A 54,635-nucleotide genomic window follows, 5' to 3' on the forward strand; every position below is an offset into this window, starting at 1 on the left:
CGGGCCTTTGCGGGTCGATCATCATGGATGGCAGATCCTGATGGCGACGATCGCGCTGGCGGGCGCCATGGACTTACGCGGGGCACGGGGCGGCATGGTCGCTGGCGCGGCGATGGCGGTGTGGCTGCAGATTTCGAGCGAGGGCCTACCCTATGCGGCGCTGTTCGCGGTTGTATTTGCACTCCGCCAATGGCTGGACAAGAGGGAGACGGATCGGTTTATCACCTATGCGGCAACGTTGGGCATGGCGGCATTGCCCCTGCTGGCGCTGCTCCGTGGAACTGCTCCTCTGGTGCAGGTTCGATGCGATGCCCTTTCATCGGCCTATATCTGGCCGCTGCTGGCCTTCGCAACAGTAACGCCGCTGGCCTTCCGCCTCATCAGCCCTGTGTCGGCCAAAGGACGTTTCCTGGCGGCAGCATTGGGTGGAGGCGCCGCTGCCGGGCTGTTCGTTCTGACCGGCCGCCCCTGCCTGACAGGTAATCCATTCCAAGCGCTGGGGCCTGTCGCCTATAAGCTATGGTATCTGCAAGTGATGGAAGGACAGCCGATATGGAAGCAGGCCCGCTCGATGATGGGCCTGACCCTGATCCCGGCCATCGCGGGACTGGCAGGTTCGATCATGGCCGCTCGGTTCGCCGAGGCGCGGGACGCGCACGACCGCTGGCTGGTAGTGGCGCTACTTCTGACAGGCGCAACCATGGTCGCCATATTGGTGATGCGGGCGATGTCCGTGGCGCATGTTTTGGCCCTACCCGGAACCGCTTGGCTCATGCTGGCGCTTTTCCGGCGTGCGCAGCAGCAACGCGCGGCCCTGGTGCGCGTGTTCGCATCCTCAGCCGTCGCTTTACTTACGCCCGCGGCCCTCTGCGCGATCTGGATCGTTGCCACATCGGCGACGAGCAAAAGCGAGGAGAAAGCGCCGACACCGGCCGCTGAATGCAGGACCGAAACGGCGTTAGCGCCCCTCCGCCAGCTGCCGAAATCGACGTTGTTCGCTCCGCTGGACATGGGACCGGACATTTTGATCCGCACCCGTCACAATGTGGTTGGCACGGCGCATCATCGCAATGCCGCCGGGATTACCGCCGTGGTCGAAGGCTTCACCGCGCCGCCCGCCCGTGCTCGGGCGATCCTGGCCGAATTGAATGGCGGCAAGGGCTCAGATTATCTCGTCGCCTGCCCCGGCCTTAATGAATTCGAACATTATGCGAAGGAACATGAGGGCAGCCTGGCATGGACATTGGCGCGCGGAAGGCCACCGGCATGGCTGAAGCCTGCCCTGTCCGGAGCGAAGTCCCTGCGCGTCTATAGAGTCATGCCGCTGAGAAACTGAGCGCCACGCCATTCATGCAATAACGCTTGCCGGTAGGTGGCGGGCCATCGTCGAAAACATGGCCAAGATGCCCGCCGCAGCGCGCGCAATGCACTTCCACTCGTGGATAGCCGAGCGCGAAGTCGCGGGACGTGCCCGTCGCCCCGGGCAGCGGCGCCCAAAAGCTCGGCCAGCCGGTGCCGCTGTCGAACTTGGTCTTCGCGTTGAACAAAGGTCGCTCGCAGCCCGCGCATTTGAATGTGCCTGCGCGATGTTCCTTGTTCAGCGGGCTGGAGAAGGGATGTTCAGTCGCATGCTTCCGCAGCACCTGATAAGCCAGCGGGCTAAGACGGCGGCGCCATTCATCATCAGGCAGGGTAAAGGGGTAAGCGGCTTCGGCTTCTTCGACCCCCAGCCGCCAGAAGGCGATTGCGGAGACGCCGTACAGGGCGCTGTTCAGAAGATGCCGCCGGGTCATCATGGCGGCTTACTTTACCACGGCTGAGCGCCGCCTGAACAGCCTGCCGCCGCTGGCCTGTCCGGACTTCAGCACATGGCGGCGGAACAGCCATACGCCCAGGCGGATGATGACCGCGACCCAGCAGGCCTGCCATATGATTGCGAGCAGATGCGGCCAGATCGACGCATCCTGCGCCGCCCGCGCGATCATGGCGAAGGGCGATGAAAAGGGGAATATGATCGCCGCTATCTCCGGCGCGGAGCCCATATGATCGACCGCATAGGTCGCGAAGAAGAAGATGCCCATCTGTGCCATTGTCACGGGCATATTGAGGGTCTGCACCTCCCGCACCGTGGCCGCCTGAGCGCCGATGCCCAGGAACAGCGAGCCCAGCAAGGCATAGGCCATGGTGAAATAGACGGCTCCCAGCAGCAGGAAGACAGGCCAGCCGACCGCCGGTGTCGGTGGCGCGATATCAGGGCCAGCGAGCAGCTTGACGCCAGCGACTATGCCCGAGCCCCAGAAGCAGATGCCCACAAAGCTCATCGCCAGCATGGCGAGCAGCTTGCCTAGGAAGACCGCATCGATCGGCACGGCCGCGGCCAGGATTTCGATCACCTTGTTGGTCTTTTCCTCCACCAGATTAGACAGGACCATCCCCGCCAGCAGCATCGTCAGCAGGAAGACAAGGACTTGCGCGGCTCTACCGGTCAGCAGGCGCGATTGGGCCTCTGCGCCCGCGCTGGCGGCTACGAGTTGCTTGCGAACTTGCACATGAGGAAGCCGCTCGCCCGCCAGCGCGGCGCTGGCAAGCAGGCTGACATCGCCCTCCAGTGCGGCGAGGTCACCGCTCTTGCCGGTGAGTATCGGCCGCTCGACGCTGCCGGACACGATCGCGATGAAGCGGGCGTCGGGGCGGGTCAGCAAGGTTCGTGGGTTCCCCTTGGGCGCGCGCTGGAGCTTGGGGAGATTTTCAGCACCCATACGGGCCGAAAGGATGCGATGCGCCCGCTCCATGCGTCCGCCGTCCGCCGCCGTCATGGCGACGCCGATGGTCGGGCGCAGGCTTTCGGTCGTGATCTTTTCCCCCAGACCGCCGAACGCCATGCCGATGACGACAGGGAATAGCGGCCCCAGCAGGAAGAGAATGAAGGTTTTCGAGAAAATCACCGCGGAAAAATCGCGGCGAGCGATGACCAGGGCGGCGCGCAGGACCTCGCTCATGCGGGTCCCTCCCCTTCGGCATCCTGCATCTGCCGGGCGGCGGCAGCCCCCGCGATAGATACGAACGCATCATGCAGGCCGGGTCGTTCGATCGACAAGCTTTCTATACCGGCATGTCCATCCAGCAGCGCGCGCAGCAGCGGTTCGATGCCTTCGTCCGGCAGGTCGAAATGCCAGGCTCCATCCGCCGCCAGCGTCTCGGCAGGCAGCGCCCGGCGCCAACCGCCGTCGCTGGCGCGGGTGCGCAGGCGGACCCTGGGACGCAGCTGGTCGCGCGCATCGCTCACCGATCCTTCGAAATGAATGCGGCCACCCGCAACGATGGCGATGCGTTCGCACAGGCGTTCGGCATGGGCGATGACATGGGTGGAAAAGAGGACGGTGACGCCGCGCCGCGCCTGATCGCGGATCAGCAACTCCAGCTTTCCCTGGTTGATGGCGTCAAGACCCGAAAAAGGTTCGTCCAACACGATCAGCCGGGGTTCGTGGATGATCGTACCAAAAAGCTGCACGGTTTGTGCCATGCCCTTGGACAGCTGGCGGATCGGCTTATCAACCGATGCGCCCATGCCATGCTCGATCAGCATCGCTCGCGCCCGTTCGCGCCCGACCTTGAGCGGCAGCCCACGCAATGCGCCCATAAAGGCGATGGCCTCCGCCGCCTTCATTGATGGATAGAGCCCGCGTTCTTCGGGAAGATAGCCGATGATGCGCGCCTGGCGCAGCGGGACATCATCGCCCAGCAGAGTGCGGCGGCCCTCGTCAGGATCGATAATGCCAAGCAAGGTGCGCAACAAGGTCGTCTTGCCCGCACCATTGGGCCCCAAAATGCCGTAGATCGACCCAGCGGGCACGGCGAGGTCGATGCCATCGACCGCGCGGAATGTGCCGAATGTCTTGACAAGACCATGGCCTTCGACGGCATAGGTCGGAGAAGGAGCCGGAGCAGTACCGATCATCCGACCCTGATAGTCGCACACTATGCCAACGCAAACCGAAACCTTGGAACAGCGCCTGAAGGCGGAGGCGGAGCGGCTGGGCTTTGCCGCGTGCGCCATTGCGCGCGCTGATGCTGCGCCCGAAGCTGGCCGAAGGCTGCGGCAGTGGCTGGATGCGGGACGCCATGGCGAGATGCTGTGGATGGAGGAGCGGGCCGAGCAGCGCGGTTCGCCGCAAGGACTGTGGCCCGATGTGCGCAGCGTCATCATGCTGGGGATGAGCTATGCGCCCGGCCGCGACCCGCTGGCGCTGGCGGAGGTCGGCGATCGGGGCCGGATTTCCGTCTATGCGCAGGGGCGCGACTATCATGACGTGGTCAAGAAGGGACTGAAAAGCTTGGCCCGCTGGCTGGTGGAGCAGCAGCAGAGCGCGCTCAAGGTGTTCGTCGACACCGCACCTGTGATGGAAAAGCCGCTTGCGGAGGCGGCTGGACTGGGCTGGCAAGGCAAGCACAGCAACCTTGTCAGCCGGACCCATGGTAGCTGGCTCTTCCTGGGCGCGATCTATAGCGAGATCGCGCTGGAGCCGGACGCGGCGGAAGTCGATCATTGCGGCAGTTGCACTGCTTGCCAGGTGGCCTGTCCTACCGGCGCTTTCCCTGCCCCCTATGTTGTGGATGCGCGGCGGTGTATTTCCTACCTCACCATCGAGCATAAGGGCCCGATCCCCGAAGAGCTGCGTAGCGGGATCGGCAATCGCATCTATGGCTGCGATGACTGTCTGGCAGTCTGCCCGTGGAACAAATTTGCCGATGCGGCGGCGGCCAACAGGGCTTTTATAGGGCGCGCGGAGCTGGCGGCGCCGGAACTGGGCGACTTGCTGGCACTGGATGACGCCGGTTTTCGAGAGATTTTCTCGGGCTCGCCGATCAAACGGATCGGGCGTAACCGGATGGTGCGCAACGCGGCCATCGCCGCCGGGAATAGCGGAGAGAAGCGGCTGCTCGAACAATTGCAGCCATTGCTGAGCGATGAAGATCCGGTGGTCGCGGAAGCGGCCGCCTGGGCGATCGGGCGGCTGTCCGCTTAGGAAATATTATTTCGCCTGAAGAGCGGTGGCGCAGGCGGCGGGATCGATATCCATACCCGCTGGCGTGCGGGCATCGACATGGGTGACGACCGGCTCTCTTCCTTGGGCGGGGGCGTAGAGATAGGCGTCCAGCACGCAACGACCATTGGCGAACTGCAGCTTACGCATCATGCTCTCACGAATATCGAGGCGGGGCGTGCCGAATTGCTGAACGAGATGGCGGGCGTCCATTCCCATGAGGGGGCCTGATCGCATGAAGGCGCTGGCAGGGGGACCCGCGGGCGGGCGGCTGATCGGCGCAGGCGGTACGACCGAGCCACCGCAAGCCGCCAGCGGCAGTGCCAGGGCAGCGCCAAGGGTGAGGCGGACCATGTTCATCTCGACTTGCTTCTAACCCCGTGCAGCATGTGCACCGCCATAGCCGCGCTCCAAATCGGCGCAAGCAGGTTGATGAAGGGCAGCAGGAAGAGAAGCGCCGAGACGAGGCCCATAAGCCATCGATGGAGGCGGGAGATCGGCGGCAACGCCGCATGGCGTGGCTCGACCATATCGGCAAGGTCGCGGCCAAGCAGATAGGCGTTGAGGGCCAGGAACAGTCCGATCGTGCCCACGCCGGTGACGAGCAGGAGCAGATAGGCAGGCATGGCGATCAGGTTCCAGCCGATCGTCCGGGCTGCCGAGGCCAGGGCCAGCCGGACGCTGGGGCCGAGACCGAGGGACCGGGCCTCTGCGGCGGCTGCGGGATAGCTGCTGCGCTCCACTGCAGCGATGATGTCGTCGGCGAACAGGTTCATGATCGCCATCGCGATGGTGCGAAACAGCAGCCAGGCCATCGCAATCACGCCGATTGTGGCGGCGGCCGCTTCAGCGAGGCCACCTCCGCTCCAGCCGAAATAGACCCGCACCGCATGTACCGCCGTCCAGAGGCCGAGCCCGGCCATGACGAAAATCAACAGCGTCAGAGCCAAGCTTTTACCCAGCAGGCGCATGGCCGCGGGATGAAAGATCACAGGAAAGGCGCGCATAGCGGCGATGATCACCATAGCCCAGCTATCCCGCGCCTAGCCCATGCCGTCAATCAGCGGCGTTGCGCGCAGCCCTACGGGTCGATAGACACGGCGCGATTTTTCCAACCTTTCCCCTCAATCGACAAGGATATCGCGTGACCGCTGCAGCCCCCTCGCTAGATGTTGTCGCGATCGGCAACGCCATCGTCGATGTGCTCGCCCCGAGCGACGACGCGTTCCTGGCCGAGCATGCGCTGACCAAGGGCGGCATGCAGTTGATCGACGTCGCCACTGCGGAAAGCCTCTATGCCGATATGGGCGCGGGGAAAGAGGTCAGCGGCGGGTCAGCGGCCAACACGCTCGCTGGGCTGGCGGCGCTGGGCAAGCGCTGCGGCTTCATCGGTCAGGTGTGCGACGATCAGTTGGGCGAAGTGTTCGCCCATGATGTGCGGGCGCTCGGCATCCGCTATGATACGCCGGCGGCCAAGGGAGATGTGCCCACCGCCCGCTGCTTGATCCTGGTGACCCCCGATGCGCAGCGGACGATGAACACCTTCCTAGGCGCATCGCAGTTCCTGCCGGAGTCCGCGCTGGACCTGGACCTGATCCGCTCAGCGTCGATCCTCTATCTGGAAGGTTATCTGTGGGACCCGGAACAGCCGCGCGCGGCGATGAGGGCGGCGATCGACGCGGCGCGCGGCGCCGGGCGCAAGATCGCCTTCACCCTGTCGGACGGCTTCGTCATCGAGCGCCACCGCGCCGATTTCGTCGATTTGATTGATCAGGGCCTGATCGACATCCTTTTTTCCAATGAGCATGAGATCCAGGCGCTGGCCCAGATCGAAGATTTCGACCGGGCGGTGGCGTCTTTCGCTGGGCGAGTGCCGGTGCTGGTCTCGACGCGTAGCGAGCAGGGCGCGATCGCCATTGTGGACGGCCTTCGCTACGAAGTGCCTGCAGCGCCGGTTGCGCAGGTTCTCGATACGACCGGTGCGGGCGACCTGTTCGCCGCCGGATTCTTGGCCGGGCATATCGAAGGGCTGGATGTGCATCACTGCCTTGAACTGGGCGCGGCGGCGGCGGCGGAAGTGATTTCGCACTGGGGCGCGCGGCCGGAGGCCGATCTGCAGGCGCTGCGGGCTAAGCTGCTGGGTTGATCAAGGTAGTCGTTCGGGCCGGGTTACGTCAGAACTTGCGTTCCCCGGCTCGCTCGAAACGAACGGGTGCTAAAGCATCATCTCGTTCGCGCCGAAGAGGGCCTCGACAGGTTCGGCCCGAACGGATGGGACGATCGTCTGGCGGAGCAGGATGCTCTAGCAGGCGATCAGGCCGCTTTTTGCCGGCGGAACAGGGCGCGATCTTCTGGCCCGAAGCCCCATCGCCAAATGACTAAGCCATAGACAGCCAGGATCGTCGCGACGCCGAAAACCAGTTCGACCCATTCATATTGGGGCGGCAGGGCCACAAAAGCCGCCCCCACGAGGCAAGCAACGCCGCAGGCGCTGAGCAGCGGCCAACGCCACGCATTCACTTTCGCGCCCAGCAAATGTGACAGCAGCCGGGCCTTGACCAGCGCTCCGGCGCCCAAGGCGATACTGAGCGCCAGGGCGGGCGCCGCGGCAATCGCCATGGGCGGCAGGCCGAAGCGCCGGGCGAGCAGAATGAACCCGAAGCTGAGCGCGGCCTGCAAGCCGATCATGAGCAGCGAGATCATGAGGTTGCGGTGACGGGCGATATAGACCAGCGCGGATTCGCTGACGACCGCTGTGGCCGCGACGACTTCGGCCAACAGCAGAAAGGCGAGCGCACCGGTGCCGCCAACGAAATGCGGGCCGACCAGACCCATCACCGCTTCTCCCGGAATGCCCAGCGCCAGAGCAATGCCCGCCTGGGCGGCGATGATCCAGAAGCCGACCTGGCTGACCTGCTTCGCGATCGCGCTCAGATTGCCCTCCGCCAAGTTGCGCGTGATGACCGGGCCGAGGATCGGGTCGAAGCTGGTCTTGAGCTTTTGCGGCAGCGAGGCGACCTGCTGCGCAACATAATAGACGCCAACCACCGCCGGGCTGACGAACAGGCCGAGGATGGCCAGGTCGAGGCGGCGTGATCCCCATTCGACGCCATCGGCTGCGGCGAGTGGCAGATTGCGGCGGGCCAGGCGCCAAAGCCGTCCGCCATCAGGCCGCCAGCCATGGGGAATGCCATAATGGCGTGTCATCGGGAGGATCGAGGCGACCAGCGCCGCGACCATGGAGACGACGTATGACAGGATAAGTCCGTCGCGCGTCGAATAAAAAGCGAAGGCAAAAGCCCCGATGCTGATCGCCCAAGGCTCTATGATCGATCGGGCGCGAACGGTAGCGCCGATGTCGAAGCGATAGGCGCAAGCGGCCAGCGCGACGTCCGACCCGGCTACCGCGATGACGATCAGGGCGAGCAGCCGGTCGAGCCCATTGATGCCGCTGTTGGGGAACATGGCTTGAGGAAAGGCGACGAGCAAGCCGCTGCCAATCAGCGCGGCGACCAGCGTCACGAGCATGGCATCGGTGACGACATGGCTGTGCGGCCGCTCGGTCTGCGCGAGCGCGCCCGCCAGGCCGCGTTTCAGCCCGAGCGTCGCCAGTTGTGCGATGAACTCGACGACCAGAACGGCATAAGCAAAGCGACCAAGTGCGTCCGCGCCATACCAGCGGCCGGCGATGAACAGGAAAGGCAGGCGCGCGGCAAGGCGCAGGAGGAAGCCAAAGATATTCGTGCGGCCGCCCTTGGCGAGCGCCGCAATATCATCCTGTTGCGAAGAGGGAGCCTGCTCAGCCGGCAAAGAATGTAGGTCCCCCTGTCGCGTCATTTTACGTGCTGCCGAATGGTAAACAATAAATCAGGGGAGAGCGACGGATTTATTCCGGCCGCAACGGGCGGGCGAGCAGCGCGTCAATGACTTGTCCAAGCGGCGCGGCATCTTCGAGCAGGGCGCAGACAGCTTCGACCACCGGCATTTCGACCATGGCGGCGCGAGCCGCTTCGCGCAGGACCGGCGCGGTGAAGGCGCCCTCGGCAACGGTGCGCCGGTTGGCGAGCAGTTCGGACGCGGGACGCCCCTCCCCCAGCCCCTTCCCCAGCGAGAAATTACGCGAATTGGTGGAGGAGCAGGTAAGGACGAGGTCGCCGAGACCCGAAAGGCCCGACAGGGTTTCCGCACGCGCCCCGCGCGCAAGGCCAAAACGGGTCATTTCAGCGAAACCCCGGCTGATGAGCGAGGCGCGAGCGTTAAGGCCAAGCCCAGCCCCTTCCGCGACGCCGCAAGCGATAGCGAGGACGTTCTTCACCGCACCGCCAATCTCCGCTCCCACAATATCGTCGGACAGATAGGGGCGGAACGCGGGACGAGCGATGCGCGCCGCGATGCGGCTTCCAAGCTCGGCGTCCCCACACGCCAAGGTGATAGCGGTGGGCAGCCCCTTCGCCACTTCATGCGCGAAAGTGGGTCCCGATAGTACGGCGATGGGTGAGCCCGGCTGCGCCTGCTGCGCGACTTCCGACATGAGAAGGGTAGTGCCAGCCTCAATCCCCTTGGAACAGAGGATGAGCGGGACGCCGGCAGGTAGTCCCGCCACTACGCCGCGCAGATGCTGGGCAGGGCTGACGATCAGCAGCAGGTCGCGGTCGGCCATGTCGGCCATGTCCCCGGTCGCGCGCACTGAGGCGTTCAAAGGAATGCCGGGAAGGTAGAGTGGGTTGAGATGATCGCGGTTAACCGCCTCCACCACTTCGGGCTCGAGCGCCCACAGGCAGACATCCTCCCCCTGCGAAGAGAGGGTTTGCGCTAGCGCGGTTCCCCATGCGCCAGCCCCGATGACACCCGCCTTCATGCTTTCACTCCCGCCCCGCGCGCTTTTTCCGCATCCGGATCGAGCGGCCAACGCGGCCGGGCCGGAACGGTGAGATCGTCGATCAGCCCGGCCGCGTAACGCTCCGCCCCTGCCCAGGCGATCATCGCCGCATTGTCCGTGCAAAGCCAGAGTGGCGGCGCGACGAAGGGCAAATCATGGCGAGCGGCAAGCGCCTGAAGGGCGGCACGGATCGACTGGTTGGCCGCGACGCCGCCCGCCACCACAAGCGCCGTCATGCCTTGATGCGCGGCGAGTTGTCTTTCGGTTCGGTCGATCAGACAGTCGATCACCGCCTGCTGGAAACTGGCGGCGATATCTTCTGTTGAATATTTGCCCGATTGCGCCGCCCGCATGACAGCGCTTTTGAGCCCAGCGAAGGAGAAATGCGGTTCGGCCGTGCCCACAAGCGGGCGCGGCAGCGGCACGGCCTTCGCATTGCCTTTGGCCGCCGCTTGCTCGACGGCAGGTCCGCCGGGATAGCCGACGCCGAGGAGCTTCGCCGTCTTGTCAAACGCCTCGCCCGAGGCATCGTCGATCGTGGTAGCGAGGCGGGCATAATTGCCCGGCCCCCGGACATGGAGCAGCTGGCAGTGGCCACCAGAAACGAGCAGCAGCAAATAGGGAAATTGCAGCGATGGGTCGGCAAGGCGCGGGGACAGGGCATGGCCTTCAAGATGATTGACCGCGACCAGCGGCTTGTTCGCCGCATGAGCCAGCGCCTTGCCGGTGACGAGGCCGACCATCACGCCGCCGATCAGGCCGGGGCCTGCCGTGGCGGCTATGACATCAACCTGATCCAGCGTCAGATTGGCGTCCTCCAGCGCCGCTTCGATCAAGGGACTAAGCGCCTCGACATGGGCGCGGGCCGCGATTTCCGGGACGACGCCGCCATAGGGCCGGTGCGCTTCCTCCTGCATGGCGAGGCGGTGGGCGAGAATCTTGCCCTCTGCCGTCACCAACGCCGCTGCAGTTTCGTCGCAGCTAGATTCCAGGCCGAGGATGATCGTCATATGCTGCTTCCATCTAATGCCCACGGCTATTAGAGCAAGCGGCATATGACAACGCCTTCTCCCTTGCCTGATCGCCCGCTCCGACTTGGTACGCGGGGTTCGCCCCTCGCCCTTGCCCAGGCGCGTATGACGGCGGAGGCGCTGTGCGCTCGGCAGGGTTGGGAAGCCGACGCGATCGACACGGTGATCGTGCAGACCAGCGGCGACCGGATTCAGGATCGGGCGTTGGCGGAAATCGGCGGCAAGGCGCTTTGGACGAAGGAGTTGGACCGCGCGCTGCTGGCTGGCGAAATCGACTTTGCCGTCCATAGCATGAAGGATGTGGAGACTATCCGGCCGCAGGAAATCCAGGTCGCGGCAATGTTGCCCCGTGCGGATGTGCGGGACCGGCTGGTCGGCGCGGACAGCTTCGCGGCCTTGCCGGCCAATCCAGTGGTGGGATCCAGCTCACCGCGCCGCGCCGCGCAGGTGAAGCGGTTGCGACCCGATGCGCAGATCGTGCTGTTCCGGGGCAATGTCGCGACGCGGCTGGCCAAGCTGGCAGCAGGCGAAGTGCATGCGACATTGCTGGCGGCCGCCGGCCTCGACCGGCTGGGGCAGCATGCCGTGGGGACGAGCATTGCGCTTGACGTCATGCTGCCTGCGCCTTCGCAGGGTGCTGTCGGGATCGAAACATTGAGCGGTAACAAGGCGATGCTGGCGCTGCTGGCGACGATCAGCGATGCTGAGACCTCAGATTGCGTAATAGCCGAGCGGGCGGTGCTCAAGGGGCTGGGGGGCACCTGCCACTCGCCGATTGCAGCGCTGGGGCAGTTCGAGGGCGGGAAAATCCGTCTGGCTGCCGAGATATTGAGCCCGGATGGGCGAGAGTGCGTCAGCGACCGTATCGCGATCGATCGCGGCGACACCGCCGCTGCCGAGACATTGGGACGATCACTACTGGAGCGCGCCAGCGCGGAGCTGCGCGCGCTGTTCGAAGCGTGAGGCCGGTCGTCATCCTGCGGCCCGAGCCTGGCGCGAGCGAGAGCGCTGCGCGGGCGAAGCGACTGGGCCTTCCCCCCCGCCTCTGCCCGCTCTTCGAGGCACGGCCGATCGACTGGGATGCGCCGCCGCCCGGGGCATTCGATGCGCTGTTGATGACCAGCGCACAGGCGGCGCGGCTGGGTGGGCCGCCGCTTGATCGTTACCGCAAGCTTCCCGCTTATGCGGTCGGGAGCGCGACCGCATGCGCAATGGCGGACGCTGGCTTTCTGGCAGTCGTGCCGGGCGATCAGGATGGCAGCGCAATCGCCGCGCGGATCGCAGCCGATGGCCATCGCAGATTACTGCACCTTGGCGGTACGACCGTTGCGTCGATCGAGGCGGGGCCGCTCAGCATCCGGCACGTGGCGGTGTACACCATCGGCGAGAAGACGGAGGTGGACCTGGAGCCGCTGCTGGAGCCCGGCGCGGTGCTACTGGTGCATTCCCCCCGCGCGGGGAGCAGGCTTGCCAGCCTCATCGACACGCAGCGGCGGAGCAACCTGCATGTTATCGCCATCAGTGCGGCAGCGCTTGCGGCCTGCGGGTCGGGCTGGGCCAGCGGCGAAGCGCCCGATCAGCCCGATGATGAGAGGATGCTGGCCCTCGCCGTCCGATTGTGCGAATGATCCCGCCAAGATGGAAGAAAGGTCCCCGATGAGCGAAGAAGGCGGCGCGGCAAACGTCACGGCGATACCGCCTGTCGCGACGCGGGGTCGCAGTCCATGGCTGATGCTGATCCTCCTGCTGCTGGCCTTTGCGATCGGCGTGACACTGACAATCTTGGCGATGCCCTACCTTCAGGAGCGCTGGGGCAGCAGCGCCCGGCAGCCCGTAGCCGTAGCCGATCCCTATCTGCGCCCCGGCATGGCGATGCGCCCACTGACCGGCGAAGCAGCGCAGATGCTGGACGGCCGGGTGGCGCAGCTGGAGGAAAGGCTGAACCATATCACCGTTGAGGCCCAAGCCGCGTCGGGCAATGCCGCGCGGGCGGAAGGATTGCTGGTCGCCTTCGCAGCTCGCCGCGCGCTCGATAGCGGTACGCCGCTTGGCTATGTGGAGGGGCAACTGCGCCTGCGCTTTGGCCAGGCGCAGCCACGTGCGGTCGCCACGATCATCAACGCCGCGCGCGAGCCGGTGACACTGGTCGACCTCCGCGCCGGGCTTGCGAGCATCGCCGACCAGTTAACGACGCCAGGGCCACAGACAAGCTGGTGGGAGGCGTTCCAGCATGAGGCGCGCGAACTGGTGACCATCCGCCGCGCCTCGACGCCCTCACCCCGCCCGCAGGCGGCGATGGACCGGGCGCTCCACTATATCGATGCGGGACGCGTAAGTGCAGCGCTGACCGAAGTCGAGCGGATGCCCGGACGCGCGACCGCCGACCGCTGGATGCAGTATGCCCGCCGCTATTTGGAAGCGCGCCGCGCGCTCGACCTCATCGAAACGGCCGCCATTCTGGAACCGCGGCAGTTGCGCGCTGCAGATGGCGCAGCAGTGGCGCAGACCTCTCCGCTCGCACCCTGATCTTTGTCACAATCGACGAATGGGTCGCGCACATGCGCGAAACCAATGGACGCGTGGCGCATTTGTCATGAGAATGTCATCTTTCGCCTTCGGGCTTTGGAGACCTTATTCTCATGCCGCCTTATGCCGATTCGATCGCCAGCTTCTGGAAAGGACGCCTAGCCGCTGGCCCTCGCGCGCCTCAGTTGCCTTCGATCCAGCATTTGTTGGCCAATGCGTCCATGCCCTTTGACCTTGCCCGCAGCCGCGCGCAGGCCGATTTACTGGCGAAAGCGATCCGCGGGGATGGTCGGCAGATATTGCTGATCCCCGGTCTCATGGCGTCTGAACAGCGAATGGAGGCACTGCGCGGCATATTGGAAGCTGCCGGTTTCAGGGCCCATGGCTGGGGCATGGGGCGAAATTTAGGGCCCCGGCCCGACAGCCTTGAGAAGATCGACCGGCGCGTGGATGAAATTCGGCGTCAGAGCGGCGAGCCCGTGACTCTGGTGGGTTGGAGTTTGGGCGGGCTGTTCGCGCGGGAATATGCCAAATATGCAAGCACCAAAGTTGGCGGCGTCGTCACCATGGGCACGCCCTTTTCCGGGGATGTGCGGGCCAATCACGCTTGGCGGCTGTACCAACTGGTGTCGGGCCATGCGGTGGACTGCCCGCCTTTCGCCTGCACGCGGGAAGTAAAGCCGCCGGTGCCGACAGTCGCGCTATGGTCGCGACGGGACGGGGTCATACTGCCCGAATGCGCCAAGGGCCGTGCTGGCGAGCGCGATCGGGCGATCGAAGTGGACTGCACGCATATGGGCTTTGCGGTGGCGCCAGAGGGAATTTTGGCGGTAGGCAAGGCGATGGAGGCAATGGCCAACTGACCGGACGCCGGGTGACGTCGGCGCGCATCTGATATGACGCCGGATCCGAGCTTTCATTGGGATGACGGGCTAGGACAGGCGTTTTACCGCTTCGTCCCTTCCGATCAGCGGCAACAACTGCCCCATGTCGGGACCATGGTCGAGGCCCGTGAGCGCGCGGCGCAGGGGGAGGAAGAGAAACTTGCCTTTCCGCCCCGTCCGGTCCTTCAGCATGTTGGTCAGCGTGCGCCAGATGGCGGTGTCGAAGGGAGCTTCCAGCAGGATTTCTCGCGCGGTGGCAAGGAAGGCGCGGTCCTCCTCCTCCAGTTCCGGGGCTTCGATCGGGCCGGTGACGATCCGCCACCAGTCAGCCGCTTGGGCGACGGTCTCCAGATTGGGCCGGATCGCCTCCCACCCAGCTTCGTCCATACCCTGTGGCAGGCGCTCAGACACGGACTGATAGGGCAGCAGATGGACGATCTTCTGATTGAGCGCGGCAAGTTCGGCTTCATCGAACCGCGCGGGTGCGCGGCCGAAATGGGCGAAGTCGAAACTGTCGATCAGCGGCTGTATGTCGCTGAAAGGCTCGATCGGCATCGACGTCCCGAGCCGGGCGAGCAGCGCCAGAATGGCGATCGGCTCGAGTCCATTCTCGCGGAAATGAGCGACTCCCAGCGATCCGAGGCGCTTGGACAACTTGCCCTCGCTGCCCGTCAGAAGGGCTTCGTGCGCAAAATGCGGGAGTGGCGCGCCAAGCGCGGTGAACATCTGGATCTGCGTTGCCGTGTTGGACACATGATCCTCGCCGCGCAGCACATGGGTGATGCCCATGTCGATATCGTCGATGACCGATGGCAGCATGTAGAGCCAGCTGCCGTCCGCGCGGCGGATCACCGGATCGGAGAGGAGCTTGGGGTCGAAGCGCTGCTCGCCGCGGATGAGGTCGGTCCAGACGATCGGCTGGTCGTGGTCGAGCTTGAAGCGCCAATGGGGCTTGCGGCCTTCCGCCTCGAAAGTGGCGATCTGATCCGCCGTCAGATGCAGCGCTGAGCGGTCATAGACCGGCGGCAAGCCGCGCCCAAGCAGGACTTTGCGGCGGAGTTCGAGTTCCTGGCTCGTCTCATAAGCCGGGTAAACATAGCCTGACGCCTTCAGCCTCTCGAACTTTTCCTCATAGAGGGCGAAGCGGTCAGACTGCTTTTCCTCCCCGTTCCAGTGAAGTCCGAGCCATTGGAGATCGGCCTTGATCGCGTCGGCATATTCTGGGCGCGAGCGTTCCAGGTCCGTGTCGTCGAGGCGCAGGAGAAACTGGCCGCCACTCTTGCGCGCCCACAGCCAGTTATGCAGCGCGGCGCGGATATTGCCGACATGCAGATTGCCGGTGGGCGAAGGGGCGAAGCGGGTGATGATTTTCATATTTGCAACCCGCTCGTCCTGAGTAGCCATTAAGCGAAGTCGAAATGGCGTATCGAAGGATGCTTCGATACGGGGCTTCGACAAGCGCAGACCCTACTCAGCACGAACGGCCTTTTCTATGGCTAGAGCGTCCGAAACGCGTTGGTGATCGGGTAGCGGCGGTCACGGCCGAAATTACGGATGCCGAGCTTCACGCCGGGAGGCGACTGGCGACGCTTATATTCGGCAACATACAAAAGCCGTTCGATGCGGGCGACGACATCCTTGTCGAAGCCTCGGGCGACCAGTTGTTCGACGGACAGCTCCTCTTCGACTAGGCCGTAGAGGATCGGGTCCAGCACCTCATAAGGCGGCAGGCTGTCCTCATCCTTCTGGTCCTCGCGCAGTTCGGCGCTCGGCGGCTTGGTGATCACCCGATCCGGCATGACCGCCCCCGAAGACCCCATCGCGAGTGAGGGAAGATTTTCGTTTCGCCAGCGGCTGAGGTCGAAAACGGTGGTTTTGTAGGCGTCCTTCAGCACCGAATAGCCGCCCGCCATGTCGCCATAGATGGTGGCGTAGCCGACCGACATCTCGCTCTTGTTGCCGGTGGTGAGCAGCATGTAGCCGAACTTGTTGGAAAGCCCCATGAGCGTCACGCCGCGAATACGGGACTGAAGATTTTCTTCGGTGAGGTCGCGCTGGCGGCCTTCGAAGGCGGGGGCCAGCATGGTGTCGAAGGCATCGACGGCAGGCTCGATCGGGATAGTGTCGTAACGCACGCCGAGGAGCCGGGCGCACTCGACCGCATCATCCAGACTATCTTGGCTGGTGAAGCGCGAGGGCATCATCACGCACCATACGCGCCCAGGCCCCAGTGCATCGACGGCGACAGCGGCAGACAGGGCCGAATCGATGCCGCCTGACAGCCCAAGCACGACACCGGGAAAGCCATTGCGATTCACATAGTCGCGCAGGCCCAGCACCATGGCATTATAGATGTCGGCCGGACGCGCATCGAGAGCGTGGCGCTCACCGGGGATGCAGACCCATTGGCCGTCCCACTTTTCCCAGTGGGTCAGAACCAGCGCTTCCTCCCAATCAGGCAGCTGGTGGGCGATGCTGCGGTCCGCACCCATGACGAAAGAGGCGCCGTCGAACACCAGCTCGTCCTGGCCGCCGACACGGTTCAGATAGACGAGCGGCAGGCCGGTTTCGCGCACGCGCGTGCCCGCTACGCCGTTGATGCGGCGATCGTCCTTGTCGATCTCAAACGGACTCCCATTGGGACTGATGAGGATTTCCGCGCCCTCCGCCCGCAGATGCGCGGTGACGAAGGGAAACCAGATATCCTCGCAAATGGGGACGCCGATCTTGACGCCTTTGAAGTCAATCGGCGCGGGCAGCGGGCCCGGCGCGAAGAGCCGCTTCTCGTCGAACGTCCCGTAATTGGGCAGTTCGCGCTTCTGGCGGATCGCGGTGACCGCGCCATTTTCGAGCAGGGCGACGACGTTGAACAGAACGCCCTGCGACGCAACGACCGTGCCGACCAGCATCGCCGAGCCGCCGTCGGCGGTCGCCTGGGCGAGGCGATCCAGTTCATGATTGGCGCGATCAACCAGAGCGGGTTTCAGCACCAGATCCTCGGGCGGGTAGCCGATCAGTTGCAACTCGGGGAAGACGATGAGGTCAGCGCCCTCCGCCCGGCTGCGCCATTCCAGCATCGCATCGGCATTGGCGGTGAGGTCGCCCACCGATTGCGTCATCTGGGCAAGGGCGATCACGAGTTTGTCGGTCATGGGCGAGCCCGTAGAGCATTTTACCGCAAGGCGCAAAAGCGCCTTTCCACTGGCGGCAAGCCCCGCTAAAGGGGCCGCGTTTCACACAGCGTCATCAATTCGTCACGGGGGTTTGGCCATGAAACTCATGACCGGCAATTCCAACAAGCCGCTTGCGGCTGCAATTGCAGACTATATCGAAATCCCCTTGACCGATGCGAGCGTTCGCCGCTTCGCCGACGAGGAAGTTTTCGTGGAGATCCATGAGAATGTCCGCGGCGAAGACGTGTTCGTGATCCAGTCGACCGCCTATCCGACGAACGACAATCTGATGGAATTGCTGATCATGATCGATGCGCTGAAGCGCGCGTCGGCGAAGCGAATCACGGCGGTCGTTCCCTATTTCGGCTATGCTCGGCAGGACCGGAAACCGGGACCCCGCACGCCGATCTCGGCCAAGCTGGTGGCGAACCTGATCACTACGGCGGGCGCTAACCGAGTGCTATCGGTCGATCTGCACGCCGGGCAGATCCAGGGCTTTTTCGATATTCCGACCGACAACCTTTTTGGCGCGCCGGTCATGTCGGCCGATATCCAGGCGCGTTTCGGCGACCGCAACCTGATGGTCGTTTCGCCCGACGTGGGCGGCGTGGTGCGCGCCCGCGCGCTGGCCAAGCGGCTCGACAACGCCCCCCTCGCCATCGTCGATAAGCGGCGCGAGCGAGCGGGCGAATCGGAAGTCATGAACATCATCGGCGATGTGAAGGGCCGCTTCTGCGTCCTGATCGACGACATTGTCGATTCGGCAGGCACGCTGTGCAATGCGGCCGGTGCGCTCAAGGCCGCGGGCGCTGAAGATGTCGTCGCCTATGTCAGCCATGGCGTACTATCGGGCGGTGCGGTGGCTCGCGTGGAGGCATCGGAGCTGAAGGAATTGGTGATCACCGATTCGATCCAAGGCACCGACGCGGTTTGCAACGCCAAGAGCATCCGTCACCTGCCGATCGCGCCGCTGCTCGGCGAGGCGATCAAGCGCATCGCGGACGAGAGCTCGGTTTCCAGTCTGTTCGATTAAGCGAGGAAGTTGCGCCGCGCGACTTTATGAAGCGCCCGGCAGTAGCACCAGCGGCAGGCAGAAGAGCAGGACCAAGGCGCCGACCACCCGCTGGGCGCGGGAAATGCCGAGCGGCTTATCCCGCCACAGCATCGGGCAGGCGAGGAGCGTCAGCAAAAAGAGCATGTTGGATAGGCCGGCAGAGTCGCCGACCGGCATGTCCTGCCGCAGCGCCAATGCTCCCAGCAGAGCCGCAAAACTCAAGATCCAGCCGATCAACGCCACGCAACACCCCTTTATCTGCGCGCAAGGCTAAACCGTCGATATTGCGGAAGGCTTAAATGCTCGCCGCCCAAGGATCATAGGTGCCGAAGCTCCATACATTGCCTTCGGGGTCCAGCGCCTCATAGCCGCGGCCGGGATAGCCTTGGTTGTCATGCGGCTCGCTAACGACCACGGCCCCTTCATTGCGAGCATGGAGGCAATGCGCGTCGGCGTCGGGCACCACGACATAAATGCAGGCGGTGACGCCGCCCAACTCGCGCGGGGTCGTCCAGCTATAGAGCGATTCTTCCTCACCGTCGCGCGCGCTTCCCAGCATGATCATGCCGTCCCCCATCGCCAGTTCGGCATGGTGGATGATGCGGGGATCGGCCTCATCCTCATAGGATGCGCGCAATTCAAAGCCGAATGCGTCGCAAAGGAAGCGGATGGCTGCAGGGGCATCGGCATATCGCAGGCCGGGGATCACAGGCGAACCGGGCATATTTCCCTCCTTCATGGACGAGGAATCGGAATGGCGCAGCCTAGCGCGCCCGGCGCTTTCCCGCTAGGCGGGGGCCATGACGACCCGCGATGACCTGACCCTTGCCCACCGCCTTGCCGACGCCGCCGCGACGGCGATCCGGCCGTTTTTCCGTGCACGCTATGACATGGAGTTCAAGTCGGACAAGTCGCCGGTAACGGAGGCCGATCGCGCCGCCGAAGCGGCGATCCGGACGATCCTGGAAAAGGAGCGGCCGCAGGACGGCATCATCGGCGAGGAATATGGGGCCAGCCGCGAAGATGCGGAGCGGGTGTGGATACTCGATCCGATCGACGGCACTCGCAGCTTCATCGCTGGGCGGCCGATCTTTGGCACGCTGATCGCGCTCACCCAGGCAGGCTGGCCGACCATCGGCATCATTGACCAGCCGATCACCAAGGAACGCTGGGCCGGAATGATGGGCCAGCCGACGACCTTCAACGGCGCCCCCGTGACGACGCGTGCCTGCCGGTCGTTGGAGGAGGCGATCGTCGCGAGCACCGGTCCGCAATATTTCCCAGGCTGCACCGGAGAACATTTCTCCCGCCTCGCCGGTCAGTGTCGGGACACTGTTTGGGGCGGCGACTGCTATAATTACGGACTTGTGGCGTCAGGCCATGTGGACATTGTGATCGAAGCGGGTCTGAAACTGCACGATATTGCAGCGCTAGTGCCTGTGGTTGAGGGCGCGGGCGGGCGCATGTGTGACTGGGTCGGCGATCCGATCACGGCGGAAAGTGACGGCCAGGTGATCGCGCTGGGCGACCCCGCCCGGTTGGATGATGTGCTGGAAGCTCTTGCCGAAGGACATCACGACCATTGAGGGTCAACCCAGCAGCTCCTCCACCGCGCGACTATAGATGTCCGCGCTATCTTCATCGAAGCAGATGAACAGGATGAGGTCGAAGGAGTTGGGGAAAGCCGCAAGTTCGTCCCGCACCGCGCTGGCAGCGACCAGAGACGCCTGATCCTTCGGAAATCCATAAATGCCGGTGGAGATCGCGGGGAACGCAATGCTGCGCAGCGCATGATCTCGCACGAGTCCCAGTGACGAGCGATAACAGTTCGCCAGCAGGTCATGTTCACCCGCACCCCCTCCTCGCCAGATGGGACCGACGGTGTGGATGACATGCGCAGCGGGAAGATTATAGCCGCGCGTCATCCGCGCCTCTCCGGTCGGGCAGCCGCCAAGGCTCCGGCATTCCGCGAGCAGTTCGGGTCCCGCCGCGCGGTGGATCGCGCCATCAACCCCTCCGCCGCCCAGCAGCGAACTGTTGGCGGCATTGACGATTGCCTCCACCGTGCAGCGGGTGATGTCGGCGGTAAGGACGTCCCAGCGGGTGTTGCCGATTATCATGGTTTCACAACTCTCGATCCGGAGGCGTCTGACTGCATTGGCATTCAAGTCACGCTTATGCCTCTGTGCGCCATCGGCGTGGGAAAACCCCGAAATACTTCAGCGAGCCGCTATGACCCGAAAGCTGCAGAAAACTCAGAAAATCCCCAGGAATTTTTTCTTCTGCTCCTTCTTCTCCTTGGGATTATCTTTGCCGCTTTCCTCCTTGGACGTGGTGCCCCGCCCCACATCATCGCGCGGCTTGCCGCTCTTGGTGCGCTGGGCAGCGGCGGTGGCCCCTGCCAGCACGGGACCACATGCGGCGCCCTTGGCGTCGCCTATATCGACAAAGGCGAGGACGGAAGCGAGGGGGCTAGCCGCGATCCCCAAGGCAGCCGCGGCACCGCCGCGCGCTATCAGTTCGGGACTGATCACGTCGATGCCGGGCTTGGCGAAATAGCCTTTGATGCCGATCGGCGACTGGCCCGAGAAGAGGCTGAACTTCTTCCCGTCCGCCCGAAAGGCAAGGTCCAGGCTTTCATTTTTAAAGGAGAAGCCGCCCCGTCCCAGCATCACATTCTTCTTGGTGTCGATGATGATCGGGTCTGCCGCTGCGATGCCGTTGCGGACGGTGAAGGCGATTAGGCCGCAGTTGATCTGCACCGGTTCCTTCAACTTCTTTTCGAACATCTTCGTAATGAAGGTCCCAATGTCGAGTTCAGATAGCTGCACATTGCGCGCCCACATGGTCCCTGCGGGAAGGATCACGGCGATGCGGCCGTTCGAGGTGCTGAGCGAATCATGCACTGTGTCGCCAAGGCCCGTCATCTGCGCACGCGCCTTGATAATGCCGGTGGTGCCGGATTCTTCCACACCCCAGCGGCCGAGCAGCTTACCCATTGGCGTGGGGGACAGGCGTACGTCATAGCGGGTTCGCACCGGCCTGCCGCGCGCGTTGATCTCTATATCCGAACTCACATGGCCGCCCGACATGTCGAAGGTGAGTGGAGACAGCGTCAGCAGGCTGCGCTCAAGCGCCAGCGTCAATCCCACATTGGAGATGGGAACATTGGGCGCACGGATACGGCGGACATCGTAGCGGACATTCGCGTCGAAATTGCGCAACGCTTCCACCCGGAGGGGAGCATCGGGCAGGATGCGGGGCGCACCGCCCACATTCTGGATAGCGCCGTCGGCACCCCGCGCCTCCAATCTTTGCGGGTTGTAGCCAATGAAAGGACCGACATCGATGATGTCGAGCGTTTGGGTGGTAAGATCGGCCTTCAGGCGCAGACGGTTCTCAGGCATGGAGACGGTCATGCGGCCCGCAAGATCGCTGTCGCCGAAACGTCCTTTGAGATGGGTGAAGCGCCACTCGTCATCCTGCCTGGTGAGCGCCGAAGTGATGCGATAAGTCCGTGTTTCGGGAATAGCGACTCCCAAGAAATCAAACAGCAGGGCAAGATTGGGACCTCGGGTCAGCAGGCGCAGGTCCGCGCCCTCAATCTCGGTGGCGCCAGGCAGCGTGCCGCTGACGTCCATCACCGTCGCGCCAGATTGAGCGCGAAGGGCTAGACTGTTCTTCCCGCCCGTGACGGTCTCATTAGGGGAAAGGAGACCGCCGCGCAGGCTGAAGTGCCGGTCACGCATCGTGCCATCGCCGGAAAAGCGGATGTCGCTGGCGAAACGTGTGTCCTGCGCCTTCACCGTTTCAAAGCTGATATCCGTGGCGAGTTGCATGCGCGGATCGCGATAGCGCATCCTCGTCCCCGCAAGCAGCGCGCGGCGCACGAGCGGCAGATCGAGCGGTTCACCCTTCTTCTCAGGGTCGCCGAATGTCCATGTGTTGCTCTTGCCATCGGGCGACCATTCGAGATCGGCGGCACCATTGCGGAGTTCCAGCCAGCGGATGCGATATTTGTCACCGAAGAGAAGGCTCAACGGCGCGATGCGCGTGTCGATCAAATCGGCGTGAAAGAAGTTGGGACGGCTGGCCCAGGGCGTGTTTGCGATCGCCATCTTTTCCGCGCGGAACTTGATGGTGATCGGGTCGAAATAGAGTTGGAAGTCGCCCGCGACCTTGACCGTGCGTTCCAAGCGGCCGGATAAAAAGCGTTCGAAAGGATGTTTCAGGAACCTCCCCTTGGTGATGAAGAGGATGAGCCAGAGGAGGAAGATGAAGCCGATGATATAGGCGAGAATGCGCAGCGGCAGCGGGACCTTGTGCCAGCCTTCGCGCGTGCGCGCCCAATAATGGCCTACGCCCGCCGGGGCGGGCTGTGACGAAGGAGCCGCTGTGGCCGGAGTACCCGGCCGGAGGGGATCGGCGTCGGCCATGGCTCAACAACGCCGATCCGGGCTTTTGGGTCCGAATCGCTTGCCTTGCCCGCAACTTCCGACTAAGGGCCGCCCTTCGCGATATTCGGAAGGACCGCCCGGCTAACTAGGGCTGCCGTGGCTGTCCGTAATCGTCGCGCTGTAAAAGGAGACGAAAATGCCCAAGCTCAAGACCAAGAGCGGTGTGAAGAAGCGCTTCAAGTTCACCGCTTCCGGCAAGGTCAAGCACGGCGTCGCTGGCAAGCGTCACCGCCTGATCAGCCACAACGCCAAGTATATCCGTCAAAACCGTGGCACCTCGGTCATGTCCGACGCCGATGTGGCTCACGTGCGCCTCTGGGCGCCCTACGGCCTGAAGTAAGGAGTAGAGGCACATGGCACGCGTAAAACGTGGTACGACCACCAAGGCGAAGCATAAGAGGATTCTAGATCAGGCGAAGGGCTATTATGGCCGTCGCAAGAATACGATCCGTATCGCTCGCCAAGCCGTCGAAAAGGCCGGCCAGTACGCTTATCGCGACCGCAAGGTCAAGAAGCGGACCTTCCGTGGACTGTGGATCCAGCGCATCAATGCTGGCGTTCGCGCCGAGGGCCTGACCTATTCGCAGTTCATGCACGGCCTGAAGCTTGCGGGCGTCGATCTGGATCGTAAGGTGCTGGCCGACATTGCGATGCACGAGGGCGAGGCGTTTAGCGCCATCATCGCCCAGGCGAAGGCTGCGCTGCCCGCAGCCTAAGGCAGGACAGGTCGCAAGATCGTCCAAAAGGGCGCCGGGGCAGATGCTTCCGGCGCCCTTTTTGTTTCTCTCCTTCCGTTCGCCCTGAGTAGCCGCTGAGCTTGCCGAAGCGACGTATCGAAGGGCGGCGTTGCGAGAGACCCTTCGATACGGGACTTTGACAGGCTCAGTCCCTACTCAGGGCGAACGGATACTGACCTAAAGGGGCAAACCCATGTCACTCCATCTCTGGTGGCTCTATGTCACAGCGGTTTTCCTGATCTCGGCGACGCCGGGACCGAACATGCTGCATGTGATGACGCAGAGCATCGCCCATGGGCCGCGCAAGGCGATGATGACCATGGCGGGCTTGATGAGCGCGGTGCTACTATGCCTGATCGCCTCTGCGTTGGGATTGGGCGCACTGCTGGAGGCGTCTCCACAGCTCTTCGACTTGCTGCGCTATGCGGGGGTCGCCTATCTTATCTGGCTCGGGATCAGGGCGTGGCGTGCGCCGGTGAGCACCGGGGGAGGCATCGCCGCGCAGCCGCAGTCGGCGGGGGCGCTGTACGGGACGGGGCTGCTGACCGGTCTTTCCAATCCCAAGCTCATCATCTTCGCCGCTGCTCTGTTTCCGCAGTTCATCGACACCGATCGGCCGTTTGTGATCCAGCTTGCGATTCTGGTTGTGAGCTTCGTGGTGATCGAAAGCTTTTGGTACAGCGTCTATGCGCTGGGCGGGACGAAGCTGAAGCGCTGGCTGGAGCCGGCCAATCGGCAGCAGATGTTCAACCGGGGGACGGGCGTGCTGTTCATCGGTTTTGGTGGCGCGCTGCTCGGCGCGCGGGCCTGACCCTTTCCTTGCGCCGCGCGCCCGGCTAAGGCGCGCCCATATTTTCGCCTTCGTAGGAATGACGAAGAATCATGAGTGAAATTGCCAATCTAAAAGCCGGCCTGATCGCTGACATCGCCGCCGCCGATACGCTCGACGCGCTGGAGGCGCTGCGGGTAGGCACCATGGGCAAGAATGGCGTCGTTACGGGGCTGCTCAAGACCCTCGGCCCCATGAGCCCGGAGGAGCGGCTGGAGAAAGGCCCGGCGATCCAGGATCTGCGCGAGAGCGTGACCGCCGCGTTGGCGGAGAAGAAGGCGGCGCTGGAGCAAGCGGCGCTCGACGCGAAGCTGGCGGCCGAAAAGATCGACATGACCTTGCCCGCCGACATCGGCGCGCAGGGATCGGTGCATCCGGTGAGCCAGGTGATGGACGAATTGGCGGAGATATTCGCGGATCTGGGCTTCTCCGTGGCGACGGGGCCGGAGATCGAGGACGATTGGCATAATTTCAGCGCGCTCAATATCCCGGAGACGCATCCGGCGCGGGCGATGCATGACACCTTCTATTTCCCCGACGACGCTTCGGGCAAAAAGATGCTGCTGCGCACTCACACTTCGCCGGTCCAGATCCGCACGATGATGAACGGCGAGCCGCCGATCCGCATCATCGCGCCGGGCCGGGTCTATCGGTCGGACAGCGATGCCACGCATACGCCGATGTTCCATCAGATCGAGGGGCTGGTGATCGACAAGGGCATTACCCTTGGCCATCTCAAATGGACGCTGGAAACCTTCCTCAAGGCTTTCTTCGAGCGGGACGACATCGTGCTGCGCCTCAGGCCGAGCTATTTTCCCTTCACCGAGCCGTCGGTCGAAGTGGATGTTGGTTACACCCTCATCAACGGCCAGCGGGTGATCGGTGGCGACGGCGATGCGCCGGGCGGCGGCTGGCTGGAAGTGCTGGGCAGCGGCATGGTCAACCGCCGCGTGATCGAGGCGTGCGGGCTGGACCCGGATGAATGGAAGGGCTTCGCCTTCGGCACCGGCGTCGACCGGCTCGCCATGCTGAAATATGGGATGAACGACTTGCGCGCTTTCTTCGATGGCGATCTGCGCTGGCTGAAACATTATGGCTTCTCGGCGCTGGATGTTCCGACGCTGAGCGGAGGAGTGGGCGCATGAAGTTCACGCTGAGCTGGCTCAAGACGCATCTGAGCACCGATGCCGACCTGCCCACGATCCTCAAGGGGCTGACCAATATCGGGCTGGAGGTCGAGGGGGTAGAGAATCCGGCCGAGAAGCTGGGCGCATTCCGCATCGCCAGGGTGCTGACGGCGGAGCCTCATCCGCAGGCGGACAAATTGCAGGTGCTGACGGTGGATTCCGGCGATGGGGCTTTGCAGGTCGTTTGCGGCGCGCCCAATGCGCGGGCGGGTCTGGTCGGCGTGTTCGGGACCGAGGGCGCGGTGGTGCCGGTAAATGGCATGGTGCTCAAGAAGACCGCCATTCGCGGGGTCGAGTCCAACGGCATGATGTGTTCGTTCCGGGAGCTGGAACTGGGCGAAGATCATGAAGGAATTATCGAGTTAAACGCGGATTCTCCGGTGGGAGAGGTCTATGCCCGCTGGGCGGGGCTTAATGACCCGGTGATTGATGTGAGTATAACACCTAATCGCCAGGACTGCATGGGCGTGCGGGGGATTGCGCGTGATCTGGCGGCGGCGGGACTGGGGACGCTCAATCCGATCATCGTGCCAGCGGTGGAGGGCGTGGGTCCGGGGCCGGACGTGCGGGTCGAGGATGCGGACGGATGCCCGGCCTTCTTCGCGCGGACCGTGCGCGGCGTCGCCAACGGCCAGTCGCCCGAATGGATGGCGCGGCGGCTGAAGGCGATCGGGCAGAAGCCAATCAGCACGCTGGTCGATATCACCAATTATCTGATGATCGACCTTGGCCGACCGTTGCATGTCTATGACATGGCCGCGCTGAAAGGCCCGCTCACCGCGCGCCGCGGCAAGGCGGGCGAAGAGGTACTGGCGCTCAACGGGAAGAGCTACACGGTTGACGAGACGATGACCGTCATCGCCGATGATGAAGCTGTGCATGACATTGGCGGCATCATGGGCGGCGAACATTCGGGCGCAACGGACGCCACCACCGATGTGCTGATCGAATGCGCCTATTTCACGCCGGAGCGGATCGCGGTGACGGGGCAGAAGCTGGGGCTTACCAGCGATGCGCGCGGACGGTTCGAGCGCGGCGTGGACCCGGCCTTTCTGGACGATGGCCTGTCGATCGCGACCGATCTGGTCTTGAAGCTGTGCGGCGGCACGCCGAGCCAGCCGACGCGGGCGGGCGCGCCGCCGATCGCCGCCAAGACGGTCACCTATGATCCGGCGCAATGCCTGGCGCTGGCAGGCGTCGATGTGGCGGACGACGAGCAACGGCGCATCCTGGAGAGCCTGGGCTTTGGCATCCAAGGCAATGACGCGACCTTCACCTATGAAGACGGCATGCCGGTGACCACGCCAGCGAATTGGACTGTAACCGTACCGAGCTGGCGGCGTGACATCGATGGCTGGCCCGATCTGGTCGAGGAAGTGGTGCGGATCGTGGGGCTGGATCAGGTGCCGTCCACTCCCCTGCCCCGCATGCCCGGCGTGGCGCGGCCGACAGCAACGGCGGAGCAGCTGGTCGAACGGCGGGTGCGCCGGACGGCGGCGGCGCGCGGCCTGGCAGAGGCGATCAACTGGTCCTTCATTTCGGAGAAGGAAGCGGCCTCAGTCGGCGGCGGCGACTGGACGCTGGCCAATCCGATTTCGGAGGATCTGAAGGTCATGCGGCCTTCGCTGCTGCCCGGCCTCCTTTCAGCAACGCGGCGCAACATGGATCGCGGTGCGACGTCGGTACGGCTGTTCGAGGTCGGACGACGCTATTTCTCCGACAAGGAGCGCGCGACCGTCAGCTTCGTGCTGGCGGGCGAAAAGACGCCTCGCGGCTGGCAGACGGGCAAGGCGCAGGCTTTTTCTGCTTTCGATGCCAAGGCGGAAGTACTGGCGCTGCTGGCGGCGGCTGGCGCGCCGGTGGCGAACCTGCAGAGCTTTGGCGACGCGTCGGGCGCTTATCATCCCGGGCAGTCGGGCACGTTGCGGCTGGGCCCCAAGGTGGTGCTGGCCGAATTCGGCGTGTTGCATCCTTCGCTGGCTAAGCAATTCGGCCTGACGGGCGCGGTGGTTGCGGGCGAAATCTTCCTGGATGCAATCCCGGCCAAGCGGAAGAACGGCTTCATGCGCGCGCCTTATGCACCGCCCGCCCTGCAGGCGGTGAAGCGCGACTTCGCCTTCGTCGTCGATGAGGCGGTCGAGGCAGATGCACTGGTGCGCGCGGTCAAGGGCGCGGACAAGAAGGCGATCGTCGATGCGCGGCTGTTCGATGTCTTCGTGGGACCGGGGGTCGAAGAAGGGCGCAAGAGCCTGGCCATCGAAGTGACGTTGCAGCCGGGGGAGAAGAGTTTTTCCCAGGAGGAGCTGGATGCGATCAGCGCTGCGGTGGTGAAGGCTGCGGAGAAGTTGGGCGGGACGCTTCGGGCGTAAGGCTTTGGCCTTCATTCGGTTTGGGTGGAGGGGGATGCGAGAGCGCTTCTCGACTTCACTCAAAACGAACGGGGGTTTGGTAGAATGGCCTGACCTCACTTGCCTTACGGGATGAGTGAGCGTGGGTAAGAAGAAAGGAGGGGGTGCCGTGGACGAGCTTGTAACAATCGCTTCGGATGGCCTGACCGCCAGCATCAATCCCCTCGGTGCGGAGCTTTGGTCGCTGACGGACGCGCAGGGCCGCGAGTTGATGACCGATGCCGATCCGCGCTGGTGGACCGGGCATGCGCCCTTGCTCTTTCCTTTTGTCGGGCGTTCGCGCGGGGACGCCTACCGCCTGAACGGACATGACTATCCGATCGCCCAGCATGGCTTTGCCCGGCGCATGGCCTTCGCGCAGGTGGAGCATCTGCCCGAATCGGTGATCTTTCGGCTGGAGGCAGATGCGGTGACGCGGGCCGTCTATCCATTCGATTTCCGGTTGGACATGCAGTTTGCGGTCGCGGGTGCCACGCTGATGATGACGGCGACGGTGATGAACCGGGGCGAGGCCGACATGCCCTTTTCCTTTGGCTATCATCCGGCCTTCGCCTGGCCGCTGCCTTATGGCGGAGCGGCGGAGGACCATATTGTGGAGTTCGAAAAAGCCGAGGCCATGCCGCTGCGCAAGGTCGGCGACGAGCCGGGGCTGATCGCCCGGGAGAGCGTTGCGTCGCCGGTCAAGGGCAATATCCTGACGCCCAGCCATGCGATGTTCGAGGGCGATGCACTGATCTGGGATGAACTGGAGAGCCATAGCCTCTATTGGGGCGTGCCGGGACGGACGCGGCTGAAGATCGACTTTCCGGACACGCCTTGGCTGGGGCTGTGGCAGAAGCCGGGCGCGCGTTACCTGTGCGTCGAACCGTGGGCCGGGATGGCAGACCTGGTCGGCTTTGACGGCGATGTGTGGGAGAAGCAGGGCATCATGCGGCTGCTGCCGGGGGATGAGCGGCGGTTCCGCATGGACGTAACACTGGTTACCGACTAGGGAGCCAGTGATTCCGTTCGTCCTGAGTAGCTGTTGAGCTTGTCGAAGTAGCGTATCGAAGGACTGACTTGAGCGCGCGATGCTTCGATACGGGCCTTCGATGTCGCTCAGTCACTACTCAGCACGAACGGCTGTTGGACTATCTGGACATCCGAATGACCATCCCATCCCGCCGTACCTTCGCGATCATTTCTCACCCTGACGCCGGTAAGACCACGCTGACCGAAAAACTGCTGCTGGAGGGCGGGGCCATCCACCTGGCGGGCGAGGTCAAGGCGCGCGGGGCGAACCGGCGGGCGCGGTCGGACTGGATGAAGATCGAACAGCAGCGCGGCATTTCCGTGACCAGTTCGGTCATGACCTTCGAGCGTGATGGGATCACCTTCAACCTGCTCGACACGCCGGGGCACGAGGATTTCTCCGAAGATACGTATCGCACGCTGACGGCGGTGGATTCGGCGGTCATGGTGATCGACGCCGCCAAGGGCATCGAGCCGCAGACGCGCAAGCTGTTCGAGGTCTGCCGGTTGCGGAACGTGCCGATCATCACCTTCATCAACAAGGTCGATCGCGAAGGGCGCGACGCCTTTGCGTTGCTGGACGAGGTGGCCGACGCGCTGGCGCTGGACGTATGCCCGATGAGCTGGCCGGTCGGCATGGGCGGGACTTTCGAGGGCATTTACGACTTCGCCAGGAACCGGCTGCGGCAGCCTTCGGGCGCTTCGAAGGAATTTGAGGGCAAGGAAGTGTTCGTCGATGGCATCGATGATGATGCGCTGGCCGAGCATATCTCCGCCCAAGGGTTGGAAAAGCTGCGTGAGGAGGCTGAACTTGCGGTCGGCGGCTATGCCGATTTCGACTTGGCCGCTTACCGGCATGGCGACCTGACGCCGGTCTATTTCGGATCTGCGTTGAAGCTGTTCGGCGTGACCGAGCTGATCGATGCGCTCGCCGCCCATGCGCCCCCGCCGCGCGCGCAGCCGGCCGAGCCAGCGCCGGTGGAGCCGGAAAATAGCGAAGTCACCGGCTTCATCTTCAAGGTGCAGGCGAACATGGACCCGCAGCATCGCGACCGCATCGCCTTCATGCGGCTATGTTCGGGCAAGTTCCGGCGCGGCATGAAGCTGACGCCGAGCGGGTCGGGCAAGCCGATCGCGGTGCATTCGCCGATCCTCTTCTTCGCACAGGATCGCGAAATCGCGGATGAGGCTTTCCCCGGCGACATTATCGGCATCCCCAATCATGGGACCTTGCGGGTCGGCGACACCCTGTCGGAGAAGGCGGGCGTGCGCTTTACCGGCCTTCCGAACTTCGCGCCGGAAATATTGCGGCGCGTGGCCCTGAAGGACCCGACCAAGACCAAGCAGTTGAGGAAGGCGCTGGACGACCTGTCCGAAGAAGGCGTGATCCAGGTGTTCTATCCGGAGATCGGGTCGAACTGGATCGTTGGGGTGGTCGGGCAGTTGCAGCTCGATGTGCTGATTTCGCGGTTGGAGGCGGAGTATAAGGTCGCCGCCGGGCTGGAGGCGTCGCCCTTCGACACGGCGCGATGGATCAGCGGCGAGGATGCGGCCATCAAGGATCTGGTCGCCTTCAACGGCGCAAACATGGCCAAGGATCGCGACGGCAATCTCGTGTTCATGGCGAAAAGCGCGTGGGACATCGGCTATCAGCAAGAACGCCATCCCAAGGTGAAGTTCAGCGCGACCAAGGAGCGCTGATCGCCTCTGCGGAGGGAATCGCATGTACCCGATCTGCTACAGTTTTCGCCGTTGCCCCTATGCGATGCGGGCGCGGATGGCGTTGCTGGTGAGCGGGCAGGCAGTGGAACTGCGCGAGGTGGCGCTGCGCGACAAGCCCGCGCAGATGCTGGCCATATCGCCCAAGGGCACGGTGCCCGTGCTCCTGTTGCCGGATGGACAGGTTCTGGACGAGAGCCTGGATATCATGCGCTGGGCGCTTGGGCGTGATGATCCGGAACAGTGGCTGGCAGGCGAGAATCGCGGGTTGATCGCCGCGAATGACGGGCCGTTCAAAGGGCACCTCGATCGCTATAAATATGCCACGCGTCATGGGTCCGATCCGGTCGAGCATCGGAACGAGGCCATGACATGGCTTGGCGAGTTGGAGATGCGGCTGGAGCGGAGCCCCTATCTGACCGGGGAGCGGCGATCCCTGACCGATATGGCGATCTTTCCCTTCATCCGTCAGTTTGCGGCGACCGATTCGGACTGGTTCGCCGTCCAGCCCCTGCCACAAGTGCGACGCTGGCTGGATGGACATCTGGCGTCCGATCTTTTCGCCCGGGCTATGCTGCGTGTGGCTGCGTGGCGGGAGGGTGATGAGGCCGTGTTTCTGCGCTGATTATTTGCGCAGCAAGAACACCGCATGTTCGGCGAAGAGGTTCGCGTTCGCGTGGGTGGTTTCCTTGTCGCCCTTCAGGAACCATTGGCCGTCGATCGTCCAGCCGCGATCCTTCACCAGGGCGCGGAAATCATCGACCGTCACATGGTGGATGTTGAGCGTGTCATACCAGGTGTCGGGCAACAGGCGCGTCACCGGCATGCGGCCGCCCCACATCAGCGACAGCCGTCCGCGCCAATGGGCGAAATTGGGGAAGGAGACGAACGCCTGGCGGCCGATGCGCAGCAGTTCCTCCACCACCAGGTCCGGGCGGCGGGTGGTCTGCAGCGTCTGGCTGAGGATCGCATAGTCGAAGCTGGCGTCCGGATAATAAGTGAGGTCAGTGTCGGCGTCACCCTGCACCACGGACAGGCCGCGCCCGACCGCGGCGGCGACATTGCCGCCATCGATCTCTAGCCCGCGGGCATCGACCTGCTTGGCGTCGCGCAATGCGGCCATCAGCGCGCCATCGCCGCAGCCGACGTCCAGCACGCGTGCGCCGGGGGTCACGGTGCGGGCGATTAGGGCGAGGTCGGGGCGCAGCGCTTCGGTCATGCGCGGCCGCCTTTCAGGAAGCCATCGACCACGCGGTTGAGTTCAGGACATTCGAGCAGGAAGGCGTCGTGGCCGAAGGGGCTCGACAGTTCGACGAAGCTCGCCTGCGCGCCGCTGGCATTGAGGGCGTGGACGATGGCGCGGGATTCCGCCGTGGGGTAGAGCCAGTCCGTATCGAAGCTGACCAGGCAGAAGCGCGCCCGGGACGGAGCGAAAGCGGTGGCGAGGCTGCCGCCATGATCATCCGCAATGTCATAATAGTCCATGGCGCGGGTGATATAGAGGTAGCTGTTGGCGTCGAACCGCTCGACGAAGCTCAGGCCCTGGTGGCGCAGATAGGATTCCACCTGGAAGTCTGCGTCGAACCCGAAGGTTTTCGCATCGCGCCCCTGAAGGCGACGGCCGAATTTCTCAGTGAGGCCCGCTTCGGACAGATAGGTGATGTGCGCCGCCATGCGGGCGACGGCGAGGCCCGCGCTCGGCACCTGGGCGTCGGCATAATAGTCGCCACCGCGCCAGTTGGGATCGGCCATGATCGCCTGACGCCCGACTTCGTGGAAAGCGATGTTCTGCGCGCTATGGCGCGCGGTCGAGGCGATGACGATGCAGCTTTCGACGCGATCGGGGAAGATGGTCGGCCAGCTCAGCGCCTGCATGCCGCCCATGGAGCCGCCGATGACGGCAGACAGGCGGCCGACGCCCAGATGGTCGAGCAGCAGCGCCTGCGCGCACACCATATCGGCGATGGTCAGGACCGGGAAGCGCATGGCGTAGGGTTCGCCCGTCGCCGGATCGGGGCTGGCGGGGCCGGAGGAGCCCATGCAGCTGCCAATGACATTGGCGCAGACGATGAAGTGGCGGGCCGGATCGACGGGCTTGCCCTCCCCCACCATGCGCCACCACCAGCCGGGCTTGCCGGTGACCGGGTGGTCGGACGCGACATATTGGTCGCCGGTCAGCGCATGGCAGATAAGGACGACGTTGGACCTATCCTCATTCAGCGCGCCATAGGTTTCATAGGCGATATCGACGGGCGCGAGGGCCGCGCCGCTGTCCAGCCGCAAGGGGCCGGGCAGGCGAACCTGGCGGCGGAGGCCGAAACGGCTGTCATCGGAAAGCGGGGCGCTGGCCATGGTGGATGGGGGCTAGGACTGCGGACAGAGGCTGTCAATCGGCAGACTATGGCGTAGAGAATGCGCATGAGCGCCAGCCACTCCATTCCCGTCATCGCCTATGGTCCGCTTTCGTCCTATCTTGAGGCGCAATTGCAGGCCCGTTTTACCGTGCATCAGGTGCCGGTGGATGCCGATCCGGCCAGCCTTCCCGAAGAGGTGCGGGAGGCGCGGGCGCTGATCCCCTTTGGCGCTGTGGGGGCTTCGGCGGCGATCATGGATGCGCTGCCCAAGCTAGAGATAATCGGCCTGTTTTCGGTGGGCTATGACAAGGTCGATATCGAGCATGCCCGCGCCAAGGGCATCAGGGTGAGCAATACGCCCGATGTTCTGACTGACGACGTGGCCGACCTGGCGGTGGGGCTGCTCTACGCCACGGTGCGCAATATCGCGGCCAATGACCGAATGGTGCGGTCGGGCGCTTGGGCGCGGGGAGAGAGGCCGCAGCTCAGCGGCAGCGTGACCGGGCGGCGGATCGGGATATTGGGGCTGGGCCGGATCGGCCGTGCCATCGCGCGGCGGCTGGAGCCGGTGGCGGGGGAGATAGCCTATCATAGCCGCCGCGCGGTGATGGATGCACCCTATCGCTATGTGCCCGACGCGATGACGCTGGCGCGGGAGTGCGACGCGGTGATCGTCGCGACGTCGGGCGGGCCGGAAGCACGCGGACTGGTGGACGCGGCGATGCTGGACGCGCTGGGGCCGCAGGGCGTGCTGGTCAATATCAGCCGGGGCAGCGTGATCGACGAAGATGCGCTGGTCGCGGCGCTGACGGAACGGCGGATCGGGGGCGCGGGGCTGGACGTGTTCGTGAACGAACCCCATGTGCCCGAAGCGTTGTTTGCGATGGACCATGTCGTGCTTCAACCGCATCAGGGCAGCGCGACCGAAAATACGCGCAAGGCGATGGCGGACCTGGTGCTGGCCAATCTGGACGCCTGGGTGGCGGGCGAACCGCTGGTCACTCCGGTCATTTAGCAGCGCTTTGCCTTTGGCGCGGATGGCGCTAAAGCGCGGGCCATGACGAAACCTGCACCCAAGGAATGGATTCTGGGCATTTCGCCCTATGTGCCCGGCAAGGCGGCTGCGGATGACGGCCGGCCGCTGATCAAGCTCAGTGCCAACGAAAACCCGCTGGGCACCGGAGAAGCGGCGCGCGCGGCGCTGCTGGCGGCGACGGCAGACCTGGCGACCTATCCCGATCCCGGCGCGGCGAAGATGCGCGAGGCGATTGCAGCGGCGCATGGGCTGGACCCGGCACGGGTGATCTATGGCACCGGATCGGACGAGTTGCTGCATATCGCTGCGAGCGCCTATGCGGGGCCGGGCGACGAGGTTCTGTACGTTCATTACGGCTTTTCAGTCTATGACATTGCCGCGCGGCGGGTCGGCGCGACGCCGGTGATCGCGCCGGACAAGGACTATGCGACCGATGTGGACGCGCTGCTTGCCTGCGTGACCGAAAAGACCAAGGTCGTTTTCCTGGCGAACCCGAATAATCCCACCGGCACGATGACGCCGCGCGAGGAGATTGCGCGGCTGCATGCGGCGCTGCGGCCCGATATCCTGTTCGTGCTGGATCAAGCCTATGCCGAATATCTGGACGCGAACGAGGATGATGGCGGGCTGGAGCTGGCGAAGTCTGCCGCCAATGTTCTCGTCACCCGCACATTCTCAAAAATCTATGGTTTGGCTGCCGAGCGGATCGGCTGGGGCTATGCCAGTGCGGAGATCATCGACGCGCTGCACCGCATCCGCGCGCCGTTCAATGTGACGACGGCGGGACAGGCGGCGGCGATTGCGGCGATGAAGGACCAAGCCTGGGTCGAGGCGAGCCGGTCGCATAATCGCCAGTGGCGACAGTGGCTGGCCGACGAGGTTGCGTCGCTGTCCAACCATGGGCTTCGCGCGGTGCCGAGCAAGGCCAATTTCCTGTTGATCCTGTTCGACGGCAAGCTGACGGCGGAAGCGGCAATGAAGGGGTTGTGGGACGAAGGTTTCGCGACGCGCTGGCTGCCCGGCCAAGGGCTGCCCAATGGCCTGCGCATCACCATCGGCACCGAGGAACAGGTGCGCGCGGTCGCGGCGAAGCTGCGCGCCATGGCGGAGGCGGCCTGAACATGTTGCCCTTTTCCCGCGTCACCATCATCGGCCTGGGCCTCATCGGCTCCTCCCTGGCGCGGGCGATCCGCGAAACCATGCCGACCGTCCGGGTGACGGGGCATGATGCCGACCCGCAGGTCCGACAGATCGCGCGGGCGATCGACCTGTGCGATGATGTGACCGACACGGCGGGCGCGAGCGTCACCGACGCCGATCTGGTGGTGCTATGCGTGCCGGTGCGCGCTATGGGCGCGGCAGCGGCGGAAATCGCAGAAGACCTGCCTGCCGAAGCGATCATAAGCGATGTGGGATCATGCAAGGCCGATGTGCTGGCGCAGCTGACGGCTGCCCTGCCGGGCCGGGCGATCATCCCGGCGCATCCGGTGGCGGGCACCGAAAATAGCGGGCCAGAGGCGGGCTTCGCCAGCCTGTTCCGGGGCCGCTGGTGCATCATCACGCCGCCTGCCGATGCCGATCCGGCAGCGGTCGCGCGGGTGTCCGAACTGTGGCACCGGGTCGGCGCGGATGTCGAGACGATGGACCCGCAGCATCATGATCTGGTGCTGGCGGTGACGAGTCACCTGCCGCACCTGATCGCCTATACGATCGTCGGCACGGCGAGCGACTTGGAGGATGTGACCCAATCGGAGGTCATCAAATATTCGGCCGGCGGCTTCCGCGACTTCACCCGCATCGCCGCATCGGACCCAACCATGTGGCGCGACGTGTTCCTGGCGAACAAGGATGCGGTGCTGGAGATGCTGCAGCGCTTTTCAGAGGACCTGTCCGCCCTGCAGCGGGCGATCCGATGGAATGACGGCGATGCGCTGTTCAACCTGTTCACGCGCACGCGGGCAATCCGGCGGTCGATCATCGAGCAGGGGCAGGATGATCCCAAGCCCGACTTTGGGCGGTCGCATTAAGTCGTTCCGGTTGGGCTAAACCTTTCGAAGCACCGCCCTGTCTTGCGCTACACCGCTTCGACAAGCTTATCGGCTACTCAGGACGAACGGGGTCGAGAGGGCAGCTGTTCAACGCATTGATTGCCGCATGCACCCGGATCTCAGCTTCGCGGCGGTCCAGGCCGGGAGGGATGATCTCCCCCGCCTTGTAGGTGATGGTGCCCGCGCGCTTCATGAACTTGCCGCGCGGGGACAGACGCCCGCTGTCGATCGCGATGGGCACCACCGGCATGGCGAGCAGCGAATAAAGTCCGGCAAAGCCCGCACGCAGCGGCGGGGTTTCGCCATGGGGGACGCGCGTGCCTTCGGGAAAAAGGCAGACGGCCCGGCCCTGTTCGGTGGCGGCGCGCGCGGCGGCGCGTAGCGTGCGCAGGGCGCTGGCGCCCGCGCTGCGTTCGACCGGGATTAGGCCGTAGAGCCGTGCGATCCGGCCCCAGAAAGGCATGTCGAGCAGTTCCCGCTTGGCCGCGATGACGGGGCGGTCGAACAGGCAGAGCAGATCGATCGTTTCGAACATCGATTCATGTTTGACGATATAGAGATAGCCCCCCTGCGGCAGATCGCCTTCGATCCGCACCTTCTGCCCCAGCAGCCAGCGCGCGCAGAAGCGGTGGAAGCGGCTCCACGCGGTCGCGATCGCAGGCACGGCGCGGGGCCAAGGCCATGCGGCGAGCAACCCGGTCAGCACCAGCAGCGCAGAGCCGCTGTAGAATGCCAGCATGAAGGCGAGCGAGCGCAAGGCGGTGATCATGCCGCTACCCTTCAAATCCCGACCAGCGCAGCGGCACGGCGGAGCAGATATTTATTATATTCACGCATCAACATGGTGAGGCTGGGCCTGCTGGGCACGGCATCATAGATGATGGTGAGGCGGCCCGGCACTGCCTGGCGCAGTTCCAGCGCGGCGCGGCGCATATGCCAGTCGGTGGTGATAAGGCGGACGGTCCTGAAATGCCGCCGCTCCAGCCAGCGGGAGGTTTCGATCGCGTTGGAGCGCGTATCGATCGCTTCGCGGCCAAGGGTGATGCAGCAGGAAAACAGCCGCTCCGGCGCGTCATATTGCGCAGCAAGTTCGGACGGACGGACCGAGCGATCGACCCCGGAGATCAGCATCCGCTTGGCCGCGCCTTCCTGCAACAATGCAAGGCCGCGGTCGATGCGGCCAGCTCCCCCGGTCAGCACGACGATGGCGTCGGTCGGGCGACCGTCGAGCGGCTGCGGCAGGAAGATCGCGAACCAGGCGAAGCCCAGCATCCATGTGAGCAGCGTCACGGCGAAGAGGCGAACGATCATAGCAGCCGTCCCAGCGAGCGCAGCACGGTCCAGCGCGCGGCTAGCGTCGCCAGCAGCACGCCGCCCACCGGCAGGGCGGTGAGGATGAGCCAGCTGCTCCACGGCAGGCTGATTGCGGCGAGCAAGTCCGATCCGGTCGCGGTGAGGCGCGTACCGAGCAGGATGATGACCAGCAGCGCGGTGACGAAGCCGAGCAATCCGCCGAACAGCGCATCCAGGCCGATGCGGCGCTGGAACAGCCGGGCGATCTGGACATCCGTCGCGCCCATCAGGTGAAGGACGTCGATCGTCCCACGATGACTGTCATGCGCCGCCCGCGCCGCCAGCACGACGATGGCGGCGGTGGCGAGCGCCATCAGCAGCACGATGCCCGCCGCCAATCCGCCGAGCGCCGTCAGCAGGCTGCCGAGCGGCCGAAGGAAGGCGGCGTGCGGCTCCACGCGGATGCGGGGCGACAGGGTGGCAAGGACACGACCAAGGCGCTGCACCTGAGCGCGGGTGCCCCCCGGCTTCAGCTCCACATCGATCAGCGCCGGGATAGGCAGGTCGCCGCTTGCCGCGTCCTGGCCGAGCCAGGGGCGGATCTGGTCCGCGAGCGCTGCGGGATCGACGGGGTGGACGCTGCGCACATCGGGGGATTTTCGCAGCAGGCGCGCTGCCTCCCCGCTCAGCGCCTCGCGCCGGTCGGCATTGGCCTCGACGATCTGAACGGTGGCGCGGCCGGCAAGGTCTGCGCCCACCGACTGCACGGCGGCGGCTAGGCCAAGCCCGGCGGCGGCGGCCAGCACGGTCAGGAACATCATGATCGCGATGACCCAGGGCATCGGACCTGCGACCCGGCCTTCGGGGAGCAGCCGGTGGCGCGCGGCGGCGGCGGCGCGGCGGTCTGCGCCGGTCATGACGCGACGACGCCTTGCGGCCGGGGTGGATAGCGCAGCGATCCGGTGGGATCGGACAGGCGCCCCCTGTCCAGCCGCATCATCTGCGCGCCTTCCACCTGGCCGATGAGCGGCAGGTCGTGGGTGGCGACGACGATGGTGGTGCCGAGGCGATTGAGCGCTTCGAACAAGGTGAGCAGGCGGCGAGCCATGTCGGCATCCACGTTGCCGGTGGGTTCGTCGGCAACCAGGATCTCGGGCCTGGCGATGACGGCGCGGGCGATGGCGACGCGCTGCTGCTCTCCGCCCGACAGCGTCGCCGGGCGCGCCTGGCCCCGATCGCCAAGGCCCACCCAGTTCAGCATTTCCGAGACGGACGCGTCAATCTCGCTTTCGGCCATGCCTGCCACGCGCAGCGGCAGGGCGATATTATCATAGGCGGAAAGGTGCGGGACCAGCCGGAAATCCTGGAAGACGACGCCGATGCGGCGGCGGAAGCCGGGCAAGCGCTTACGAGGCAGCGTCACCACATCCTCCCCGAACAGGCGGATGACGCCGCGGCTAGGCCGCTGGGCAAGGTAGAGGAGCTTCAGGAGCGAGGTCTTTCCCGCGCCCGATGCGCCGGTCAGGAAATAGAAGCCGCCGCCATGCAGGGAGAAGCTGACGTCAGACAGCGTTTCACTGTCCAGACCATAGCGCAGGCCGACATTTTCGAACTGGACGATCGCCGACATGCCTCAATGAATGCGCGCAAGCGCTCCCTTCTGCCCCGTGGCCACAGCCATGGCACAGCGGGCAGGCAGGCGTAAAGCCCAACCGGCTTTAAACAGGCGAGTCGCGGCATCTTGGCATCGCCTCTTCAATGCCGCTTGCCCTCGAGTCCAAGCCGTGCCTATGAAGCGTCATGATCCTGGTGTGTCCCAATTGCGCCACGCGCTATATTGTGCCGGACAGCGCCGTCGGCCCCAATGGCCGCCAGGTTCGCTGCGCCTCCTGCAAACATAGCTGGTTCCAGGAAGGACCCGCGCTCGCGCCTCGGGAAGAGGCCGTGGCGATGACCGATGCGCCCGTCGCCGCAGCCGCCGCGCCCGTCGCGCCACCTGCGCCGCCCCCTGCTCCGGTCGAGGCGGAGCCTGCGCGCACGGCTGCCCCGGTGGCTGAGCCGGTGACGGCGGCTGCTCCGGAACCTGTCGCGGCGGCTCCGGAAGCGGCGGCGGCTCCGGCCAGGGACTATCGCGTCGATGACATTTACGGTCGCCGCCGGGACGAGGTTGAAGACAGCTATGCCGCGCCGGTGAAACCCCGGCGCAACCGGCTGAAGCTGTGGACCTATGCCGCGATTCTCTTCTGCCTGGCGATCGGCGGCGTGGGCGGTGCGCTTTGGTATTTCGGTACGCCGAGCTGGGCGATCAATCTCGGGCTGGTCGGGGAGGAAGGCGATCCCGACCTGCTTTTCTACCTGTCCAAGCCCGCCGAGCGGCGCAAGCTGCCCACGGGCGAGGAATATTTCGCTTTCGGCGCGCGGATCGTGAACAGCGGTAAGCAGACGCTGCCGGTGCCGCCGGTGCTGGTGCAGCTGCGCGATCAGCAGAATCGGCTGGTGTTCAGCTGGACGACCAAGGCCGATCGCACCAGCCTGAAACCGGGCGAGGAAGCGTCGATCAACGAAAGCCGGATCGATATTCCGAAAAATGCCGAGAATCTGTCACTGACTTTTGTGCAGTGAGTGGCGCCGCATAAGGCGGAGCCGGCGGGCAAACTGATCCACCAGCCCGTTCGCCCTGAGCTTGTTGAAGGGCTCCACATCTTGAAGAAAGGGGCTTCGACAGGCTCAGCCCGAACGGGGGACAGGTTCCGATGCCTGCCTAAGGATAGCTGACGGTCTTGGGACGGCCTTTGGGGATCGGAATGAATTCCTGATCGTCGCCGGGGATCAGGGGGAAGCGCATCGCTTCCCAATCCTCGCGCGCTTGGTAGAGCCGGTCAGTGCTCGAAGAGACGAAATTCCACCAGACATGGCGCGGCGTTTTGAACGCTTCGCCGCCGCAATAGATGACGCGACCGCCATCGACGCTCATCAACGTGGAGCGGGCGCCGGGCCGAAGAACGTAGAGCGTCTGGGGCAGTAGGGCCACGCCATCCAGCGCGGCGTCGCCGCCCGCCACGTAAAGGGCGCGCTCATCGCCGTCGGTGTCGATCGGCACGGTTCCGCCGGGAGATAGCTGGATATCGGCATAGATGGTGTCGGCATAGGTGGTGACCGGGGAAATCGCGCCCCACAGGCTACCCATGATCACGCGCGCGCTGGCGCGACCGCAATCGATAACCGGCAGTCCGCCCTCGCTGACATGTTCGAAGGCTGGGGCCATTTCCTCCTGACCATCCGGAAGCGCGAGCCAGGTCTGGATCGCGGAAATCTTGGACTCCTTCACCCGGTCGCTGTCGGGGGAGCGTTCGGAATGGACGATGCCGCTGCCCGCCGTCATCAGATTGACCGCGCCCGGCTCGATCAGCTGCTCGGTGCCGAGCGAGTCCCGGTGCAGGAAGGCACCCTCGAACATATAGGTGACGGTGGCGAGATTGATGTGGGGGTGCGGACGCACGTCTATGCCCTGCCCCGCCCCAATCTTGGCCGGGCCAGCCTGGTCGAAGAAGATGAAGGGACCTACCATCGTCCGGCCGGACGCGGGGAGCGAACGGTGGACGCGAAAGTCTCCGAGGTCGTGAGTGGTTGGCGTAATCGTCTGGATGACGAGATCGTCTAAGGTCATGAGTCTCCCTTCCAATTCAGGCTTCGCCGGGCGCGCGGGCCTTGATGGCAAGGGCGTGGACCTTTTCCCGCAGCAGGTCGGCCAGCGCGGCGTTGACCAGCCGCTGGCGCGCGACGCGGTTTTTGCCCGTAAAGTCGGCTGAGACGATCTCCACCGTGAAGTGGCTTTCGCCCGATCCATCATGGCCTGCATGACCGCGATGCTTTTCGCTTTCGTCGATCACGGCGAGATGCTCTGGCGACAGGGCGGCGCGCAGCCGCTGTTCAATCTCTGTGGCCACTGGGCCTTTCAGTTGGGTGCTCATCGCCCCTATATAGGCCCTTTGTTCCATCATGCATCAGGGCAATCTTGTCTACCGACCCCTTCTCGACCCGCCGGTTCAACCGCTTTCACGGCCGTGTGGAAAGCGACCGCCCCTGCGCGGTCGAAGGCTGCGAAGAGCCCGGCGAGTTTCGCGCGCCGCCGCTGGAGAGCAAGGGATCGAGCCATGAGGGGCCCCGCTGGCGCTGGCTGTGCCTCGAACATGTGCGCCAGTTCAACCAGGGCTATAATTTCTTCACAGGCATGAGCCCGGACGAGATCGCCGCCGCCCAGCGGCCCTATGCGGGTTGGGAGCGGGAGACGCGCGCCTTCTCCTCCAACGCGCACAGCCCCGGTCCCAAATGGGCGGACTTTACCGACCCGCTCGACGCGATCGGCGCCAAATTCAAGGAGCGGGTGCCAAAGGCGCGGGCCGACAATCAGATCCGGCAGGACGGCAAGTTCCTGTCGAACGAGGACCGCAAAGCGCTGTCGGTGATGGGGCTGCCCATCGATGCGGATCGCAAGGCGCTGCGGCAGCGTTATACGGAACTGCTGCGCCGCTATCATCCCGACCATAATGGCGGCGATCGTACGCATGAACATGCGCTGCAGGGCGTGATCGAAGCCTATGGACTGCTGCGCAAGGCGCCCGCCTTCGTTGAGCAGGCCAATCGGGCGAAAGGGGCCGCTTGATCGGCGGAGAAGGAGGCTCCACTCTATCGACAGGCCCTTGCCCGATCGTTTAGGGGCTGGAGTGACATGACCAGAAAGACCAGGAAATGACCGACATCCCGAACGTCCAGCCCGATACTCGTGCCGAAACGCTGCTGGCCGCGCCCGACCGCGAGGTGGATGCGCGCGAGGTGTTCGGCGTGGACGTCGATCTCAAGATCCCGGCCTTTTCCGAAGCGGATGAGCGGGTGCCGGACCTGGACCCCGCCTATGTGTTCGATCCGGACACGACGCTCGCGATCCTGGCGGGCTTCGCCTTCAACCGGCGCGTCATGGTGCAGGGCTATCATGGCACCGGCAAGTCGAGCCATATCGAGCAGGTCGCCGCGCGGCTGCGCTGGCCGTGCATCCGCATTAACCTCGACGCGCATATCAGCCGTATCGACCTGGTCGGGCGCGACGCCATTGTCCTCAAGGACGGGCAGCAGGTGACGGAATTCCGCGAAGGGCTGTTGCCCTGGGCGCTGCAGCGTCCTGTCGCGCTGGTGTTCGACGAATATGATGCGGGCCGTCCGGATGTGATGTTCGTGATCCAGCGCGTGCTGGAAACCGACGGCAAGATGACGTTGCTCGACCAGAACCGGGTCATCCGGCCGAACCCGCATTTCCGCCTGTTCGCGACCGCCAACACGGTCGGCCTAGGCGACACGACCGGCCTGTATCATGGCACGCAGCAGATCAACCAGGGCCAGATGGACCGATGGAACCTGGTGGTCACGCTCAACTATCTGCCCGCCGCGACCGAGGCGCAGATCGTCCTCGCCAAGTCGGGCGAGTACGATCATGAGGGCGGCCGCAAGGAAGTCGAGAATATGATCAAGGTGGCGGAACTGACCCGCCAGGGCTTCATCAACGGCGACATTTCGACGGTGATGAGCCCGCGCACCGTGATCAGCTGGGCCCAGAATGCGCTGATCTTCAAAAATATCGGCTTTGCCTTCCGCCTGTCCTTCCTCAACAAGTGCGATGAGGCGGAGCGGCCGTTGGTGGCCGAATATTATCAGCGCGTGTTCGGCAAGGATCTGCCCGAAAGCGTCGCCCACCGGGCGGCATGACGCGATGATCGTCGTCGAACGCATCGCCCCGGACGGCAGCGCCCACCGGATCAGCATCCGCGGGCATGAGCTGATCGCCGACATGACCGCACCGGACGGGCATGATGCGGGTCCCGATCCGCACGACCTGTATGATTCGGCGCTGGGCGCGTGCAAGGCGATGACCATGCTCTGGTATGCGCAGCGCAAGGGCATCCCGGTCGAAGGCATTCATGTCGGGGTGATCCGCGACGCGAGCCAGGAACGGGACGGCATCTACCGGCTGACCACGCGCATTGCGCTCAGCGGCCCGCTGACCGACGAGCAGCATGACACGCTGATCGGCGTCGCCGCGCGCTGCCCTGTCCACAAGCTGATGAGCGAAGTCGACACGCGGATCGAAACCGTAGCCGTGCCGCGTGTGGGTGAAGGCGAGCGGCCGTGAACAGCGCGGACGCGCCGTTTGCCCAAAGGGGCCGCCTGCGACTGGAGAGCGCGTTCAACCTGCGCGATTTTGGTGGTTACGCGACCGCCGACGTACGCGTGGTCCGGCGGGGCATGCTTTACCGTTCGGGAACAATGGCGCTGCTGAGCGACGCGGATGCCGCGCATCTCCGCTCGCTCGGCATCCGGGCGATCTGCGACTTCCGGCGGGGCAATGAACGGACCGCCGAACCGACGCTCTGGCATGGGGCGGAGGTCGATTATTTCTGCCGCGACTATAGCGAGAGCAGCGGCCTTCTGGGCGAGATGCTGAAGCGTACGGACGCGACGGCCGAAGACATGCGCGAAGCGATGCTGTCGCTCTATCGTGTCATTCCCGTTGACCATGCCGCATCCTATCGCGCCATGTTCGCGCAGATCGCGAACGGGCGCGTTCCCATCCTGATCAATTGTTCGGCGGGTAAGGATCGTACCGGTGTTGGCGCCGCGCTGATCCTGGCGGCGCTGGGCGTGCCGCGAGAGACCATCGTCGCAGATTATCTTCTGACCAATGAGCATGCCGATTGGAACTGGCTTCTGGCCCAGCGCAACACGCTCGTCGCGCGAGCACGGCGCGTGCGGCCGGAGGTGCTGGAGCCGCTGCTCACGGTCGATGTGGCCTATCTAGACGCTCTGTTCGCCGTTCTGGACGAAAGGCATGGCGGGGTTGACGGCTATCTGACCCAAGCGCTGGGCGTCGATGAGGCGGCACGCAAGGCGCTGCGCACGAGACTGCTCGACTGATGGCGGAGCGGTCACCCCTCGACGCCTTCAAGGATGTGCTGTCAGGCGCGGCGCGATCGATGGCGCGCGATGCGGAGGTGGAGGTGGGCTTCACCGCCGACGCGCCGCATATGGCGGGGAAGGCGATCAAAGTGCCGATGCCCGGCCGTAACCTGCCGCCCGAACAGGTCGCGCTTGCCCGTGGCTTTGCCGATGCCAATGCGCTGCGGTTGCGCCACCATAATTTGCGGATGCACGCGGCGGCTGCGCCAGCCGATGCGACGGCCCGGGCGGTCTATGACGCGGTCGAGCAGGCGCGGGTGGAAGCGATCGGATCGCGCGCGATGGAGGGCGTGCGCGCCAATCTCAACCATGCGTTGGAGTTGCGGCTGAAGTCGGACCCCCTGCGCCGCGCGCGCTCAGCCGATGAAGTGCCGCTATCGACCGCGCTAGCGCTCAAGGTGCGACAGCGGCTGACCGGGCAGGCTATCCCCAAGGATGCGGCGTCGGGCATGGCTATGGTCGATGCCTGGATCGAGGAGAAGGCGGGCGCCGACCTCGACGCGCTGGGACTGGCGATCGACGACCAGCGCGCGTTCCAGAAGCTTGCCCAGGCGATGCTGGAGCATTTGCAGCTGGTCGACAGCGATGTGCCGCCTGAAACCGACGAGAATGAGCCGCAGGAAGAAGGCGAGGACGAGGAGGAGCAGCAGGACGACGGCGATTCCGGCGAGGATGAGGCTGGCGACAGCGACATGAACGCCGAGGCGCGCGCCGAGGATAAGGGCGGCGACACCGAGGAGGGCGAAACCGAATATAGCGACGAGTTCGACGCCGACAGCGATGAAGGCGCCGACGATATGGGCGAAGAAGGCATGATGCCGGTTCGCCCCAACCGGCCGCTGTCTGACCTGCCGCCGGGCTTCGACTATAAGCCCTACAGCCAAGCGCATGATGAAGTCGTGACGGCCGAAGATCTGTGCGACGAGGAGGAACTGAACCGGCTGCGGGGCTTTCTGGATCAGCAGTTGGTCAGCCTGCAGGGTGCGGTCACGAAGCTCGCCAACCGGCTGCAAAGGCGGCTGATGGCGCAGCAATCGCGTAGCTGGGACTTCGATCAGGAAGAAGGAATGCTGGATGCGGCCCGGCTGGCGCGGATCATCATCGATCCCACGCGGTCGCTGTCCTACAAGATTGAGCGCGATACCGAATTTCGCGACACCGTCGTCACGCTGCTGATCGACAATTCAGGATCGATGCGCGGGCGGCCGATCAGCATCGCGGCGATCAGCGCCGACATCATGGCGCGCACGCTGGAGCGCTGCGGCGTCAAGACCGAGATTTTGGGCTTCACCACGCGCGCCTGGAAGGGCGGCCAGAGCCGCGAGGATTGGCTGGCTGCGGGACGGCCGCCGATGCCGGGGCGGCTGAATGACCTGCGGCACATCATCTACAAAAAAGCCGACGAACCGTGGCGCAGGGCGCGCCGTAATCTGGGCCTGATGATGCGCGAAGGGCTTCTGAAGGAAAATATCGACGGGGAGGCGCTGCTGTGGGCGCATAGCCGGCTGATCGCGCGCAACGAGGAACGCCGCATATTGATGGTGATTTCCGATGGCGCGCCGGTGGATGACTCCACCCTGTCGGTCAACAGCGGCACCTATCTGGAGCGGCATTTGCGACAGGTGATCGATTGGATCGAAAATCGGTCGTCCGTCCAGCTTGTGGCGATCGGCATCGGTCATGACGTCACGCGCTATTATAAGCGCGCCGTCACCATCATGGATGCCGAACAATTGGGCGGCACGATGGTCGAGCAACTCGCCGGTTTGTTCGACGAGGATTGAAAGGCCGCTCTGGCCACCCAATCTCGGCCGGATATTCTCAGGAGATATTTATGAGCGTCGCCTTTCGCCGCGAAAGCGATGAGGAGCATCTGGAGCCCACCTTCGAGATCCCGCTGCCGCTGGGCCCCAACTGGGTGACAGAGCGCGGGCTTCGGCTGACGCGCGAGAAGGTCGATGCGCTGGAAGCGATCGATATCGCCGCTATGGCCGAGGACGAGGCGAAGAAGCTGAAGCGCGAGCTGCGCTATTGGCGCACGCGGCTGGCGACGGCGGAGTTGCGACCGGCGCCGGATGGCAGAGCCGTGGCGTTTGGCGCGCGCGTTACTTATCGGCTGAATGGCCGAACCAAGACCGTCGCCATAGTCGGTGACGACGAAGCTGATCCTAATGAAGGGCGGATCAGCTTCTCTTCGCCACTTGCCCGCGCGATGATGAATGCCGAAGTGGGCGAGCTGCTCGATTTCGGTGGGAAGGCGGACGCTGTGGAGATCCTTTCGATCGATCCGATCCAGGAGGGTTGATCGCAATCTTGTTCTTCGCAGAGGCGCATGGAGCGCGTGTCTGCGAAGAACGACCTGATCAGCCGTTCCGGCCTGCCTCGAACAGGAACCAGGCGCGTTCTTCGGCCTGGTCGGTCCAGTCGTCGATAATGCCCTCTGTCGCATTGTCGCCTGCTTCGGTGGCGGCGGACTTGGCGGCGCGCAGGGCTTCGACCAGGCGCAGATTATCCTCGCGCAGTTCGTTCAGCATGTCGGCGGGGCTGACATAATCCGCGTCATTGTCTGCGATAGACTGGTGGCGGCCGATGTCGCCGATCGAGCGCAACGTGGTGTTGCCGGTCTTTCGCACACGCTCGGCAATGGCGTCGGTGGTAGCGAGAATCTGCGTGGCCTGCTCATCGAACATGAGGTGATAGTCGCGGAAGTGCGGCCCCGACACATGCCAGTGGAAATTCTTGGTCTTGAAATAGAGCGCATAGCTGTCCGCCAGCACGCCATTCAGCGCCTGTGCCACAGATTTGGTGGCGTTGTTGCGCAGGTCCGTCGGGGTTTTGAGGTCGGGGGCTGTCATGCTGTGCTCCTGGCTCATGCGATGATTTCGCGCGTATAATGATCTGGTGCCGAGAAGGTGCCATGACAAGGCGTGAATTGCCCGCCAAAATCCTCGTTCAGTCTGATGGACGCATTCGATCAGGCCAGTTGCAGCGCGCTGATGGCAAGAGCTGCCGCCAGGATCAGGGTGACCGCAGCGCCGCCATAGCGGATCGCCCGGACGGGGACGACGCGTAGCAGTCGCTCCCGCAGCAGCACCGCCGGGACTAGGGCGGTCGCCACTCCCAAAGCACCACCTATGCCCGCGAGTATCGGGTCAGCGGTGCGGGTAGCGATGCCGAGGATCAGGAATTGCGAGCCGTCGCCAAAGCCCAGGATGAAGAGCCCGAGCGCGGAGGTCAACAGCGGGCCCGTAGGCCAGCCGACGAGCGGATCGGGCGGCTTCACCGGCCAGAGCAGGCCAATGCCCAGGAACAGCAGCGCCAGAGCAAGGAACAGCAGCCGCGCGTCCGATCCCAGCATCGGCGCGAGGAAGGCGCCAGCCGCAGCGGCGATCGCGGCGTTGGCGGCGGCCGCGATAAATATGCCCGCAATCATCGCGCCGTCGCGTCCGAACCGGGCCGCGAGCGCCAGCACCAGCAATTGATTCTTGTCACCGATCTCAGCCAGGAAGCACCCGAGCAGCGCGGTCAGCAATGCATCCATGAACCCGCCGGCCGATCGTCAGAGAGACATCGGCGTTCCGGCGATCGGCTTGACGGCCATGGGCATCGGTATGACCTGCGCCTCCGGCATTTCGGCCGCGATCGCGTCGCGCATCAGATCAAGATAGGAAAGCACCACAGGGCCCATCCCCTGCAGCGACAAGGCCGACTGCAGCGTTCCCGCCAATCCTTCGACGCTGTCGATCTGATAGGCGCGCGCGACATGGCGGATATGATCCACCTCATCCCGCAATCGCGCCAAGCTCACATGTCCTCGCTGTCCGGCAAGGCCGTCCACACGGCGCAGCAGATCTACAAGAATGGCCAGCATCGGATCATGTCGCATGGGAAGTCTCCCCCTGTCCTGTCGCTCCGATGACAGCATGTACCGGAACGGGTTAAGGCCGCGTAAAGCCTAGCATGGCCAGTGAGTCCCTGCCACGCGCGTATTGACATTATTCCGAATCTCCCTCATGGGCGGCTGCTGAAACGGGGCGGCCCTTTTTCGCAAGAATTGGGGGGCCGCTTTTCTTTTTCACGATATTCAGGAACCAGGGCCATGGCCAAGCCAGCAACCGTCAAGATTCGCCTCGTCAGCTCGGCTGACACCGGCTTCTTCTACGTCACCAAGAAGAACCCGCGCACGAAGACCGAGAAGCTGAGCTTCCGCAAATATGACCCGGTCGTGCGCAAGCATGTCGAGTTCAAGGAAGCCAAGATCAAGTGATCTGAAGGCGGGTTCGCCCGCCTCGGTCCACTTGCGTGGCTGACAGAAGAGGCCCGTCCCCTTGTGGGAACGGGCCTTTCCTTGTTCGCGATAAAATCGAGCAAATTTTAACCGTCCGTTCGTTCGAGCGAAGTTGAGAAACCTTCTCGCCCAGCTCGAAACGAACGGAGGGAGAAGGATCAGTTGCCGACCGGCTGACCGTCCGTCCGCGTCACGACGATCGTCGAGGAGCGCGGCTGCTGCCCTGCCACGGGCCAGTTGCCGGTCGGATGCTGGATGTTGATGAAGAAGGTCTTGAGGTCCGGCGTATAGGCGATGCCGGTGATTTCGCAGCCGGTTGGCCCGACCAGGAAACGCTTCGACTGCTTGCTGGCCTGATCGATATAATACATCGAATTGTTGCCGAAAGCCTGGACCATGTTGACCGCGGCGCCGTTCAACGTGCCGGCATTGCCGGTCAGATTATGGTCAGTCTGCACCCATAGGCGGCCCTGCGGATCGATGCGGAGACCATCGGGGCTGGAGAAGAAGTCGCCGTTGATATTGCCCTTGAGGTTCGCTTCGGCCAGCTGCGGATTGCCCGCCAGCAGGAACAGTTCCCAAGTGAATGTGGTGGCGAGCGGCGAATCGCCGGCCTCGCGGAACTTCAGGATATGGCCGTGCAGGTTGGTGACGCGCGGATTGGGATTGTCGGTCACGCGACGGCCGCTGTTGTTGGTCAGCGTCACGAAGATCGCCTGCTTGTTCGGCGCAACCGTGATCCATTCCGGACGGTCCATCAGCGTGCCGCCAGCCACGCGCGCAGCCGCCTGGGTGTTGATCAACACATCGGCGGTCGTGTTGAAATTGACCGTGACCGGCGGGGGCGGCGTGGTCGATTGGCTGACATTGCCCGGATCGGCCGCACCGGCGACCAGCCCGTTCTGCCCCTGCACCAGCGCGCGCCATTCGCCTGTGCCATCTGCGTTGAAGCGGGCGACATAGAGCGTGCCATAGTCGAGCAGGTCGGTGTTGGCTGCGCGATTGTTCGCGCTGTAGGCCCGGTTAGGAACGAATTTGTAGATGCAGCCCGGCGTCGAGTCATCGCCCATGTAGAAGGCGACGCGATTGTTGCTGTCGTTGAGATAGGCGACATTTTCATGGCTGAACCGGCCCATGGCGGTGCGCTTGGTCGGCTCGGCCAATTCCTGATACGGATCGATCTCGACAACCCAACCATAGTTGGTGGCGGGCTGCGTCGGATCGAGATAATTGTTCGTGGTCTCTTCACAGGTCAGATAAGTGCCCCAGGGCGTACGGCCGGAAGAGCAGTTGTTCAGCATGCCCTTGATCGAGCCCGAAAGCTGGCCCGCGGCGGGGCCGCCCGCGCGGTAGCTGCCGTTACCCGTGTAGCGCTTGTTGAAGCGCGAGCCCGCCTTCACCGCCCATTTGCCGTCCGTCCCCTTGGCGACTTCAACGACCGAAATGCCGACCGCCGACAGGGCGAGCGCTTTCTGGTCCGCCGTCGCGGTGGCCGCATTATAGCTGCCGGAAAACAGGATATTATAGTCGGCCAGTTCATGGTTGATGGCGAGCAGACCACCACCGTTGGCGTTAACGCCCGACAGCTCGAAATATTCCATGCCGTCATGATTGCCGCCGGCCCATTTTTCGGCGTCAGCGGGAGTCGGGAAGCTGCCGGCATAGGCCGTGCCTGCCTCAACCGAATCGCCAGCCTTCAGCAGCACATCGACAGTGTAACCGGTGGGAACGGTGACCGTGTCATTCTGGTTGGCTGCAACGGGTGCAAAGGCGATGGAATAGCTGGGCGCGGGAGTCGGGGTCGGCGTCGGGCTGGGTGAGGGAGTCGGCGAACTACCATCATCGTCATCGCCGCAAGCGGCGAGCGCGCCCAGCATCGGCAGCATGGACAGGCCGAGCAGGCCGTTCTTCAGGACAGAGCGGCGAGCCGGGTTGGCGGCGACGATCGCTTCCAGGCAATTGTCGCCAGCGTCGATCTTGGGCTCGGCATCACGAAACGGCGCGCGCGCCTCGTCGGTGAGGTGAGACATGGATTTACCCCTGTTGCGGATCGGACTGTCGGCGGGATGCCGCGTCCTTGGCCCGGGGAGTTGGCAGAGGCGCATGTAATCAAGGCTTCACTTCAAAGGCGCGCCCATGAAAATTGAATGACCGTATAATGACAGTTGTGACTCGCGCGTTACAGCAGGGCGTTCACCTGTTCGATGAAGCGCAGCACCGAAATCGGCTTGGACACATAAGCCTGCGCCCCTGCCCCGCGAATCCGGTCTTCGTCGCCCTTTCCGGCATAGGCAGTCACGGCCATGATCGGCACAAGCGCCAGCCGTGGGTCGCGTTTCAGGGAAATGATGAGGTCAAGGCCGCTGACATGGGGCAGGTGAATATCGGTAATCACCAGGTCTGGGCGAAATTCCAGCGCCTGCGCCACGACATCGCGGCCATCGCGCAACGGCAGCACCTCATGGCCATGCGCGCGCAGCAGATCGCAAAAAAGTTTGAGATTGAGTTCGTTGTCCTCGACAACGAGCACGCGCTTTGCCACCAGTCACCCGCGTTAGATAATGCGCATAAGAAAAGCGCGCTTTTTTAAAACTGCCCTTGGCCGAGAATCGATCATGCGTCCCGAGAACCCCGATGGCAAGCAGGATAGCCGCCAAGATGGCGAGGAAGCCGGCACGCTGGCGCTGATGGCGCTGGCTTGGACGCTGAATGATGAGCGGCGCGCCGACCGATTGCTGGCGTTGACGGGCCTTGACGCCGACGCGCTGCGCGCGGGGGTCGGCAATCCGGCCGTGTTGCGGGCGGTACTGGAATTCCTGGCCGATCATGAGCCGGACCTGATCGCCTGCGCCGAGGCGCTGGATACAAAACCAGCAGCCTTGATCGCCGCCCGGCAGGAACTGGGGCGATGAGCCGGCCGCTGATCATCACCGATTGCGACGAAGTGCTGCTGCACATGGTCGTCCCTTTTCGCGAATGGCTGGACGAGCATCATGACGTCCATTTCGACATGCGCGAACGCGGCTTTGCCGAGGCGCTGCGCCACAAAGACAGCGGCATCCCGCTGGAGCGCGAACTGGTGTGGCAACTGTTGGTCGGCTTTTTCGACACGGAAATGCACCGGCAAAAGCCCATCAGCGGCGCGGTAGAAGCGATGGCGCGGCTATCGCATGTCGCCGACATTGTGGTTCTCACCAATATCGGCGAGCGGCATCACCAGCAGCGGGTCGAGCAATTGGCGGCCCACGGCCTCCACTTTCCGGTCCATTGGAATCATGGCCCCAAGGGCGAACCCTTGGCCGCGATCGTGGCTGAGCGCCGCCCTTCGACCGCCCTCTTCATCGACGATCTGGCGGAACATCATCAATCGGTTGCGCAGCATGCGCCGGGCGTGTGGCGCCTGCACATGGTCGGTGAGCGGGAAATCGCGCCTCAGATCGATGTAGCGCCCCTCGCCCATGCACGGATCGACGACTGGACCAGCGCCGAAGCATGGATCATGGCGCGGCTGGGCGAAGGCCCCGCCCCTTCTGACATTTATCATTCCGATGGAGCCCCTGCATGAGCGTCGAAGCCCGCCTGACCGAACTAGGCATTACCCTGCCGAAAGCCGCCGCGCCGGTCGCGGCCTATGTCGCCACGGTAGAGGTCAACGGCCTGCTGCATATTTCCGGCCAGATATCCCTGTCCGATGGTCAGCTGATGACCGGCCGTCTCGGCGAGGATCGCGACCTCGACTTTGGCGTCAAGGCGGCGCGCGCCTGCGGGCTCAACCTGATCGCGCAGATGAAGGCGGCCCTGGGCAACCTGGACCGGGTCGAGCGGATCGTGAAGCTGGGCGCCTTCATCAGCAGCGTCCCCGGCTTCACCGATCAGCCCAAGGTTGCGAACGGCGCATCCGAACTGATGGTCGAAATTTTCGGCGAGGCGGGGAAACATGCCCGCAGCGCGGTGGGTGTGCCGGTGCTGCCGCTTGGCGCAGCAGTCGAAATCGATGCGATCGTCCTTGTCCGGCCGGCGGCATGACCTTTCCTTCCTGACCGCCCGTCCCTTCGCCCATCGCGGGCTGCATGGGGTGGGGATCAGCGAAAATGGCATGGCCGCCTTTCGCGCAGCCATTGCTCAAGGCCATGGCATCGAGTGCGATGTGCGGCTGAGCCGCGATGGCGTGGCGATGGTTTTTCACGATGTGGCGCTGCTGCGCATGACCGGCGCCGAAGGGCTGCTGTCGGATCTCTCCGCAGAAAGACTCGAACAGACCAAGCTAACGGACGGCGGCGGCATCCCCCGTCTGGAGGCATTGCTCCAGCTATGCGGACCGAACGTCCCGCTGCTGATCGAACTCAAGGTGATAGGCCGTCATGTGGGACCGCTCTGTGCCGCTGTCGCTCGGGATCTGGCGCGCCATCCTGGCGCGCTTGCCGCCGTCATGTCCTTCAACCCCGTAGCGATCCGCTGGTTCGCCCGGCGCATGCCGCAAGTGGTGCGGGGGCTGGTGGTGACGGAGCAGGGTGAAGCCGGTTGGCGCGGCGCGGCCCGACGCGGCCTTGCACTTTGGGTGGCGAAACCCGATTTTGTCGCTTGTGATATTCGCGACCTCCCCTCTTTTTCGGCAAAAGCCCGCGAGCAGGGCCTGCCCGTGCTGACTTGGACCGTGCGGACGGCGAGTGAGCGCGCCAATGCCGCAATCCATGCCGACCAGATCATATTCGAGATTCCGCGTGACTGAATGCGTCGCGCGGATGGCTGGCGGCGTGGCGGATGTTCCGCGTGACCAGTGGGACGCCTGCTCCGGAGGCGGCAATCCCTTCATGAGCTGGGATTTTCTAGGCGCGCTGGAACGGTCGGGCAGCGTAGGCCCCGGCACCGGATGGCAGCCTTTGCCTTTAGTCATCGACGGCGCGGATGGGCGCATCGCGGCTGCGGCACCGCTTTATGGCAAGACGCACAGCCAGGGCGAATATGTGTTCGACCACGGCTGGGCCGATGCCTGGGAGCGCGCTGGAGGCCAATATTATCCCAAAATTCAGCTCGCCGCGCCCTTTTCGCCCGTCCCCGGCCCCCGGCTACTGTTACGTGATCCCGCGCTCGCTCCGGCGCTGATCGCGGGCATTGAGGCGGTGGTGGAGCGTAACGACCTGTCCTCCGCCCACGCGACCTTCATCGATCCGGCGCAGGTGCCGCTGTTCGAAGCGGCGGGCTGGCTGATCCGCGAGGACAGCCAGTTCCATTGGACTAATCGCGGCTATCGCGACTTTGGCGATTTCCTCGCCACCTTGTCGAGCGCCAAGCGGAAGAATATTCGCAAGGAACGTGAGCGCGCAGTCGAAGGTCTGGAGATCGTCCACCTGACCGGCAGCGACCTTCAGGAAGCGCATTGGGACGCTTTCTGGCGATTTTATCAGGATACCGGCTCACGCAAATGGGGTCGGCCCTATCTCACCCGGTCCTTTTTCTCGATGCTGGGCGAAAGCATGGCCGATCGCGTGCTGCTGATGCTGGCGAAAAGGCAGGGCAGACCGATTGCAGGGGCGCTCAACCTGATTGGCGACGAAGCCCTGTATGGCCGCTATTGGGGTTGCGTCGAGGATGTGCCCCATCTGCATTTTGAACTATGCTATTATCAGGCGATCGATGTCGCCATCGCGCGCGGACTGGCACGGGTCGAGGC

60 protein-coding genes (2 of these 60 running past the window's edge) are annotated in these 54,635 nt (G+C 64.2%); 33 read left to right on the forward strand and 27 right to left on the reverse strand.

Features of this window, described 5'->3' with window-relative positions; translation table 11 throughout:
* Positions 1-1,336: the 3' portion of a hypothetical protein gene (locus EP837_RS06635; RefSeq protein ID WP_225870508.1), read on the forward strand. The gene continues 446 nt to the left of window position 1, outside the view; 1,336 of the gene's 1,782 nt are visible here — the last part of the coding sequence; its start codon lies beyond the left edge, outside the window; the stop codon is at positions 1,334-1,336.
* Here the strand turns inward: EP837_RS06635 and msrB are convergent.
* Genes msrB through EP837_RS06650 form a run of 3 tightly spaced genes read right to left on the reverse strand, consistent with a single transcriptional unit; the run spans position 1,317 to position 3,958 of the window.
* Positions 1,317-1,793 carry a peptide-methionine (R)-S-oxide reductase MsrB gene (gene msrB, locus EP837_RS06640; protein ID WP_066528870.1) on the reverse strand — a complete coding sequence of 159 codons (477 nt, stop codon included), beginning with the start codon at positions 1,791-1,793 and terminating at the stop codon, positions 1,317-1,319. The genes EP837_RS06635 and msrB overlap by 20 nt on opposite strands.
* A gap of 9 nt (positions 1,794-1,802) precedes the next feature.
* Positions 1,803-2,999 (reverse strand): ABC transporter permease, encoded by a 1,197-nt coding sequence (locus EP837_RS06645; protein WP_066525661.1) that lies wholly within the window; start codon positions 2,997-2,999, stop codon positions 1,803-1,805.
* The gene (locus EP837_RS06650) at positions 2,996-3,958 is read right to left on the reverse strand and encodes an ABC transporter ATP-binding protein (RefSeq protein ID WP_066528873.1); all 963 of its coding nucleotides are present in this window, start codon (positions 3,956-3,958) and stop codon (positions 2,996-2,998) included. Before EP837_RS06650 ends, EP837_RS06645 begins: the two co-directional genes overlap by 4 nt.
* 22 nt (positions 3,959-3,980) lie before the next feature.
* Here EP837_RS06650 and queG point away from each other — a divergent pair, with 22 nt between their 5' ends.
* Complete coding sequence (queG, locus tag EP837_RS06655; RefSeq protein WP_066525662.1) at positions 3,981-5,027, forward strand: tRNA epoxyqueuosine(34) reductase QueG; 1,047 nt, start codon at positions 3,981-3,983, stop codon at positions 5,025-5,027.
* A 6-nt stretch (positions 5,028-5,033) separates the two neighbouring features.
* Here the strand turns inward: queG and EP837_RS06660 are convergent, their stop codons facing one another.
* Complete coding sequence (locus EP837_RS06660; RefSeq protein ID WP_066525664.1) at positions 5,034-5,405, reverse strand: hypothetical protein; 372 nt, start codon at positions 5,403-5,405, stop codon at positions 5,034-5,036.
* The gene (locus EP837_RS06665; RefSeq protein ID WP_066525666.1) at positions 5,402-6,070 is read right to left on the reverse strand and encodes an EI24 domain-containing protein; all 669 of its coding nucleotides are present in this window, start codon (positions 6,068-6,070) and stop codon (positions 5,402-5,404) included. Before EP837_RS06665 ends, EP837_RS06660 begins: the two co-directional genes overlap by 4 nt.
* 119 nt (positions 6,071-6,189) lie before the next feature.
* Between EP837_RS06665 and EP837_RS06670 the strand changes: the two genes are divergently transcribed.
* Positions 6,190-7,191, forward strand: a complete 1,002-nt coding sequence (locus EP837_RS06670) for an adenosine kinase (protein WP_066525668.1) — start codon at positions 6,190-6,192, stop codon at positions 7,189-7,191.
* Positions 7,192-7,358: 167 nt separating this feature from the next.
* On the opposite strand, the gene EP837_RS06675 is transcribed toward EP837_RS06670, so the two are convergent.
* Genes EP837_RS06675 through tsaD form a run of 3 tightly spaced genes read right to left on the reverse strand, consistent with a single transcriptional unit; the run spans position 7,359 to position 10,934 of the window.
* On the reverse strand, positions 7,359-8,882 hold the full coding sequence (locus tag EP837_RS06675; RefSeq protein ID WP_066525672.1) for a lipopolysaccharide biosynthesis protein: 1,524 nt from the start codon (positions 8,880-8,882) through the stop codon (positions 7,359-7,361).
* A 49-nt stretch (positions 8,883-8,931) separates the two neighbouring features.
* Positions 8,932-9,903 (reverse strand): NAD(P)H-dependent glycerol-3-phosphate dehydrogenase, encoded by a 972-nt coding sequence (locus EP837_RS06680; RefSeq protein ID WP_066525675.1) that lies wholly within the window; start codon positions 9,901-9,903, stop codon positions 8,932-8,934.
* Positions 9,900-10,934, reverse strand: coding sequence for a tRNA (adenosine(37)-N6)-threonylcarbamoyltransferase complex transferase subunit TsaD (gene tsaD / locus EP837_RS06685; RefSeq protein WP_066525678.1), 1,035 nt, complete (start codon positions 10,932-10,934; stop codon positions 9,900-9,902). Before tsaD ends, EP837_RS06680 begins: the two co-directional genes overlap by 4 nt.
* A gap of 45 nt (positions 10,935-10,979) precedes the next feature.
* Here tsaD and hemC point away from each other — a divergent pair, with 45 nt between their 5' ends.
* From hemC to EP837_RS06705, 4 genes are all read left to right on the forward strand, one after another.
* Complete coding sequence (gene hemC / locus EP837_RS06690) at positions 10,980-11,918, forward strand: hydroxymethylbilane synthase (RefSeq protein WP_066525680.1); 939 nt, start codon at positions 10,980-10,982, stop codon at positions 11,916-11,918.
* Positions 11,915-12,583, forward strand: coding sequence for a uroporphyrinogen-III synthase (locus EP837_RS06695; protein ID WP_066525682.1), 669 nt, complete (start codon positions 11,915-11,917; stop codon positions 12,581-12,583). Before hemC ends, EP837_RS06695 begins: the two co-directional genes overlap by 4 nt.
* A 28-nt stretch (positions 12,584-12,611) precedes the next feature.
* Positions 12,612-13,481: a hypothetical protein gene (locus EP837_RS06700; RefSeq protein ID WP_443019103.1), complete on the forward strand. Its 870-nt coding sequence runs from the start codon at positions 12,612-12,614 to the stop codon at positions 13,479-13,481.
* 113 nt (positions 13,482-13,594) lie between these two features.
* Positions 13,595-14,344, forward strand: coding sequence for an esterase/lipase family protein (locus EP837_RS06705; RefSeq protein WP_066525687.1), 750 nt, complete (start codon positions 13,595-13,597; stop codon positions 14,342-14,344).
* Positions 14,345-14,413: 69 nt separating this feature from the next.
* On the opposite strand, the gene gltX is transcribed toward EP837_RS06705, so the two are convergent.
* Complete coding sequence (gltX, locus tag EP837_RS06710) at positions 14,414-15,739, reverse strand: glutamate--tRNA ligase (protein WP_066528876.1); 1,326 nt, start codon at positions 15,737-15,739, stop codon at positions 14,414-14,416.
* A gap of 122 nt (positions 15,740-15,861) precedes the next feature.
* Entirely contained in the window at positions 15,862-17,517 is a 1,656-nt protein-coding gene (locus EP837_RS06715) for an NAD+ synthase (protein ID WP_066525689.1), read from the reverse strand.
* A 118-nt stretch (positions 17,518-17,635) separates the two neighbouring features.
* On the opposite strand from EP837_RS06715, the gene EP837_RS06720 reads away from it, so the two are divergent.
* A complete protein-coding gene (locus EP837_RS06720) occupies positions 17,636-18,571 on the forward strand; it encodes a ribose-phosphate pyrophosphokinase (protein ID WP_066525693.1) in 936 nt (311 codons plus the stop codon).
* Positions 18,572-18,595: 24 nt separating this feature from the next.
* Here EP837_RS06720 and EP837_RS06725 read toward each other — a convergent pair whose 3' ends face one another.
* Both EP837_RS06725 and EP837_RS06730 read right to left on the reverse strand, forming a co-directional pair.
* The gene (locus tag EP837_RS06725; RefSeq protein ID WP_066525696.1) at positions 18,596-18,835 is read right to left on the reverse strand and encodes a hypothetical protein; all 240 of its coding nucleotides are present in this window, start codon (positions 18,833-18,835) and stop codon (positions 18,596-18,598) included.
* 52 nt (positions 18,836-18,887) lie between these two features.
* A complete protein-coding gene (locus tag EP837_RS06730) occupies positions 18,888-19,316 on the reverse strand; it encodes a VOC family protein (RefSeq protein ID WP_066528879.1) in 429 nt (142 codons plus the stop codon).
* A 76-nt stretch (positions 19,317-19,392) separates the two neighbouring features.
* On the opposite strand from EP837_RS06730, the gene hisN reads away from it, so the two are divergent.
* On the forward strand, positions 19,393-20,178 hold the full coding sequence (gene hisN, locus EP837_RS06735; protein ID WP_066525698.1) for a histidinol-phosphatase: 786 nt from the start codon (positions 19,393-19,395) through the stop codon (positions 20,176-20,178).
* A 3-nt stretch (positions 20,179-20,181) separates the two neighbouring features.
* On the opposite strand, the gene EP837_RS06740 is transcribed toward hisN, so the two are convergent.
* Both EP837_RS06740 and EP837_RS06745 read right to left on the reverse strand, forming a co-directional pair.
* Positions 20,182-20,712 (reverse strand): O-acetyl-ADP-ribose deacetylase, encoded by a 531-nt coding sequence (locus EP837_RS06740; RefSeq protein WP_066525701.1) that lies wholly within the window; start codon positions 20,710-20,712, stop codon positions 20,182-20,184.
* 135 nt (positions 20,713-20,847) lie between these two features.
* Entirely contained in the window at positions 20,848-23,028 is a 2,181-nt protein-coding gene (locus EP837_RS06745; RefSeq protein ID WP_066525708.1) for an AsmA family protein, read from the reverse strand.
* A 157-nt stretch (positions 23,029-23,185) separates the two neighbouring features.
* On the opposite strand from EP837_RS06745, the gene rpmI reads away from it, so the two are divergent.
* The 8 genes from rpmI to EP837_RS06785 all read left to right on the forward strand — a co-directional run bounded on the left by rpmI (position 23,186) and on the right by EP837_RS06785 (position 31,565).
* Positions 23,186-23,389, forward strand: coding sequence for a 50S ribosomal protein L35 (gene rpmI / locus EP837_RS06750; RefSeq protein ID WP_007689506.1), 204 nt, complete (start codon positions 23,186-23,188; stop codon positions 23,387-23,389).
* 13 nt (positions 23,390-23,402) lie between these two features.
* Entirely contained in the window at positions 23,403-23,765 is a 363-nt protein-coding gene (gene rplT / locus EP837_RS06755; RefSeq protein ID WP_022682430.1) for a 50S ribosomal protein L20, read from the forward strand.
* A gap of 214 nt (positions 23,766-23,979) precedes the next feature.
* Positions 23,980-24,597 carry a LysE family translocator gene (locus tag EP837_RS06760; RefSeq protein WP_066525710.1) on the forward strand — a complete coding sequence of 206 codons (618 nt, stop codon included), beginning with the start codon at positions 23,980-23,982 and terminating at the stop codon, positions 24,595-24,597.
* A gap of 71 nt (positions 24,598-24,668) precedes the next feature.
* The gene (gene pheS / locus EP837_RS06765; protein WP_066525712.1) at positions 24,669-25,760 is read left to right on the forward strand and encodes a phenylalanine--tRNA ligase subunit alpha; all 1,092 of its coding nucleotides are present in this window, start codon (positions 24,669-24,671) and stop codon (positions 25,758-25,760) included.
* Positions 25,757-28,171 (forward strand): phenylalanine--tRNA ligase subunit beta, encoded by a 2,415-nt coding sequence (gene pheT / locus EP837_RS06770; RefSeq protein ID WP_066525714.1) that lies wholly within the window; start codon positions 25,757-25,759, stop codon positions 28,169-28,171. Before pheS ends, pheT begins: the two co-directional genes overlap by 4 nt.
* 148 nt (positions 28,172-28,319) lie before the next feature.
* A complete protein-coding gene (locus EP837_RS06775) occupies positions 28,320-29,201 on the forward strand; it encodes an aldose 1-epimerase family protein (protein ID WP_066525715.1) in 882 nt (293 codons plus the stop codon).
* 155 nt (positions 29,202-29,356) lie between these two features.
* Positions 29,357-30,922 carry a peptide chain release factor 3 gene (locus EP837_RS06780; protein ID WP_066525717.1) on the forward strand — a complete coding sequence of 522 codons (1,566 nt, stop codon included), beginning with the start codon at positions 29,357-29,359 and terminating at the stop codon, positions 30,920-30,922.
* A gap of 22 nt (positions 30,923-30,944) precedes the next feature.
* The gene (locus EP837_RS06785; protein ID WP_066525720.1) at positions 30,945-31,565 is read left to right on the forward strand and encodes a glutathione S-transferase; all 621 of its coding nucleotides are present in this window, start codon (positions 30,945-30,947) and stop codon (positions 31,563-31,565) included.
* Here EP837_RS06785 and metW read toward each other — a convergent pair whose 3' ends face one another.
* Both metW and metX read right to left on the reverse strand, forming a co-directional pair.
* Positions 31,566-32,159, reverse strand: coding sequence for a methionine biosynthesis protein MetW (metW, locus tag EP837_RS06790; protein WP_066525721.1), 594 nt, complete (start codon positions 32,157-32,159; stop codon positions 31,566-31,568).
* The gene (gene metX / locus EP837_RS06795) at positions 32,156-33,292 is read right to left on the reverse strand and encodes a homoserine O-acetyltransferase MetX (RefSeq protein WP_066525724.1); all 1,137 of its coding nucleotides are present in this window, start codon (positions 33,290-33,292) and stop codon (positions 32,156-32,158) included. The genes metW and metX overlap by 4 nt, the downstream gene beginning before the upstream one ends.
* Positions 33,293-33,358: 66 nt before the next feature.
* Here metX and EP837_RS06800 point away from each other — a divergent pair, with 66 nt between their 5' ends.
* From EP837_RS06800 to EP837_RS06810, 3 genes are read left to right on the forward strand one after another with little or no spacing between them, the layout of a single operon-like run.
* Positions 33,359-34,309, forward strand: a complete 951-nt coding sequence (locus EP837_RS06800; protein WP_066525727.1) for a 2-hydroxyacid dehydrogenase — start codon at positions 33,359-33,361, stop codon at positions 34,307-34,309.
* 42 nt (positions 34,310-34,351) lie between these two features.
* Positions 34,352-35,449, forward strand: a complete 1,098-nt coding sequence (gene hisC, locus EP837_RS06805; protein ID WP_066525728.1) for a histidinol-phosphate transaminase — start codon at positions 34,352-34,354, stop codon at positions 35,447-35,449.
* A 2-nt stretch (positions 35,450-35,451) separates the two neighbouring features.
* On the forward strand, positions 35,452-36,357 hold the full coding sequence (locus EP837_RS06810) for a prephenate/arogenate dehydrogenase family protein (protein ID WP_066525729.1): 906 nt from the start codon (positions 35,452-35,454) through the stop codon (positions 36,355-36,357).
* A 73-nt stretch (positions 36,358-36,430) separates the two neighbouring features.
* Here EP837_RS06810 and EP837_RS06815 read toward each other — a convergent pair whose 3' ends face one another.
* Genes EP837_RS06815 through ftsE form a run of 4 tightly spaced genes read right to left on the reverse strand, consistent with a single transcriptional unit; the run spans position 36,431 to position 39,301 of the window.
* Entirely contained in the window at positions 36,431-37,147 is a 717-nt protein-coding gene (locus EP837_RS06815; protein ID WP_066525731.1) for a lysophospholipid acyltransferase family protein, read from the reverse strand.
* 11 nt (positions 37,148-37,158) lie between these two features.
* Complete coding sequence (locus EP837_RS06820) at positions 37,159-37,689, reverse strand: YdcF family protein (protein WP_066525733.1); 531 nt, start codon at positions 37,687-37,689, stop codon at positions 37,159-37,161.
* Entirely contained in the window at positions 37,686-38,588 is a 903-nt protein-coding gene (locus EP837_RS06825; RefSeq protein WP_066525736.1) for a cell division protein FtsX, read from the reverse strand. The genes EP837_RS06820 and EP837_RS06825 overlap by 4 nt, the downstream gene beginning before the upstream one ends.
* The gene (gene ftsE, locus EP837_RS06830) at positions 38,585-39,301 is read right to left on the reverse strand and encodes a cell division ATP-binding protein FtsE (RefSeq protein WP_066525739.1); all 717 of its coding nucleotides are present in this window, start codon (positions 39,299-39,301) and stop codon (positions 38,585-38,587) included. Before ftsE ends, EP837_RS06825 begins: the two co-directional genes overlap by 4 nt.
* A 170-nt stretch (positions 39,302-39,471) precedes the next feature.
* Here ftsE and EP837_RS06835 point away from each other — a divergent pair, with 170 nt between their 5' ends.
* Positions 39,472-40,293, forward strand: coding sequence for an MJ0042-type zinc finger domain-containing protein (locus tag EP837_RS06835; RefSeq protein ID WP_066525741.1), 822 nt, complete (start codon positions 39,472-39,474; stop codon positions 40,291-40,293).
* Between the two features lie 139 nt (positions 40,294-40,432).
* On the opposite strand, the gene EP837_RS06840 is transcribed toward EP837_RS06835, so the two are convergent.
* Positions 40,433-41,338, reverse strand: a complete 906-nt coding sequence (locus tag EP837_RS06840) for a pirin family protein (RefSeq protein WP_066525743.1) — start codon at positions 41,336-41,338, stop codon at positions 40,433-40,435.
* 16 nt (positions 41,339-41,354) lie between these two features.
* Positions 41,355-41,642, reverse strand: coding sequence for a BolA family protein (locus EP837_RS06845; RefSeq protein WP_066528882.1), 288 nt, complete (start codon positions 41,640-41,642; stop codon positions 41,355-41,357).
* A gap of 44 nt (positions 41,643-41,686) precedes the next feature.
* On the opposite strand from EP837_RS06845, the gene EP837_RS06850 reads away from it, so the two are divergent.
* The 6 genes from EP837_RS06850 to EP837_RS06875 all read left to right on the forward strand — a co-directional run bounded on the left by EP837_RS06850 (position 41,687) and on the right by EP837_RS06875 (position 46,981).
* Entirely contained in the window at positions 41,687-42,334 is a 648-nt protein-coding gene (locus EP837_RS06850) for a J domain-containing protein (RefSeq protein ID WP_066525744.1), read from the forward strand.
* A gap of 86 nt (positions 42,335-42,420) precedes the next feature.
* Complete coding sequence (gene cobS, locus EP837_RS06855; protein ID WP_066525747.1) at positions 42,421-43,428, forward strand: cobaltochelatase subunit CobS; 1,008 nt, start codon at positions 42,421-42,423, stop codon at positions 43,426-43,428.
* A 4-nt stretch (positions 43,429-43,432) separates the two neighbouring features.
* Positions 43,433-43,852: an OsmC family protein gene (locus EP837_RS06860; protein WP_066525749.1), complete on the forward strand. Its 420-nt coding sequence runs from the start codon at positions 43,433-43,435 to the stop codon at positions 43,850-43,852.
* Positions 43,849-44,634, forward strand: coding sequence for a tyrosine-protein phosphatase (locus tag EP837_RS06865; RefSeq protein WP_066525752.1), 786 nt, complete (start codon positions 43,849-43,851; stop codon positions 44,632-44,634). Before EP837_RS06860 ends, EP837_RS06865 begins: the two co-directional genes overlap by 4 nt.
* Positions 44,634-46,460, forward strand: coding sequence for a cobaltochelatase subunit CobT (gene cobT / locus EP837_RS06870; RefSeq protein WP_066525754.1), 1,827 nt, complete (start codon positions 44,634-44,636; stop codon positions 46,458-46,460). The genes EP837_RS06865 and cobT overlap by 1 nt, the downstream gene beginning before the upstream one ends.
* A 50-nt stretch (positions 46,461-46,510) precedes the next feature.
* On the forward strand, positions 46,511-46,981 hold the full coding sequence (locus EP837_RS06875) for a GreA/GreB family elongation factor (protein ID WP_066525757.1): 471 nt from the start codon (positions 46,511-46,513) through the stop codon (positions 46,979-46,981).
* A 58-nt stretch (positions 46,982-47,039) separates the two neighbouring features.
* Here EP837_RS06875 and EP837_RS06880 read toward each other — a convergent pair whose 3' ends face one another.
* The 3 genes from EP837_RS06880 to EP837_RS06890 all read right to left on the reverse strand — a co-directional run bounded on the left by EP837_RS06880 (position 47,040) and on the right by EP837_RS06890 (position 48,562).
* Complete coding sequence (locus EP837_RS06880) at positions 47,040-47,531, reverse strand: Dps family protein (protein WP_066528884.1); 492 nt, start codon at positions 47,529-47,531, stop codon at positions 47,040-47,042.
* 119 nt (positions 47,532-47,650) lie between these two features.
* A complete protein-coding gene (locus EP837_RS06885; RefSeq protein ID WP_066525760.1) occupies positions 47,651-48,217 on the reverse strand; it encodes a TMEM165/GDT1 family protein in 567 nt (188 codons plus the stop codon).
* Positions 48,218-48,235: 18 nt separating this feature from the next.
* Positions 48,236-48,562: a hypothetical protein gene (locus EP837_RS06890; protein ID WP_066525763.1), complete on the reverse strand. Its 327-nt coding sequence runs from the start codon at positions 48,560-48,562 to the stop codon at positions 48,236-48,238.
* 213 nt (positions 48,563-48,775) lie between these two features.
* Here EP837_RS06890 and rpmG point away from each other — a divergent pair, with 213 nt between their 5' ends.
* Positions 48,776-48,943, forward strand: coding sequence for a 50S ribosomal protein L33 (rpmG, locus tag EP837_RS06895; RefSeq protein WP_007687342.1), 168 nt, complete (start codon positions 48,776-48,778; stop codon positions 48,941-48,943).
* Positions 48,944-49,122: 179 nt separating this feature from the next.
* Here rpmG and EP837_RS06900 read toward each other — a convergent pair whose 3' ends face one another.
* A complete protein-coding gene (locus EP837_RS06900; RefSeq protein WP_066525764.1) occupies positions 49,123-50,994 on the reverse strand; it encodes a PhoX family protein in 1,872 nt (623 codons plus the stop codon).
* Between the two features lie 149 nt (positions 50,995-51,143).
* On the reverse strand, positions 51,144-51,506 hold the full coding sequence (locus tag EP837_RS06905) for a response regulator (protein WP_197486240.1): 363 nt from the start codon (positions 51,504-51,506) through the stop codon (positions 51,144-51,146).
* A 73-nt stretch (positions 51,507-51,579) separates the two neighbouring features.
* On the opposite strand from EP837_RS06905, the gene EP837_RS06910 reads away from it, so the two are divergent.
* The 5 genes from EP837_RS06910 to EP837_RS06930 all read left to right on the forward strand — a co-directional run.
* Positions 51,580-51,876 (forward strand): DUF3572 domain-containing protein, encoded by a 297-nt coding sequence (locus EP837_RS06910; RefSeq protein WP_066528888.1) that lies wholly within the window; start codon positions 51,580-51,582, stop codon positions 51,874-51,876.
* The gene (locus EP837_RS06915) at positions 51,873-52,529 is read left to right on the forward strand and encodes a hypothetical protein (RefSeq protein WP_066525768.1); all 657 of its coding nucleotides are present in this window, start codon (positions 51,873-51,875) and stop codon (positions 52,527-52,529) included. The genes EP837_RS06910 and EP837_RS06915 overlap by 4 nt, the downstream gene beginning before the upstream one ends.
* Positions 52,526-52,990: a RidA family protein gene (locus EP837_RS06920; RefSeq protein WP_066525771.1), complete on the forward strand. Its 465-nt coding sequence runs from the start codon at positions 52,526-52,528 to the stop codon at positions 52,988-52,990. Before EP837_RS06915 ends, EP837_RS06920 begins: the two co-directional genes overlap by 4 nt.
* A gap of 70 nt (positions 52,991-53,060) precedes the next feature.
* Positions 53,061-53,693 carry a glycerophosphodiester phosphodiesterase family protein gene (locus tag EP837_RS06925; protein WP_082919654.1) on the forward strand — a complete coding sequence of 211 codons (633 nt, stop codon included), beginning with the start codon at positions 53,061-53,063 and terminating at the stop codon, positions 53,691-53,693.
* Positions 53,656-54,635, forward strand: the 5' portion of a protein-coding gene (locus EP837_RS06930) for a GNAT family N-acetyltransferase (protein WP_197486241.1). The gene runs 184 nt beyond the window's last position; the window shows 980 of its 1,164 coding nt (coding positions 1-980); its start codon is at positions 53,656-53,658; its stop codon lies off the right edge, out of view. Before EP837_RS06925 ends, EP837_RS06930 begins: the two co-directional genes overlap by 38 nt.

It is taken from the genome of Sphingobium sp. EP60837, assembly GCF_001658005.1.
Taxonomy (GTDB): domain Bacteria; phylum Pseudomonadota; class Alphaproteobacteria; order Sphingomonadales; family Sphingomonadaceae; genus Sphingobium; species Sphingobium tyrosinilyticum.

Bases quoted from the DNA above. Each gene is read 5' to 3' on its own strand.
- cobT (WP_066525754.1), top strand. From the start codon at position 44,634: ATGGCGGAGCGGTCACCCCTCGACGCCTTCAAGGATGTGCTGTCAGGC.
- rpmG (WP_007687342.1), top strand. From the start codon at position 48,776: ATGGCCAAGCCAGCAACCGTCAAGATTCGCCTCGTCAGCTCGGCTGAC.
- EP837_RS06780 (WP_066525717.1), top strand. From the start codon at position 29,357: ATGACCATCCCATCCCGCCGTACCTTCGCGATCATTTCTCACCCTGAC.
- EP837_RS06665 (WP_066525666.1), bottom strand. From the start codon at position 6,070: ATGGTGATCATCGCCGCTATGCGCGCCTTTCCTGTGATCTTTCATCCC.
- EP837_RS06835 (WP_066525741.1), top strand. From the start codon at position 39,472: ATGATCCTGGTGTGTCCCAATTGCGCCACGCGCTATATTGTGCCGGAC.
- EP837_RS06915 (WP_066525768.1), top strand. From the start codon at position 51,873: ATGAGCCGGCCGCTGATCATCACCGATTGCGACGAAGTGCTGCTGCAC.
- EP837_RS06880 (WP_066528884.1), bottom strand. From the start codon at position 47,531: ATGACAGCCCCCGACCTCAAAACCCCGACGGACCTGCGCAACAACGCC.
- EP837_RS06745 (WP_066525708.1), bottom strand. From the start codon at position 23,028: ATGGCCGACGCCGATCCCCTCCGGCCGGGTACTCCGGCCACAGCGGCT.
- EP837_RS06840 (WP_066525743.1), bottom strand. From the start codon at position 41,338: ATGACCTTAGACGATCTCGTCATCCAGACGATTACGCCAACCACTCAC.
- EP837_RS06890 (WP_066525763.1), bottom strand. From the start codon at position 48,562: ATGCGACATGATCCGATGCTGGCCATTCTTGTAGATCTGCTGCGCCGT.
- queG (WP_066525662.1), top strand. From the start codon at position 3,981: ATGCCAACGCAAACCGAAACCTTGGAACAGCGCCTGAAGGCGGAGGCG.
- EP837_RS06845 (WP_066528882.1), bottom strand. From the start codon at position 41,642: ATGAGCACCCAACTGAAAGGCCCAGTGGCCACAGAGATTGAACAGCGG.
- EP837_RS06645 (WP_066525661.1), bottom strand. From the start codon at position 2,999: ATGAGCGAGGTCCTGCGCGCCGCCCTGGTCATCGCTCGCCGCGATTTT.
- tsaD (WP_066525678.1), bottom strand. From the start codon at position 10,934: ATGACGATCATCCTCGGCCTGGAATCTAGCTGCGACGAAACTGCAGCG.
- rpmI (WP_007689506.1), top strand. From the start codon at position 23,186: ATGCCCAAGCTCAAGACCAAGAGCGGTGTGAAGAAGCGCTTCAAGTTC.
- EP837_RS06860 (WP_066525749.1), top strand. From the start codon at position 43,433: ATGATCGTCGTCGAACGCATCGCCCCGGACGGCAGCGCCCACCGGATC.
- EP837_RS06900 (WP_066525764.1), bottom strand. From the start codon at position 50,994: ATGTCTCACCTCACCGACGAGGCGCGCGCGCCGTTTCGTGATGCCGAG.
- hisN (WP_066525698.1), top strand. From the start codon at position 19,393: ATGACGACCCGCGATGACCTGACCCTTGCCCACCGCCTTGCCGACGCC.
- EP837_RS06785 (WP_066525720.1), top strand. From the start codon at position 30,945: ATGTACCCGATCTGCTACAGTTTTCGCCGTTGCCCCTATGCGATGCGG.
- EP837_RS06700 (WP_443019103.1), top strand. From the start codon at position 12,612: ATGAGCGAAGAAGGCGGCGCGGCAAACGTCACGGCGATACCGCCTGTC.
- EP837_RS06650 (WP_066528873.1), bottom strand. From the start codon at position 3,958: ATGATCGGTACTGCTCCGGCTCCTTCTCCGACCTATGCCGTCGAAGGC.
- EP837_RS06800 (WP_066525727.1), top strand. From the start codon at position 33,359: ATGAGCGCCAGCCACTCCATTCCCGTCATCGCCTATGGTCCGCTTTCG.
- EP837_RS06720 (WP_066525693.1), top strand. From the start codon at position 17,636: ATGAAACTCATGACCGGCAATTCCAACAAGCCGCTTGCGGCTGCAATT.
- EP837_RS06910 (WP_066528888.1), top strand. From the start codon at position 51,580: ATGCGTCCCGAGAACCCCGATGGCAAGCAGGATAGCCGCCAAGATGGC.
- pheT (WP_066525714.1), top strand. From the start codon at position 25,757: ATGAAGTTCACGCTGAGCTGGCTCAAGACGCATCTGAGCACCGATGCC.
- EP837_RS06825 (WP_066525736.1), bottom strand. From the start codon at position 38,588: ATGACCGGCGCAGACCGCCGCGCCGCCGCCGCCGCGCGCCACCGGCTG.
- EP837_RS06680 (WP_066525675.1), bottom strand. From the start codon at position 9,903: ATGAAGGCGGGTGTCATCGGGGCTGGCGCATGGGGAACCGCGCTAGCG.
- cobS (WP_066525747.1), top strand. From the start codon at position 42,421: ATGACCGACATCCCGAACGTCCAGCCCGATACTCGTGCCGAAACGCTG.
- EP837_RS06810 (WP_066525729.1), top strand. From the start codon at position 35,452: ATGTTGCCCTTTTCCCGCGTCACCATCATCGGCCTGGGCCTCATCGGC.
- EP837_RS06815 (WP_066525731.1), bottom strand. From the start codon at position 37,147: ATGATCACCGCCTTGCGCTCGCTCGCCTTCATGCTGGCATTCTACAGC.
- msrB (WP_066528870.1), bottom strand. From the start codon at position 1,793: ATGACCCGGCGGCATCTTCTGAACAGCGCCCTGTACGGCGTCTCCGCA.
- EP837_RS06820 (WP_066525733.1), bottom strand. From the start codon at position 37,689: ATGATCGTTCGCCTCTTCGCCGTGACGCTGCTCACATGGATGCTGGGC.
- EP837_RS06740 (WP_066525701.1), bottom strand. From the start codon at position 20,712: ATGATAATCGGCAACACCCGCTGGGACGTCCTTACCGCCGACATCACC.
- metW (WP_066525721.1), bottom strand. From the start codon at position 32,159: ATGACCGAAGCGCTGCGCCCCGACCTCGCCCTAATCGCCCGCACCGTG.
- EP837_RS06885 (WP_066525760.1), bottom strand. From the start codon at position 48,217: ATGGATGCATTGCTGACCGCGCTGCTCGGGTGCTTCCTGGCTGAGATC.
- EP837_RS06760 (WP_066525710.1), top strand. From the start codon at position 23,980: ATGTCACTCCATCTCTGGTGGCTCTATGTCACAGCGGTTTTCCTGATC.
- EP837_RS06660 (WP_066525664.1), bottom strand. From the start codon at position 5,405: ATGAACATGGTCCGCCTCACCCTTGGCGCTGCCCTGGCACTGCCGCTG.
- EP837_RS06925 (WP_082919654.1), top strand. From the start codon at position 53,061: ATGGCCGCCTTTCGCGCAGCCATTGCTCAAGGCCATGGCATCGAGTGC.
- gltX (WP_066528876.1), bottom strand. From the start codon at position 15,739: ATGAAAATCATCACCCGCTTCGCCCCTTCGCCCACCGGCAATCTGCAT.
- EP837_RS06875 (WP_066525757.1), top strand. From the start codon at position 46,511: ATGAGCGTCGCCTTTCGCCGCGAAAGCGATGAGGAGCATCTGGAGCCC.
- pheS (WP_066525712.1), top strand. From the start codon at position 24,669: ATGAGTGAAATTGCCAATCTAAAAGCCGGCCTGATCGCTGACATCGCC.
- EP837_RS06730 (WP_066528879.1), bottom strand. From the start codon at position 19,316: ATGCCCGGTTCGCCTGTGATCCCCGGCCTGCGATATGCCGATGCCCCT.
- EP837_RS06705 (WP_066525687.1), top strand. From the start codon at position 13,595: ATGCCGCCTTATGCCGATTCGATCGCCAGCTTCTGGAAAGGACGCCTA.
- hemC (WP_066525680.1), top strand. From the start codon at position 10,980: ATGACAACGCCTTCTCCCTTGCCTGATCGCCCGCTCCGACTTGGTACG.
- ftsE (WP_066525739.1), bottom strand. From the start codon at position 39,301: ATGTCGGCGATCGTCCAGTTCGAAAATGTCGGCCTGCGCTATGGTCTG.
- EP837_RS06675 (WP_066525672.1), bottom strand. From the start codon at position 8,882: ATGACGCGACAGGGGGACCTACATTCTTTGCCGGCTGAGCAGGCTCCC.
- metX (WP_066525724.1), bottom strand. From the start codon at position 33,292: ATGGCCAGCGCCCCGCTTTCCGATGACAGCCGTTTCGGCCTCCGCCGC.
- rplT (WP_022682430.1), top strand. From the start codon at position 23,403: ATGGCACGCGTAAAACGTGGTACGACCACCAAGGCGAAGCATAAGAGG.
- hisC (WP_066525728.1), top strand. From the start codon at position 34,352: ATGACGAAACCTGCACCCAAGGAATGGATTCTGGGCATTTCGCCCTAT.
- EP837_RS06920 (WP_066525771.1), top strand. From the start codon at position 52,526: ATGAGCGTCGAAGCCCGCCTGACCGAACTAGGCATTACCCTGCCGAAA.
- EP837_RS06715 (WP_066525689.1), bottom strand. From the start codon at position 17,517: ATGACCGACAAACTCGTGATCGCCCTTGCCCAGATGACGCAATCGGTG.